We start from the raw sequence: 57671 nt of genomic DNA, 5'->3' as shown, positions 1-57671 counted from the left end.
TTGCGATTACCTAATTTATTAAATTCTGCTTCGTGCAACAAAATTGTATTTTTGTTTAAACAAGTAATTATTACTTCATTTTGGGCAAGTAATTGGTCTAATGGTAAAAATTCATAACCTTTTTCTTGAGCCTCTTGTTTTTCACTACGGGCAAAATAACTAATATCTGCACCAAAAAAATGTAAGGCATCTGCAACCATGCCACCAGATTTTCCTAAACCTATAATACCGGCTTTTAATCCTGTAATTTCTCTAGGAATGCCATCCCATGGAGATCTTGGATTTCCATCGGAAGTCGTTCCCATACCATGAAAACAACTTACCAATTCTCTAATTACATATTCTACCACACCTTCGTCTCCATAATCGCGTACCCCTTTTACAGTAATACCACGAGAATGAGCATAATTAATATCTACATTTGCACTTTCTGGAGAATACAACGAACAGCACATTCCAATATATTTTAGATTTGGACAGCGCTCCATAACCTCATGGCCTAAATGTGTTCTATGACTTAATAAAACGGCATCAGCATCACCAATACGCATTACAATTTCGTCTATGCTGGTAGGGATATCTGTGTGTAATATCAGATTCTCTGTAAAAGATTCTAATGCTTTATTAGCCGATGGAATTAATTGTAATGGATCTATTCCTACAAGTTTCTTGAACATAATTTGTCTGTAATTTTAAATTGTTTTTTTATAAAAATTATAATATAATGCTTGTATCGTGATTAGAGATAAGACTTGATTTTGCTGGATTTCTGTTCAATAGTTATATCCATTTCTCCAGGTTATCTTTAATTTTTGTCCTAAGATTTATCATAATACCATTTGTAAAATATGAGTTTTCTAATCTTGAAAATAAAATTGAAATTCTTTTTTGTAAAATTACGAAATCCAAAGATTCTTAGTAGGATATAATTATACGAAAAACGATATCGAAAGTACTCGCAAACCGTGTAGTATTATACAAAAGGTTTGAAGTCTTATATTTTAAAATATTTTCAATAAAGTGACTCTAAAATTGATGAGTTATTATAGCTGAATAATAATTTAAAACACAAGGAAATAAAATGTTAATAATCAACTGATTTAGCTATTTTTGAGTGATAAATCCACTAAAATTTACCTGAAAGGTGTTTAATGTCTTTACATATCGACATCAAAACAATTAAGGCTATGTAATCTTGATAATTAAACTAAGTATATTATGAAAGTAAAAAAAGTTTTCACGTTAATGTTTTTATGCTATTTTCTATGTATTCAATCTAGTTTCGCTTGTACAGGAATTGTCATTAGGACTGAAAATGGTTCTGTAATTGTCGCAAGAACATTAGAATTTGGCTTCGACCTTAAATCTGATATTTTAGTCATTCCAAAAGGAACATCTATTGATTTTTTAAGTTCTGTAACAGAAAAAGTGGGGTACAAAATGAAAGCTAAATATGGCTTTACGGGAATGAATGCTGCTGGAAAAAATATTGTAATAGATGGTATAAACGAAGCTGGATTATATATGGGAAGTTTCTATTTTAGTGGCTTTGCAGTTTATGAAAAACTAACACCAGATAATCAATCAAAAGCAGTTTCTAGTGAAGAAATGGGTAACTTTATTTTAGGAAGTTTCTCTACTGTAGACGAAGTTATTGCAGGATTAAAAGATGTTACTGTTGTTGGAAGTTATATTTCAGAAATTCAAGGAGAAGCTCCACTTCATTATGCGGTTACCGATAAATCAGGAAAATCGATAGTAATAGAGTATAGTAAAGATGGCTTAAAAATATTTGATAACACCGTAAATGTCGTGACTAACAACCCGTCTTACGATTGGCATCTTACCAATTTAAGAAATTATGTAAACCTTACACCAGATAACGTTAATGGTATTACCTTAAATGGTGAGAAATTCACACCACTTAGTGAAGGGTCAGGAATGTTAGGCTTACCTGGAGATTGTACATCTGTTTCGCGTTTTGTAAGAGCAACTGCTTTTGTTAATGCGGCAGAGCCTTGTAAAGATGAAGAAGAGGGCATTTTTAGAGCTTTCCATATTTTAAATAATTTCGACATTCCAATTGGTATAGTTAAACAGAAAGAAAAAACAGGGTCTTTATCTGAATATACCGTATGGACAGCTGCCGCAGATGTACAAAATGGCGCTTATTACTATAAAACGTATAATAATCCATCTATTAAAAAAGTTGATGTGAAAGACATTTTAAAAGAAGCTAACGGAAAAATTATGGTTATAAAATCTAATACTCCAAGAACATATGAAACTGTAACTGCTAATTAAATTTAGTGGAATTTTGATATTAAGTTATTTAAATTTTTATTTAAGTGACTATTCTATTTCTAAGATTTGAATTATTGTGTTTTGAAATTTTTCTGGTTCATCGTAATGCAACTATTGGCCAGAATTTTCAAACATGAATATAGCTTTCTGCGGTGCTATTAATTCGTTATAATAATTCTGTGTAATTTCTGTAGATGTTTGAATATCGTTTTTGCCAACCAAAAAATACACAGGACAATCTACTTTTTTTAAGGTATTAGGTAAATCAATTTCCATGACTTCGTTCCAAACTGGCGACCATGATTCCGACCATTTAAGAAACCCTTTTTTGAATTCATCACTGGTTACAAACGTTTTTCCTTCGTTATAAAAAAGCCATTTTCTGATGTAAAATAAGTCTTCGTCTGTTTTAAAAGGAATATTTACACTTTCCAATTCTTTAGTCGCAATAGGGTTTTCTGTAAATTTATTTTTTAAAATTTGAAGTAAATATTTTTCACTTGCTAACTGACTTATAACAGGATTTACAGCAAAATAAGCATGTAGTAATTCCGGATGTTTTTCAACGATATAGAAACCTAAAACATTTCCCCAAGAACTACCCAGAAGGTATATTTTTTCTTGATTTAATTCCTTTCTCACAAAATTCACAACTTGGTAAGCATCCTGCTCCATCTGTTCTACAGTGGGTTGAATAGGAGACGAATTTAGAGTTAATGTTTTTCCTGCATCTCTTTGATCCCATTAGACAATAGTAAATTTCTGTTTTAGAATATTAGTGTAATTGGAGGCAATATTTATCATAGAACTACCAGGACCACCAGATAAAAATAAAAGGATGGGCTTGTTAGAATCATCAGTTTTAATTTCAACAACTTGTTTTATTCCACCAATTATTGGTGTTAAAAGGGTGTCTATTTTTATCGAAGTATTTTCAGATTTAAGCTCCTTTTTAGTCTGTTCTTTACAGCCTTGAAAAGTGAAGCAGAATATAGTTAATAGAACGATTGTTAAGATTTCTTTTTTCATAGAATTAAAGCTGTGTTTTACTAATTCACAATACAGTTTATTGGACTATTGAGTAGTCTGTAATTTATTAAATTAGAGGTGTAAAGTGATTCTTTTTTATGATTTATTCTTCTTTAAAAAATCCTTTTTCGAATATGTGAGCAAACAAGTCTTCGATTGTTGCTCCAAGTTCTAGTATTGCATCATATTCAAATATAAGAGGTAATAAAATATATTTGGGATTATCATTTCTGAAATCGATAGCAATAGCTTCTGAAGCTCCATTTCCGCCGATAAGAAATATTTGGTTATCAAAAGTATCAATTCCGCTATCCATATTTAATTGTAAAAGGGATTCCGCTTTAGTGAGAACCAAATAATTTTCTCCTACAAAACCTTCACCACCATTAAAAATTATCAAGAATTCTAAGTAGTCTTGAGGCAGGTTTTTTGGAAATTTTAAGGACTCCAACTTATTTGTGGTAATTCCAGAATTATTGGAAAACGTTTTTAGATATTCTTTTTTAATCATTTCAATATTTTAAAATCGGCAATCTGTTGCTCAAATTTTTCACTGTCTTTAAAGGCACATAAATTTCCATCAGGATCTAAAAATTTAGCTATAATTCCCCAAGAATGTTCTTGATAATCAACTTCCAGTCCTTTTGAAATTAGTTTATCAGCAAGCATTTTAACATTTGGAACATTCATACGTATACACGTTTTAGTTCGTTCTATTTCTGTTTGATGTCCGTTATATTCTTCATCTAATTCGATCATTAAATAGGAGGTTCCGAATTCAAAACATGTTAAATTTTTAGTTTCAAATAATTTATTCAATTCCAGAATGTGTTCGTAAAAAGCAACACACTCTTTATATTTAATCGTGTATATTATTAGTCCGGTTCTGTCAAATTCCATGCGATTAGTTTTTAGTTTATTAAAGGTAGATTATATCGATTAGAATCGTTTTATCTTTTTTCCTTTGTTGTGTTGCCACTTTATATTCTTCAATTTTTTTTAATTTCTTCTATAAGCTGAGTTGCCATTTCACTACCATTTTTACTTGCTTTGTTTAGCCGTTTTTTAGCTTTATCGATATCTTTTTTAGTCCCAAATCCATTATAATACATCATTCCTAAAATAGTCTGAGAATCAGGATTTCCATTCTCTGCACATTGGCTATATAAATCAAAAGATTTCTCTAAATCTATTTCTGTATTTTCTCCATAAAAATACATGTTTGCCAAGTTAAATTTAGAATTATAATCACCTTGTTCAGAACATTGTGTAAATAATTGAAGCGCCTTTTTTTTATCCTGTTTTACACCATCTCCGGAATAGTAAGATGTAGCTACAGCGTATAAGCCATTTAAATATCCTTGATTGGAACTTTTTTCATAATAATAAAAAGCTTTTATGTCATCTTTTTTTGTTCCTACACCATAATGATACATCTGACCTAAATCGTATTGCGCTTTCGAATCTCCTTTTTCAGCTTTAATTGTGTTTTCTTTAAAGAGTTCGACTCTGTTTTCAACGATTAACTCAGTAATGGTTTGTGAATAAAGGGACAGATTAATTATAAGAATTAAGAAGAATGTGAATTTTACTTTCATTCGTTTTAAATTATGACTAATGTTTTGGTATTTTAAGAACAGCGAGAACTTTTCTGAATCATTTCTTAATAAATATAGGGAATCTTTTGGAATAGGTATTCTTAAGGCTGTTTATGGTAAAAGAGAAGGGATGATCTGTAGCATCGTTTAATAGGAATAGGAGTAAAGGCTGTTTTTTGAATTAGGAACGTCTTGTTTATATGTGTATCAAGGAAATAATGAACCTGCACCGGAAACATATCCAACAAGATTTGATTGTTATTACAGGTTTTAGTCTGTGGGTGTTGTGGTGAAAAATTCGAAAGCACGGACTTCTGCATACGAATAAGGCGAATTCTTTAAGGGAAATGCACAATGACCACCATATTTTGGGGTTTCTAAATACACGAATTTACTGTCTTTAGCACGAGAAACAGGATAACAACGATCGCCTAAAAACGGATCGTCCCAAGCATTTATAATAAGTACAGGTGTGGTAATATGTTTCAATATAAATTCCGGAGATACACGTTTGTAATAATCTTCTCTATCTGTAAAGCCATGTAATGGTGCCGTAAAATAATCGTCAATTTCATCAAACGAAGACAGAGATTTTATTTTGTCTATATTGGCTAAGTCAGGAAATTGCTTCGCTTTATGTTTTAACTTATTTGTGATTTCTTTTTTAAAAGTGTTTAAATATACCTTGTTGAAACCTAATTTTAAAGTATCCGAACACGTTTTAATATGTGTAGGAGCAGAGACTGCAACAGCCGAAATAATTCGAGAATCTAATTTTTCGGAACCTAAATAGTTTAAGACTTGTGCTCCACCCATAGAATAACCAATGAGGTAAACGGATTCCATACCTTGACTAAACACAAATTGAACGACAGCATCTAAATCGTCTATAGAACCATGATGATACATTTTGGGTAAGCGGTTCATGTGTCCGCCACACGTTCTATTATTCCAAGCGAATACAGAGAAGTCGCGTTCTGTAAAATAATGTGCACAGCTGTTATTATAAGTTCTACGAGAATCGCCTTCTAAACCGTGGCATAGAATAACGGCCTTTTTACTGTCTTTTAATATATAGTCGATGTTTAGAAAATCGCCATCACTTAATTCCAAGGTTTCAGTTTTGTAATCTGGTATTGAAACGTGTTTAAATTTAGCAGCATAAATAGTAGAAAAATGTGGGTTTCTATTTATTAACGATGGTGCTTGATATTTAGAATGTGCTATTAAAGGCATTTATAAAAGACGTTATTGTAGGTGCCAATTTATACATAACTGAGATATAAATAGGTGTTTTTTTAATTTGGTTATGATTTCTCAAAACACTTTAGAATTCTAAAAGTTGGTTTGACTATGGAAATGAATTTAATTTTAAAATAACTTGTTTAAAACAGTATTGCGATAGTTAAAAATCTCTTCTAGCTTTTTTTTTATAAGTATGCTATTGGCAATACTGCCCAAGAAACCAAAAGGGGGTTGGTAGGTAACTATATCCTTCATTAAAGTTCCGCCTTCTGTGGCTTGCAGGAAATGCTGATGATGCCAAATTTTATAAGGGCCAACGCGTTGTTCATCAACAAAATAATGTTTGTCCTTTACGTGCGTAATTTCGGTAACCCAAGTTGTTTTTATACCTAAAACGGGGGATACCTTATAGTTAATAATCATGCCTTCGTACATGGTGTCTGGTAAATCTTCTGTAACTATATCAAATCCCATATAATCTGGTGTTATGGTCTTAAGGTTTTTAGGATTAGAAATAAACGCCCATAAGATTTCTATAGGCTGATTGAAAAACTGTTCGCGCTTAAATTGATATACTCCCATTTATTTGAATAGTTTTAAGTTGTTGGTTGAATAACTAATCCTGTATAAGGATAAGAATTTTTCTTTAGCTATTTGGAATATTTTATCATTAAAAAAAAACATAATAATGTTAATCTTCTAACACTTCAATTTCTACTTGAGCAATACCTTGATCTATTAAATCTATTTTTTTTGCAGCAGCTTCAGATACATCTATTATTCTACTTTTTTTATGTGGTCCTCTATCGTTAATTATTACAATAACCGATTTATTGTTACTTAAATTGGTGACTTTTACTTTAGTATTAAAAGGTAAAGTGCGATGGGCTGCTGTTAGTTTGTTTTTTTTGTATGGTTCGCCGCTTGCTGTTTTTTTACCTTGTAATGAGTTGCTATAAAATGATGCATTTCCTGTAGATGTAGATTGTGCCATTGAAATTTGACTTCCTAATAAAAAACAAGCCATGCATAAAATTCTAATTATATATATCATCCGTAAGTATAAGGTGAATAGTCAGGTGTTTTAAAATTAGTCCTCTTTTTCAGCATCTAAAGCTGTAATGCTTCCATTGTAAGTTATGCTATTTCTATAACTACTGAAAACAACTACCGAAGCTGACTCTAGACTAAAAACACGGATTGTAACTGTGAAATTTTCAGAATTATTATTAATTGAATATGTAATGGTTGCTACACGTTTTTTATCGTTAAAATTTAATTTATAATCCTTTATACTACCATCAAATTTAATACCACCGCCTCCGCCGTAAGATGTCATTTGTACAACTCCAAAATAAGGTAAATCACCTTTAGCAGTGGTTTTGTCAAGAACTAAAAAATTAGGATTTCCAATTAAATTAATACGTCTACCACTTTGGGTAGTTGCCCAATTGCCCTCAAAAGTGAATTGTTCGGTTTCGATAAGCGTTTTCATTGCAGCATAATCTTGTTCTTGCTTTTCTTTCTTCTCTGCTTTTTTTTCTGATTTTGTTTGTGAGAATGTCAATTGCATTCCGAAAACCAAAACCACTATTAATATGATATATTTTTTCATGATGATATTTGTTTTAGTTGAACATAACAAATGGTATACCAAGGTAAAGAATCTGATTTAAGATTTTATAATTATTAGTCTTAAATTTTGATATCATCACGTGTAAATCTCTTATTTTAAAGTGATAAGATGATAGTTTTTTTATTAAAATTAATTTTTATTTCGCTTGCTTAAAAACGATTTTAACCATAATCCCGATTTTTTTATCACGCGTTTTTGTGTATTAAAATCGGTATAAATAATACCAAATCGTGGTTTTGTGCCTTCAGCCCATTCAAAATTATCGACTAATGTCCAAATAAAATAACCTTTAACGGGGATGTTGTTTTCAATAGCTTTAAGTGTGTATTTAAACGTTTTTTTAAAATAATTAATGCGATTTGTGTCATTTACCTTACCTTGTTTTAACTCATCTTCAAAACACACTCCAGACTCCGTAATATAAATGCTTTTTACACCTGAATATTGATTAAATTTCTCCAACATTTTATATAATCCTTTCGGATAAATTTCCAAGTTCATAGCGTTTATTTTAACATCTCTTTTTTCGGCAGGGACTTCGGAAGCAAATAGAACAGGAGGGAGCAAACTAAATTTAGCAACAATTTTAAAATAGTATTGCACACCAATAAAATCAAAATCGAAAGGCATTAAGGCTTCATCACCAGGTAAATAATGTTTTTCAATTCTATTTAATCCCGGAATTGCATCTTTAGGATAGCCTAAACCTAAAGCAGGTTCGATAAAAAAACGATTTAATAATGCATCAATCCTAACTGCTGCTTTTTTATTCAATACGCGTCTGTTAATAGGTTTTACAAACGAGCAGGAAAATGTAGTACCTATTAGTGCATCTGCTACGTTTTTCCGAACAATTCTTCCTCCTAAAGATTGACAAAGCGTTGCATGATGAGCAGCAGGTAAAAAATTCTTAAGTCCTTTTTTGCCTGGAGCATGCATGCCCATAAAATAGCCCAAACCTATAAAACTCATAGGTTCGTTTAAGATGATCCATGTTTTTACTTTTGTTCCGAATTCTTGAGTGCAAAATTCAACATAGGTTTCAAACCAATTTAAAATCTCACGATTGGTCCAACCGCCTTGATCTTGCAAGGCTTGTGGTAAATCCCAATGATATAAAGTAATCCAAGGTTCAATTCCTAATGCTAAAGCACTGTCTATAACCTCATGATAAAAGGCGACACCTTCGGGATTAACATCTCCAATACCTAAAGGGAATATTCGTGACCATGATAATGAGAAACGAAAACAATCTAAATTAAGAGCTTTTACTTTTTGAAGATCCTCTTTATAGTTGGTGTAAAAATCGGTAGCACGATTTCCATTTCCTTTTTTAAAACGACTATGATTTGTAAAGGTATCCCAAATTGATGGTCCTTTACCATGCGAATTATGTGCGCCTTCATTTTGATAAGAAGAAATGGTGACGCCCCATTTAAAATGCTTTGGAAAATGTTTTGATTTCACGTGATTTTATTTTCAAAAAGCGATGAGTGTTTATAAATAAACGCAGCTATTTTAATCTTTAAATGTAAACTTTTAAGTGCAACGACATAAAACCTAAACTTTAAGAATAGATTAAGTTTTACTTAAGACGACTTGGTTTTAATCTTCATAGATTTGATTTATATTTGGTATGCATTTTAATTGTATTTAATATTCTGAATTTCAGAAAACAAAACAATTTTATTACCAAAATAAAGTTATAAATTATGAGTAAAGTAAACTTAAATAATATAAAATTTTCAGTATTAGATTTGGTTCCTGTCTTGAAAGGCCACACACACCTAGAATCTATGCAGAATTCTTTGAATTTGGCGCAACATGTTGAACGTTTAGGTTATACACGGTTTTGGATTTCTGAACATCATAATATGGATACACTTGTAAGTTCTGCAACTGTTGTGTTGTTAGGCTATGTGGCTCAAGGAACCTCAACTATTAGAGTTGGTTCTGGAGGTATCATGTTACCAAATCACGCACCATTAGTTGTTGCCGAACAGTTTGGAACACTTGCAACTTTGTATCCAAATAGGATAGATTTAGGTTTAGGAAGAGCTCCTGGAACAGATCAACGTACTGCGATGGCATTGCGTCGCGAGCGCCAAGAAAGTGTTCAAGATTTCCCGAATAATATAAAGGAATTAGAACACTATTTTTCAAACGAAAACCCAGATGAAGCTGTTCGTGCTGTTCCGGGTGAAGGATTAGATGTACCTATATATTTATTAGGATCTAGTACTTTTAGTGCAGAGTTAGCTGCAAAAAAAGGGTTGCCATATGCATTTGCCAGTCATTTTGCACCTGCTCAATTATTTAATGCGCTTCATATTTATAATAATCAGTTTGAAGCATCTTCAGCTTTACAAAAGCCTTATAGTATGGCGTGTGTAAATGTAATTGCTGCAGAAACAGATGCAGAAGCTCAGGTTTTGTCTACTAGTTTATTACAATTAGCTATGGGAATTATTACTAATATTCGTCGTCCGTTACAACCACCAATAGAATCTATGGATGGTGTATGGAACGAGCAACAAGAAGCAATGATTAGAAATATGATGCATTATACTTTTATAGGATCTAAAGAGTCGATTGAAAATGAAATTTCAGAGTTTATATCAAAAACTCAAGTACAAGAACTTATAGTTGTGTCTCATATTTATGATCATGATGCGCGAAAACGATCTTATGAAATTTTGAGTGAAATTTTCACATCTTAAAATTTCTAATTTTAAGATGTGATTGTTATATTATTCTTCAAAAAAGAAGTCATGGATTTCAATTATACTTCCTCGACCTATTTGAATTAGATTTTTTGTTTCTTTAAGGAAGATTCCTAACGATTTTTCATTATAAATAAATTTCATATCATCTGAATAATCAGTAACTACATACATATCACCTGAAAGTTTATAAAATGGAATTGTTGTTTTACTTTTTACTTTAACCCCTTTATTTACAATTTTTCCATTTAATAATTGCTCCATTATGAATTCTGTTTCTTGATTTCCAGATGCAACCTGTACATAATTAGTCATCATGTCCACCCATTTATTTGAATCAATTAAAAACCATTTAACTTTTTCAAAATCAATCCCATATTCATTAATCCAACCATGGCTTGTAAAGCCTAAAAGAACTTGTTTACGACCATCTAATTCCGGTTCTTCAGAAGGTGTGAATTCTTGAATTTTGAATGTGATTACAGATGCAGTCGACATATCTTTTACTTTTTTACCATCAAAATCTATAGTCTTTAGTGAGAAACTATTTAATTCAGGTTCATTAGATAATATCCACTGTGTTGCAGTTAATTCTGCACGTTCTTTCATTTGTTCTACTGCTGCAACTCCGACTCCTATTGCTACTAGAGCACCTACGCCAGCTGCAATAGCAGCACCGTTATCTTGAGCCTTTACATTTTTTGGAATTATGCAGATTGATAGTAATAAAATAAATAATGTAATGTTTTTCATAATATATATAATTTTTATATGATGCAAGATATTACGTTAGATGCCTTTTAGTTTACGGTTTTCCGTAAGTAGGTCTAAGTATTTTACTCCACACGTTTTAAATCTAAATCATGAAAATCGAAACTGAAATCTATGTTTGGCGAGATGCCTTTCATTTTAATTTGTACAGCTTTGCCTTCTTCATTTAAATTAAACGTAGCAAAAGCATCGCAAGGCATATCTGTAAATTCCCATTTAACTGCAAAAGTTGTGGCTTTATAAAAAAACAGTTGTCCGTTTAACTTTGGGGAGCGTTTAGAGGTGAACCAAAGTTTGCCATTTTTATCAGTTATGGTTATGTCTCCAAACCAAGGATCGTTGTAAGTTCCTATATAATTATTAAAATCAATTTTAGTGTTTTTATTGGTTTCAACAGTAGCCCAAACAGCATTGGTTACGGCATCACCTTCTTTTTCTTGAAGTTGACTATATTCTGAAAGTTCAGTAATCCAATCTTTTTTATCGACACCTAGAACCATATCTAAAATAGTTTCTGGAATAGAGTAGAAGGCATACCCTCCTGGATCGGAATTTGTTAACACTACAATTCCTATATTCAGTTCAGGTATTAAAATAGTACGCGATAACATACCTGTTATTCCGCCTGTATGTTGTATTACAATTTTTCCTTTTACATCCAAAATTTCCCAACCCAATCCATAAGCCGTAAAATGATTTTCGGTACGACTGTCGGCATATAGATTAAAATCTGTCATGGTAATTGGCGACCACATTTGTATTTGGCGGTCTTCAGAAAACAATGTTTTAGATAAATCTGGGCCATATTTTCCTTTGTTCAATTGCATAAGCATCCATTGGCTTAAGTCTTTTACACTAGCGTTAATACCTCCAGCTGCACCAACAAGTTCTCCTCCATTATAAGGTGCTACTTCTACTATTTTATTATTATAAGAACTGTAAGGCATCGCAACATTAGCATCAGATTTTAAACGATTACCTAAGGGGACGGAATTGTTCATGCCTAACGGATTAAAAATTCGAGTTTGTACAAAATCAGCCCAAGATGTACCACTAACTCTAAACACAACTTCTCCTGCGACTAAGTATAATAAATTATCGTAATCGTATTTTGTACGAAAAGCAGATGTTGGCGTTTGATATTGAAAACTCTTCAAAACATCATCAATAGTAAAATCGCCAACACCAGGAAATATCATTAAATCACCAGCTCCTAAACCTAATCCGCTTCTATGCGTAAGCAAATCAATAATTGTAAAATTTGCAGTAACGTAATCGTCGTACATTTTAAATTCAGGAATATAATCTATCACATAATCATCCCAAGACAATTTACCTTCATCAACCAGAATAGCCAAAGCAGCAGATGTAAATGCTTTAGAATTAGAAGCAATCGAGAATAATGTGTTTTCGTCTACTTTTGCTTTTGTAGAAAGCGATTTCACACCATAGCCTTTAGAATGGATTATTTTTCCATCTTTTACCACAGCAATAGCAATGCCTACATCCTGCTTTAAAGACATGGATTTAGCTACTAAAGAATCTATCTGAACTGAACTAACGTCTTGTGAAAATCCAGTAAAATGGAATAGTAATACGAGTGTAACAATGATGAATTTCTTTAAATATGTCATATTAATATATCGGTTGAATAAGAGTCTTTTTATAAAGGTCCATAAATGTATTAAAATTTAATGTAGAATATATTCTAGTTTTATACTCCGGAGATCTTTCAATACGAATGAAAGTATTAAAATTGTACCTCTATATTGTTTTTTGAAGATTTATAAATACCTTCAATTAATGCTAGAGAATTTAAACCTTCTTCTCCATTAATTTCGGGTTGGGTTTTGTGATCTATGGCTTTTATAAATTCTGAAATTTGTGTTTTATGTAAAAGATATCCAATAGCGTTAGGATCTGAAGCACCGCTAGAATTATCAGATAAAGTCGATCCAACATCTCTTTCATGACCTTTTATATGCCATTTTATAATTTTTCCACCTTCTAGAATAATGCTTCCATGTTCGCCATAAATTTCTAAGCGCTCTGGGTAACCTGGAAATAGAGAAGTACCGGCAGTAATGGTTCCAATAGCTCCAGATTTAAAATTTACAAGTGCATGAGCGGTATCTTCACCTTCAATTTGATGAACCATAGTATGTACTTTACCATAAACAGATTTAACAGTTCCCATAGCATGGAGTAACAGATCTATAGTATGAATACCTTGATTTATTAAAGCAGCGCCACCATCTCCTAATAAAGTGCCTCTCCACGGACTTTCGCTATAATATTCTGGCGATCTATACCAATTAATATTAGCATTTCCCATGAGAAGTTTGCCTAACCAACCTTTATGTATCACTTGTAAAATTTCTAAATAATCAGGTGAATATCTATTCTGAAAAACACATCCCAAAGTCACGCCATGAGTCCTGCAACCCATTATCATCTTAGTGGCACGTTCTGTAGAAATTTCTAAAGGCTTTTCGCAGAGAACATGTATTCCAGATTGGGAAGCAGCAAGTGTTGGAGCTAAATGACTTCCGCTTTGCGTACAAATGCAAACAATATCAATTTCAAACTCACTAAAAAGTATATTATAATCGATGTATACAGGAACGTTAAAAATAGTTGCGGCTTGATTGGCTCGTACTTTAGAAGATGCATATACGGCAATTAATTCTGCATTAGGAAGTTCGTTAATGCATTTAGCATGCGTTTTGGCTATAGATCCGGTTCCAATAATTGCAAATTTATAGACTTTTTTTGCGTTCATTATAAGGTGTGTTTTGGATTGAAAAGTTATAATTAGGATAATTTTTTTGTGATAAATAATCATAATTAAGAAAAATAAAATTTACTAAATATTTTTCAAACGTTTGAAAAATTCACAAGGTAAAATGCTATAGAATAGACAATTGTAAAGTTTACAGATAAGTGGTGATTTCATTAACGAAAATTTACGAAAACCGGTGATTTAATGTGTTTTAACAATTTTTTAACGCTAATTTTTGGAGTGTTCCCAATTCGGACTAAAACTATCAATTGTCATGTTTTAAATCACTCTTTGTGCTGAAATTTGAGTAATACAATATAGATAAAGATTTAATATAAAATAATATGAAAGTAGCAGAGTTAAAAAATTCAGACCTTAAGACTGAAGGCTTCCAAAATGGAGATTGGAATACAGCAATTAATGTACGTGATTTTGTGTACAGAAATATAACACCTTATGAAGGAAACCAAAATTTCTTAATAGGACCAAGTGAGCGTACCAAAAAATTATGGGACGTTTGTAAAGATGCCACTAAAATTGAAAGAAAAAATAACGGAGTTCACTCTGTTGATACAGATATAGTTTCAGGTATTGCTAACTTTGAAGCTGGATATATAGATAAAGAAAATGAAACTATCGTTGGTTTGCAAACTAACGGTTTATTAAAAAGAGCTATGAAACCTTTCGGAGGTTACAAAGTAGTTCAAAAAGCATTAGAAGAGATTGGTTTAAAGCCTGCCAATCAAGTAGATGAATTGTTCTCTAAATATGTAAAAACGCATAACGATGGTGTGTTTGATGCTTATAATGCTGAAATTAGAAAATTCAGATCTTTGGGGTTTTTAACAGGATTACCAGATAATTATGCGCGTGGTAGAATTATTGGTGATTACAGAAGAATCGCTTTATATGGTATTAACACCTTAATAGCAGCTAAAAAACAAGATTTAGCTAATATTAAAGGTCCGATGACAGATGCTGTTATTCGCTTAAGAGAAGAAGTTTCTGAGCAAATTAAAGCATTAAAAGAAATGATTACTATGGGTAATGCTTATGGTCTTGATTTAAGTCGTCCTGCAGTAAATGCACAAGAGGCTGTACAATGGACATATATGGCTTACTTAGCAGCTGTAAAAGAACAAGATGGTGCGGCAATGTCTTTAGGTAATGTATCTACTTTTTTAGATATTTTTATTCAAAGAGATTTAGATAACGAAGTTATTGGAGAAATTGAAGCTCAAGAATATATCGACCAATTTGTAATGAAATTACGTATGGTGCGTCACTTAAGAATGTCTGCTTACGACGAAATATTTGCTGGAGATCCAACTTGGGTAACCGAAGCTATTGGTGGAATGTTTAACGACGGACGTACTAAAGTAACTAAAACGGCTTTCCGTTTCTTACATACATTATACAACCTAGGACCATCACCAGAACCAAACATTACTGTACTATGGTCGCCTGCTTTACCAGAGAATTTTAGAAAATATTGTTCTAAAGTTGCTATTGATACGTCTTCAATTCAATTTGAAAATGATGACTTAATGCGTACACTAAGAGGTTCTGACGATTACGGAATTGCATGTTGTGTATCTTACCAAGAAATCGGAAAACAAATTCAATTCTTCGGAGCACGTACTAACTTGGCTAAAACATTACTTTTAGCAGTAAATGCTGGTCGTTGCGAAATTACCGGTAAAAAAATGGTGAAAGGTATTGAAGTAGATCAAGATGAATACTTAGACTTCGATAAAGTAATGGCTAATTTTAAATTGGCAATGACAGAGGTAGCTCGTGTGTACAACGATTCTATGAATATTATTCACTACATGCACGATAAATATTACTACGAAAAAGGTCAGATGGCTTTAATAGACACAAACCCTGAAATTAATATCGCTTACGGTATTGCAGGTTTATCTATCGTAGCAGATTCTTTATCAGCAATAAAATATGCTAAAGTAAAACCAATTCGTAATGAAGAAGGTTTAACGGTAAGCTTCCAAATTGAAGGTGAATTTCCTAAATATGGAAATGACGATGATCGTGTAGATATCTTTGCTCATGATGCAGTAGAAGATTTTAATAACGAGTTAAAAAAATTAGCAGTTTATAAAAACGCAGAGCCAACAATGTCTGTACTTACTATTACGTCTAACGTAGTGTATGGTAAAAAGACAGGAGCAACTCCAGATGGTAGAGATGCAGGCGTACCTTTTGCACCAGGAGCAAATCCAATGCACGGACGTGATACTAACGGCGCAATTGCTTCATTAAACTCTGTAGCAAAAATAGACTATAAAGATTCACAAGATGGTGTATCTAATACATTCTCTATAGTACCTAAATCTTTAGGATCTACAGACGAAGAACGCATAGACAACCTTGCAGCAACCTTAACAGGATATTTTGCTCATGGAGCACAACATTTAAATGTGAATGTTTTAGACAAAGACACATTATTAGATGCGATGGAACACCCAGAAAATCACCCACAATTAACAATACGTGTTTCTGGATATGCAGTTAACTTTATCAGATTAACTAGAGAACAGCAATTAGAAGTTATTTCTCGTTCTTTCCACGAATCTATGTAAATCGAACTCTGTTTATATAACTCCAAGAGGTATTCAAGAAAAAACATAAAGCACTTATTTTACTAATTAAAAAAAGTAATCTCCCTATTTTATTAGTGTGACTTATATTTTTGAATACCTCTTATTTTTAATTAAAAAAACGAACAACTATCAAAACTTTAGACAATACATTGAGCGTACATTCCATAGAATCTTTTGGGACACACGATGGTCCTGGAATACGTATGGTTGTGTTTTTACAAGGCTGTAAATTAAAATGTCTGTATTGCCATAATCCAGATACTATAGATACTCAAGGCGGTACAGAATACAATATTGAAGATCTTGTACAACGTGCCCTTAGAATGAAATCTTATTTCGGAGACAATGGAGGTGTTACTGTTTCTGGAGGGGAACCTTTATTACAGTCCAAAAATTTAATTACATTTTTTAAACGGTTAAAAGAAGAAGGTATTCATACGAATATCGATACAAACGGACGGTTGTTAAATCACCCTACAAAAGTGTTATTAGATGATTATGCCGATTTGGTGATGCTTGATATTAAGCATATGACTGAAGAAGGATTTCAGAAAATAGCTGGTGCAAAAAACAAAGAAACTACTTTTAATTTTGCAAAATACAGAGAAGAATCTGGAAAGAAAATGTGGCTTCGCTATGTTTTAATTCCTGGAATGACAAATACACCAGAATTACTTCATCTACTAGGCGAATATTTTAAGGATTATAAAACTATTGAAAAAATTGAACTTCAACCATATCATAAATTAGGTGTTCATAAATGGGATGCTTTAGGTTGGGAATACGAGCTTAAGGATGTCAGAGAGAATATTAAAGAAGAACTAGATGCTGCTAAAGATATATTAGAACACTACTTTAAAGAAGTTAAGGTAAATTAAGATTCAACTTGCAGTTCACATTATAAAATTATTATGAATACACCTAAAGAAGGTATAAAAATAGTAAACGAAATTGCGCTTAATAAAGAAGGATACACCATAAGTAAAACATTAATACTTGCTTTTTTAGCTGGAGCTTATGTTGCTTTTGGAGGATTATTAGCCATAATTGTTTCTGGTGGTTCTCCAGGAATTGCAGAACATAATCCCGGTATTTCAAGGTTCTTATTTGGTGCTGCATTCCCATTAGGACTTATTCTTGTTGTACTTGTAGGTGCAGAACTTTTTACAGGAAACAATGCCTATTTTATTCCTAACATTTTAACCAAAAGACAGCGAGCTTGTGCCATGTTTAAAAACTGGGGCTTGGTTTATATTGGAAATTTTATTGGAGCACTTTTTATTGCATATGTAATTACACATCTCACACATTTAGTAAGTAGTGAGCCTTATATAAATACGGTTCATAACATTGCACATAGTAAAACCAGTCATACTTTTTTAGTGACTTTTATAAAAGGAATTGGAGCCAATTGGTTGGTGTGTCTTGCGCTTTGGCAAGGTATTGCAGCAGAAAATACAAGTGGTAAAATTATAGCGATTTGGTTACCTGTAATGGCTTTTGTGACTTTTGGATTCGAACACAGTATTGCGAATATGTATTTTATTCCACTTTCAATATTCGAAGGTTCAGATATTACGTGGAGTATTTTTGTTTTTAAAAATTTAATTCCTGCAACTTTAGGTAATATTGTTGGTGGTGCTTTATTTGTTGGATTGCCGTATGGCTATTTATTTGGAAAAGTAGAGAATTAGAATACGATAAATCAGGTTTTATGTTTACTAAATTACAATTGTAATGTCAATTTAATATAAGTGTTTAACCTAATCGTTTAGTATTAAGTCGGTACAGTTTAATCATCAATGATTTATTTAAGAAGCTCTAAGAGCAAACATGTATTTTCTTTTTTTTGGTAAAACCCCGATATAACTTGTATCGGGGTTTTTATGTTTAAAAGGTATTCTTCCCTGAATTAATTTAAATTCTACAAACTTAATTTTTAATAAGGTCAGTAGTAGTTTTAGAGTTGAAAATATAAAAGCCTCATGGTTATCATGAGGCTTAGTAAATATTTATTTAGCAGTTAATTTTTGTTGAATTAACGTTTGCCACGTTTCTATTATTTGAAGTTCTCCACTTAATTGTGTGTTTACATCTTCATTATAAAATTCAAATAGAGATTCTGTAGTGGTTTTATCTATCGGAATAAAATTTAATTTAAGAGTTTGAATAGCTTGAGACTTACTATTTGAATTCAGGTTTTTGCTAAACTTTAAAGTTCTGCAATCTTTATAATCCGATAAATCTAAGCAGTTTTCAATAGTGTTATTAAGTGTTTTTTTGAAGAAAAAAACCAAGTTTTTTACATCGTCTAAACCAATAACAAAATCGGCACCAACATCGTATTTAGAAATAGTTGCATTGTTTTTTGTAGCGATTTCAGTTACCGCTTTTAGCATTGCATTTTTTCTTTTTCTGCTGCCACGAGTTGATAATATAAAAGGTAATGCGCAGATTACTATAAAGAATGCGCTAAGAATTAATGTTCCAGTATTCATTGTATTGTGTTTAAATTATTTCATAATAAATTTCGATTATGTAATTAAACATAACCTTGTAGTTGTTTACGTTTAGTGTGTTAAAGCACTAATAAAAACATGAAATTACCAGAAATAATGAAAAGGAAATATGGAATCGGTTTTGCGATACTTAACCAATGTATTGGTTTGGTGTTTTGTGTATTGCGAAATTTGTGCAAGAACTAATTGCTCATTAAGTTTAGAATGCCAACCCGACTCAAATAAAGGAATTTTTAAAAATGGTCCAGGTGAAGGATTGAATGAAACACTTAAGTTTTCAGATTCTGAAGTTAGATTGAAAAGCGATTTAGTAACTGTTGAAACTTTCTGTTGTTGCTCAGAAGGATTCGAATTTACAATGAAAGTTTTAGGCAGGGGTTGTGCAACACTATAAAGTGCGAAACAATATAATACTGTTAAAAGTAAAACACCAGAAAATTTAACTGCTTTTTTCACAATGCAAATGTAATGGTTTCGAAAGAATAAAAAATAACTTTACATATTTTTAAGAATATTTTATTAAAATAAATACCAACCATGACTTCCAGCTACTGCTCCAAAAATTGTGCATAAACTAAGAATAAGTAAAATCCAATGCGCACGATGAATTATTCTAAACGCTTTATCAGGATTTTTTTCGACTTCCTTTTTAAATAACTTATGAAGTAAAAGAGGTTCTAAAACATATAATACTAATGTAAAGATAATCCACATTATAGTCATAGCGTGAACCCACCAAAATTTAGGGTCTAGATAGCGATCCCATGCATCTAATTCATACATCATATAAAATCCAGTAATTCCTGTAAGTAAAGTTGTGATTTTCGCTTGGGTCGCAAACTTACCTTCAATTTGCTCGAACGTCTGCATTTTATCTTCCTTGGATTTCATTTTTTTTACAGCAGGAATAATAACCGTAGTTACCATAGATACGCCTCCAATCCATAAAACAACAGCCAATACATGTATAACTCGGGCAAGGGTGAAGGTTTCCAATATATGATATAATTAAGATTAAAATAAGAGATACTAAGTTAAAACAATAATCAATTCTAATTAAACTTTTAAGAGAATAAAAAAAGAAGATTAGCATATAGTTTAGTATAAACTAAGACTATAATATTTATAAATGATTTATAAATTTTGCTTATCGTATTAATATCCCTTTTTAAGCTGAATAGTTTAATTTTGAGTTATAAAAAAAGTACAGAATACATATGAATTTTACCACATTCAATTCTTTTAAAAGTAGAAATTTTAGATTGTTTTTTATGGGACAGTCTGTATCTCTTTTAGGGACTTGGATGCAAAAAACGGCTGTAAGTTGGGTGATTTATAGTTTAACACAGTCTAAATTCATGTTGGGTGTTACGGTGTTTGCAACGCTTTTTCCAACAGCTTTAGTCTCGCTTTATGGTGGAGTAATAGCAGACAGGCACAATAGACATACGGTATTATTAATTACTCAAATTGTATCTTTAGTTCAAGCTATTTTACTTACTGTTTCTATTATATTTTTTAGAGACCATGCAGTGTGGACTATTATTGTTCTTAGTGCTGTTCTTGGTATTATTAATGGTTTTGATGTTCCTGCACGGCAGTCTTTGGTTCGAGAAATGGTAGACGATAAAGACGATCTACCCAACGCATTAGCTTTAAATTCGTCCATGGTGAATTTATCGAAATTGATAGGTCCCGCAATTGCTGGTTTCATTTTAGAATCTTTTGGAGATGAAGTGTGTTTTGGTTTAAATGCAGTGAGTTTTATTCCGGTAATTATTTCGTTAGTATTAATGCGCTTGCCAAAACAAGTGCTAAAATCATCTGCAGATAGAAACATAAAATTAGAATTTAAAGAAGCTTTTAATTATATCGCAAGTACTCCGGAAATTCACTCCATTCTTATTTTTGTAGGGTTAATGAGTTTGTTTGTATTGTCGTTTACTACGCTAACACCTGCCTTTGCTAAAGATGTTTTTAATGGTTCGGCATCTACATTAGGAGTTATCGATGGTGTTATTGGATTTGGTGCATTTATTGGCGCAATCTTTTTGGCTTCTCTAAAACCCGGGACTAACTTAAGTAAAGTTTTAGCTATAAACTCTTTAATATTTGGGGTTGGACTTGTATTGTTTTCAGAAAGTGATAACTATTACACGGCCTTATTGTTTGTCGCGATAGGAGCCTTCGGAATGATGTCTGTGCGTACCATTACTAACACCATAATCCAGGTGAATGTTCCCAATGCATTTAGAGGACGTGTAATTAGTATTTACGTGATGACGTTAACAGGTTTTTTACCTATTGGTAGTTTAGCAATTGGTAGTATTTCTCAATACATTGGAGTACAATCTACGGTGTTAATTCAAGGTTTTCTTGCTATAATTATTACTCTGTTTTATGGCAAATATCTTAAAAAAGAAAAATTAAAAAAGAATGCTCTCGCACTTTTAGAGCAACAACCAGAGCAAGGATTAGGGGTGAAGTAATGATTTTGTTTTTTAGTTTTTCAATGATAAAAATGAACGACATCAAATTTTAAACACGTGTCTAACATTGTTTTTTCAAAGCTTTTAAGGCATATACCATGGGTAGTTTAGAATCCAAATGTGCAATTCTGAATTGCTTCGAATTCATTTCAACTGTATTACTAAAACAATCATACGGCGAATAATCAAACTCTTCAAAAGATTGTAACTGTAAATTATTCTGAAGTAAAGCCGTTAACACTTCACCTAAACTATGATTCCAAGTGATGGATTTGTTTATAATGTCGGCAGATCTGTCTGCATAAGTACCTGTTTCAGTTTCAATAATGGCATCCGATTTAAAGTAACTATACTCAATTTTATCAAACGCATCATTAAACATCCAAACCACAGGATGAAATTCTACAAAAATAAATTCACCTTGAGGTTTTAGAAATTTAGAAATCAGTTTTGCCCATTTATCTAAATCAGGAAACCAACCAATAGTGCCATAACTAGTATAAACAACATCGAAAGTGTCATCAAGATGATTGGGTAAATCATATAAGTCACAACAAATAAATGTAGTATTTAGTTCCAGTTGATTTGCTAATCTTTCAGCATTTTTAATGGCAACATTAGATAAATCTACTCCAGTTACTTGTGATCCTAAACGTGCTAAAGACAATGAATCCTGTCCAAAATGACATTGTAAATGTAATATCTTTTTGCCTTTTACATCGCCAAGTAAACCCAGTTCAATGGAATTTAGAGAAGAGTTTCCGTTTAAAAAGCCTTCAACATTGTAGAAGTCGGAGGTAAGGTGTGCTTCGGTTTTGGCATTCCAAGTGGCTTTGTTTACCGTTTTATAATCGTGATCTGGTTTCATTGTGATAAGGTCTAAATAATACTGATTAAGGTAACAAATTACATATAATTATTTAAAGCAGACTAAATCTCATATTTATGAAATCTCATATTTAAATCCCTGTAATAAACTTCGGAAAACAAATACATTATATTTGTTTAAAATTTTGAGCATTATTTTGAAAGATATTTTACTTATAACACCACCATTTACACAATTAAATACGCCGTACCCAGCAACAGCGTATATTAAAGGGTTTCTAAATACTAAAGATATTTCATCCTTTCAAATGGATCTGGGGATTGAAGTTATTATAGAATTGTTTTCGAAAAATGCATTCACCATGTTATTCGATTTTGCTTTCGAAAATGATACCATTCAAAGTGAAAATTGTAAACGAATTTATGCTCTAAAAGATGATTATTTAAAGGTTTTAGAGTCTGTAATTCATTTTTTACAAGGAAAGAATACAACGCTGGCTAGACAAATTTGTACAGATAATTTCCTGCCTCATGCTTCTCGATTCGATAATTTAGAAAATTTAGATTGGGCTTTTGGTAATATGGGTATGCAAGATAAAGCCAAACATTTAGCAACCTTATTTTTAGAAGATTTATCAGATTTTATAATTGAATGTATAGACGATAATTTTGGTTTTAGTCGGTATGCAGAACGTTTAGGAATGAGTGCCAATTCGTTTGATGAATTGTATGCAAGTCTGCAACAAGAAATCACTTTTATAGACGATATTACACTACAAATTCTAGAGGAAACGTTAGAAGATATTCAACCTAAAATGGTCTGTATGTCTGTACCTTTTCCTGGTAATTTATATAGTGCGTTTCGTTGTGCTCAGTTTATAAAAGAAAACTTTCCTGATACAAAAATCGCTGTTGGTGGCGGATTTGCAAATACAGAATTGCGATCACTAACAGATGTTCGGGTATTCGAGTTTTTCGATTTTATTACCCTAGACGATGGCGAATTACCTGTAGAGTTATTACATGATTTGGTTTGTAACGTTAAGAAGCAAGAGACTTTTAAGTTTAAACGCACATTGTTGTTAGAAAACGATGCAGTGGTTTATAAAAACGATAGTCCCATTCCAGACTACAAACAGAGCGCTGTCGGAACTCCAGATTATTCAGATTTGTTGTTAAAGGACTATATTTCTGTTATCGAAATTGCCAATCCCATGCATAGTTTATGGAGTGACGGCCGTTGGAATAAACTCACCATGGCACACGGTTGCTATTGGGGAAAATGTACGTTTTGCGATATTTCTTTAGATTATATAAAAATATACGAACCCATTGCGGCTAAGACTTTAGTTGATCGCATGGAGGAACTCATTGCGCAAACGGGAGATTCTGGTTTCCATTTTGTAGATGAAGCTGCACCGCCTTCCTTAATGAAAGCCTTAGCTTTAGAAATATTAAAACGAGATTTAACATTAACGTGGTGGGCAAATATCAGATTCGAGAAAAATTTCACCCAAGATTTATGTGTGCTCTTAAAAGCGTCTGGATGTATAGCTGTTTCTGGCGGATTGGAAGTCGCATCAGACCGTTTATTAAAATTGATTGATAAAGGGGTTACGGTAGAACAGGTGGCGCAAGTCACAAGAAATTTAACCGAAAGTAACATTATGGTGCATTCATACTTAATGTACGGCTATCCAACACAAACGGAACAGGAAACGGTAGATAGTTTAGAAATGGTACGTCAGTTGTTTGAAGTCGGCGTGTTGCAGTCTGGTTTTTGGCATCAGTTTGCGTTAACAGCGCATAGTCCAATTGGTTTAAATCCATCTGAATTTGGAGTGACACCACATTATAACGATATTACTTTTGCGAATAATGATGTCGCGTTTTCTGATGTCACAGGAATCGATCATTCAAAATTTAGCAACGGATTAAAAACATCATTATTTAATTATATGCACGGTATTGGTTTTGATTTACCGCTTCAAGATTGGTTCGATTTTAATATTCCGGATACGACTATAGATTCAGAATGTATTTATAATGCATTACAAACTGAACCTAATTTCAATATAAAACCTACTGCTAAAATTGTATGGTTAGGGAAATCACCATTTGTAGAAGAGTTATCTAAAACGAAAAAAGGGAATACATATACTAGTTTAAAAATGACGTTTTATAATAAAACAGATGATTTTCAAATTATAACACCTTTAGAAGAAGGCGAGTGGCTATTACAAACCTTAGAAGAACTGACTCCAAACAATGCAACTCAAAAATCATTTAATATGTTGAAAAAAGATTTTGAAACACAATTTGAGAACTTTGAATTGTTCTGGTTTTCAAAATCGATTAATACATTAAAGGAACATGGTTTATTAGTGTTGTAATTAGTTAATATTTATACGTTGCATTTTGCAATACCATTGCATACAATAATTTGTATATTTGAATCGATGAAATTTTTAGCAGTCATATTATCAATCTATATATTAGCATTAAACTTTGCGCCTTGCGAAGATACTGCTTCATTTGACGATGATACGACTACCGAATTTTCCGAACATTCTGATTCAAATCACGATCACAATGCTTCAGACGAGTGTTCTCCGTTTTGCCAATGTCACTGTTGTCATATTCATGCGACTCAGTTTATACCTTTAGAGATAAGTTTTACCATTTCAGAGATTTCTACAAAATTATTTCTTCATTTCGATAGTCTAGGAAAAGACTTTAATCAAACAATATTACAGCCACCTCGAGTATAATGTGTCCTGTTTTTACAGGTTTTTAGTACATAATTCTTAAATAACTTTAAGAATACTTTCTAATTTATAATCACATTATAACTCATTTTCTATGATTAATAAAATCATTGATTTTTCAATCCATAATAAATTCAGTATTGGTTTGCTTACGCTTACCATAATAGGAGCAGGGATTTGGAGCTTAACCAAAGTGCCCATAGATGCTGTTCCCGATATTACAAATAATCAAGTTCAAGTGATTACGCAGGCTCCCAATTTAGGAACCGAAGACATTGAACAATTTGTAACCTATCCCGTAGAAGTTGCCATGAGTAACCTACCCAATGTTCATGAAATTCGATCAGTATCACGTTTTGGTTTATCGGTTGTGACTATTGTTTTCGAAGACGATATGGGCACCTATTTACCAAGACAACTAGTGTCTGAAAAACTATCTGAAGTTAAAGAAGATATTCCCGAAGGTTTTGGAACACCAACCATGGGACCAATAACAACAGGTTTAGGAGAAATATATCAATATACCTTAAAAGTACAACCCGAATTTAAAGACCAATATTCTATTTCAGATCTGCGAACCATGCAAGATTGGATCGTACAACGCCAAATGGCTATGGTGCCAGGTGTTGTTGAAGTGAATGCTATTGGAGGGAAAATTAAACAATATGAAGTTGCAGTAAATCCTTCAGAATTAAATGCGATTGGTTTATCGATTACCGATGTGTTTGAAGCTTTAGAAGCCAATAACCAAAACACCGGTGGTGCATATATCGAGAAAAACCATCAAGCGAATTTTATTCGTGGAGAAGGTTTAATTCGCAGTCTAGACGATATTAAACACATTGTGGTCTCTCATGCACAAGGGATTCCTATTACAATCGGAGATATTGCCGAAGTGAAATTTGGTTCGGCGATTCGTTACGGCGCAATGACCCAAGACGGAGAAGGCGAAGTGGTTGGCGGATTAGTTATGATGTTAAAAGGCGCAAGTTCTAATGAAGTTATACAAGCCGTTAAAGAGCGCATGAAACTCATTCAAAAATCGTTGCCTGAAGGTGTCGAAATTCAACCACTTTTAGACCGTAGCGTACTGATAGATAAAACAACATCTACCGTGAGTTTCAATTTAACCGAAGGTGCATTGATCGTTATTTTTGTGTTGATTTTCTTGTTAGGAAATTGGCGTGGCGGACTTATAGTTGCATCAACTATTCCGTTGTCTTTATTATTCGCATTCATATTAATGTATGTTTTCGATGTTTGGGCAAACCTTATGAGTTTAGGTGCGATAGATTTCGGAATTATTGTCGATGGTGCCGTTATTATTGTTGAAGCCACCGTATTTGTATTCGCGGCTCAAATCCTGAAGAAAGGAAAACTTACTGCTGAAGATAGAGATAAGATTGCGTCTAAGTCTTCAAAGAAAATGATGAATGCTGCATTTTTTGGTCAGCTAATTATTCTTATTGTGTTTCTTCCTATTCTCGCTTTAGAAGGGATTGAAGGGAAAATGTTTAAACCTATGGCGTTAACCTTCATATTTGCTATGATTGGTGCCATGATTTTGTGTTTAACATACGTACCAATGATGTCGGCTTTAGTGCTTCGTGCTCCAAAATCTGATAAACTGTCTTATGGCGATAAATTTGTGCATTGGGTAGAACGTAAATACCAACCGTTATTACATTCAGCTTTAAACAAAGGAAAATGGATTGTCGGACTTGGTGTATTACTTTTTGCTGTAACGGTATTTATGTTTACCAAAATGGGAGGCGAGTTTATTCCGCAGTTAGATGAAGGCGATATCGCATTTCACGCCATTCTCAAGCCAGGTAGTTCATTAACAGAAACGATAGAAACCACCACTAAAATAGAACAAATAGTAAAAGCTAAATTTCCAGAAGTCGATAAAGTCGTGAGTCGTATTGGTGTTGCCGAAATCCCTACAGATCCGATGCCCATGGATTTAGCCGATGTGATTGTAATTTTAAAACCGAAGAGCGAATGGGTCTCTGCAAGTTCTAAAGACGAACTGATAGAAAAAATGAAGGAAGCAGTGCAAATTCTTCCCGGTGTTAACTATGAATTTACGCAACCTATGGAAATGCGTTTTAATGAACTGTTAGAAGGTGTTCGTGAAGACATTGCCATTAAATTATATGGTGAAGATATTTATCTTCTTGCCGATAAAGCAGAAGAAGTCACCAAACTTATTGCAGGTATTGAAGGTATTGGCGATATGAAAGCGGAAGCCACTACAGGTTTACCCCAAATGACGATTACCTATAACCGTCAAAAATTAGCACAATACGGATTACAGATTAATGAACTGAATCGGGTGGTGCAATCGGCGTTTGCAGGCGGAAATGCAGGAGTGATTTTTGAAGGTGAAAAACGCTTTGATGTGGTAGTGCGTTTACAAGAGCAAAATAGAACAGATATTACAGATGTTCAGAATTTGTTTATCAAATTACCCGGTGGATCTCAAATTCCGTTAAAGGAAATAGCAGATATTTCTTATAAAGCCGGACCTATGCAAATTAGTCGAGACAATACGAATCGTAGAACCTATGTTGGTGTAAATGTTCGTGGTCGCGATGTAAAATCTTTAGTCACAGAAATTCAAGCAAAGTTAGATGCCGAATTAAAATTACCTCCAGGATACTTCATCCGTTATGGTGGTGCATTCGAAAATTTAGAACGTGCCAGTTCACGCTTACAAACCGTTGTGCCAATCGCTTTATTATTGATTTTTGTATTAATTTATTTCGCCTTAAAATCATTTCCGCAAACCCTCATGATTTATATCGCGATCCCGATGGCAACGATTGGAGGTGTCTTTGCGCTTTGGTTACGTGATATGCCATTTAGTATTTCGGCTGGTGTTGGGTTTATAGTCCTTTTTGGAGTCGCCGTTTTAAATGGATTAGTGATGATTAGTGGCTTAAACGAACTAAAAGATGAAGGTGTTATTAATTTAAAAGACCGGATTTTTGAAGGAACAAAACGAAGAATCCGTCCGATTATGCTTACCGCATTTACAGATGTATTAGGATTTCTACCTATGGCCATTTCAGCATCTGCGGGAGCAGAAGTACAACGTCCTTTAGCAACAGTAGTTATAGGTGGTTTACTAACATCAACCTTATTAACGTTATTTGTGTTACCCATTTTATATCATTGGGTCGAAGAGCGTCAGGATAAAATTACTTTAAAACGTGCTATGGGACCATCAATAGCCGTATTGGTGTTGTTTTTAGGTATTCCACAATTAGGGCACGCTCAGCAATTACCAAATCAAGGTCAGGAAATTTCTTTGGAAGATGCCGTGCAGTTATCTAGAACCCAATATCCGTTGTTAAAACAAAAAGCATTAGCCATAGATAAAGAAGAAGCTATAAAAAGTACAGCTTTCGACTTAGGAACGACTAATATGTCTACCGGTGGTGAAGAACTAAGAGGAAGTGAAGGCATATATACTACAGTTCAGCTTGGTCAAAATAATATAGATATTTTCGGAATTGGAGCTAAAAAGCAGTTGCAAAATCAGCGTATTTTGTTAGCAGAACGTGCGTATGAATTGTCAGAGCTTCAATTGGCTTTAGAAGTTAAAAAAGCGTGGGCCAAGGCATTTCAAACTAAAATGGAATATCAGTTATATTCAGAATTAGATTCTATTTATACTAAGTTTGAACAAGCTGTGGCTTTGAATTATGAAGTTGAAGCGATTTCTAGATTAGAATATGCGGCGGCTAAAAATCAGTATTATCAAATTCAGAATAATGAAGCAAAAGCATCAACAGCCTATAGCATTGCACTGCAACAACTAAATCTTTGGTTAGCATCCGATACGTTTTATACAGTTCCAGATACGTTTGAAAATCAAGACGATTTAATTATAGAATTAGATATTAAGAATCATCCCGCGTATCAAGTTGCCGAGTTATATGTTAAAGAAAGTGAAGCCCAATTAAAGGCCGCGAAAGCGAATAGTTTGCCAAAATTCAATTTACAAGGAGGTTTGCAAACAATTGATGGTAATTCGGGATTTTACAGTTACCAAGCCGGAATTTCTATTCCGTTTTTGTCGGGGAACAATCGCGCAGATATTAAAACAGCAAAAATAGATAAAGAGATCGCAGAGTCTAATGTGTTGTTAAGACAAGATCAAGTGAAATCTGAATATTTTCAAGCGCAAGCACAATTTAAACAATGGTCGGAATCTTGGTCGTTTTACGAATCTAAAGTGTTACCATTGGCTAAAGAACAACGCCAAGGCGCATTATTAGCCTATAAGGAAGGAGCTGTAGATTATAGCGGATTTTCGCAACTCATTAAAGAGGCGATTCAATCGGAATTAGATGCGCAAGAAGCCCTTTTAAATTACTTCAACAGTTTATTTGAATTACAATATTTTAATCAGAATTAAGATGAAAAAATTAATATATATCGGTGTATTTACACTTTTTACCAGTCTTTTAAGTTGCGGATCTAAAGACTCTAATAACAACGACGTACATAGTGATCACGAATCTACTGAAGAACAACATGATGATCATGATGAACATGGAGATCATGAAGAAGCAGAAGGCGTGCATTTAAAAGCGTCACAATTTCAGGCGCTACAAATGAAAGTAGATACCTTGTCTCATCGTTTAATGAGTGGCTATGTAGAAGCTAATGGTACTTTAGAAGTTCCGCCACAAAATGAAGCTTCAATTACAACTATAGTTGGTGCTAATATTGCTTCAATAGAAGTGATTGAAGGGGATGAAGTTAAAAAAGGACAAGTGGTTGCATATTTATCGCATCCTAACATTATTAAAATGCAAACTGATTATTTGAATGCGTATAGTAATAGCAATTATTTGAAAAAGAATTTTGAACGTCAGAAAACATTATACGACTCAGGCGTAGGTTCTGGTGCTAATTATCAGAAAGCCGAGGCTGAATACGATGCGTCCAAAGCATTAGTAAACGGATTAGGTGCACAATTACAATTATTACATTTAAACCCGAAAAGCATTCAGAATGGCACCATTTTTCAGCGTGTAGGATTACGCACACCTATTGAAGGTTTTGTTCAGTTGGTGAATGTAAAAACGGGGCAATATGTAGCTCCAGAAACAGAAGTATTCGAAATTGTAAATACACATCATGTACATGCCGATTTAATGGTTTTCGAAAAAGACGTGTATCATATTAAAAAAGGCCAAAAAATAAGATTTACGGTACAATCCTTTCCTGATGAAGAATTAATTGCCGAAATTTATTCGGTAAGTAAAACTTTTGAAGATAATCCGAAAGCCGTTCATGTACATGCCGAGATTAAAAACGAAAAAGGACATCTAATACCGGGAATGTATATTAAAGGGAAAATTCAGATTAATGAAGCGGAATCTTTAGCCATTCCTGAACACGCTATTTTTAAAGAAGGCGATCGTTTCTTTGTCTTTACGGCGGAACAAGAAGCTGAAGAATGGAAGTTTGAACCACTAGAAGTTATTCCTGGTGCTAAGGATGGCGACTGGCATGCTATCACCTTTTTAGAAGCTCCAGATAAATCAACTCAATTTGCTTTTAACAATGCCTATTATTTAAGTGCCGAAATGAAGAAAGCAAGTGCAGGACATCATCATTAATTGAAAAGAATTCCTGCGAAAGCAGGAATCTAAAATACAGTTTTTTGATTTTTGACTCTAATATTTAAATGAAACTAGCTTAATATCTTTGTGGCTGATTTCCAAGTATAGCTGGTTTCAAAAAAATAATTATTATATGCAAGGAGTAGAAGCCTTTTTAGAATCTAAAAGTATTCGCGTCACTGCGATGCGAATACTTATTTGTAATTTTTTATCAGAAAAACACGAAGCAGTCACCTTAAGCGATATCGAGAACGCATTCGATAAAGCAGATCGGACAACGTTATACCGAACTATTAAGACCTTTGAAGACAAAGAGATTGTACATCAAATAGACGACGGTACCGGTGTGACTAAATATGCACTTTGTGAGCCAAATTGCCATTGCGATTTAGATACCGACTTGCATCTTCACTTTCACTGCACACAATGCGGATCTACCATTTGTTTAACCGATCATAAAATTCCAAAAATTAAGGTTCCAAAAGGATTTATTGCAGAACATGTTAATTTAGTAGTAAAAGGCATTTGCGACAAATGTAGTTCAGATTAATGCACTTCCATTGCATGGATAAAATGGTCATCTTTGAAGTATTATTAAGTTTAAATAAAAATAAATTTAGAGATGAGCGAAACACATACAGAAACACATAACGATCAAGGGCATTGTTGTGGTAGTGCCCACTGTCATACACAAGAGGTTCCTACTAAATATCCATATTTGCCTGCCATTATTAGTTTTTCTTTATTACTAATTGGTCTAGCTTTCGATTATTTTAATGTATCTTTTTTTAAGAACCCAATCCGATTAATTTGGTTCACTGCAGCTTATATTCCTGTAGGTTTACCAGTTTTGAAAATGAGTTGGGACAGTATTAAACAGGGTGAATTTTTTACAGAGTTCTTTTTAATGACGATTGCTACATTAGGTGCATTTGCTTTAGGAGAATATCCTGAAGGTGTAGCCGTAATGGTATTTTATGCTATTGGTGAATTGTTTCAAGGTGCTGCAGTTAGTAAAGCGAGAGGAAATATTAAAGCCTTGTTAGATGTGCGTCCCAAAGAAGCTATGGTGTTGCGTCAAGGTAATTATAGTGCTGTAGCACCAGAACATGTAAATATAGGAGAGACTATACAAGTTCGCGTAGGCGAGAAGGTGCCTTTAGATGGTGTGTTGCTATCTACTAAAGCATCCCTAAATACAGCAGCCTTAACAGGTGAAAGTAAACCGGATACGATTATAAAAGGGAAGGATGTTTTTGCTGGGAGTATTAATTTAGAAGGCGTTATCGAGGTTGAGGTGACTAAATTATTTAAAGACAGTTCTATTTCTAAAATTTTAGATTTAGTACAAAATGCAACAGCTAGAAAGTCTAAAACAGAATTGTTTATCCGAAAATTTGCTAAAGTATACACGCCAATCGTGGTGTATTTGGCTATAGCAATTACAGTGTTACCTTATTTCTTTGTGTCGGATTATGTCTTTGGAGATTGGTTGTATCGTGCTTTAATTTTCTTAGTGATTTCTTGTCCGTGTGCGTTGGTTATTTCTATTCCGCTTGGCTATTTTGGCGGGTTGGGAGCAGCATCTAAACATGGCATCTTATTTAAAGGTGCTTCATTTTTAGAAGCTATGAGTAAAATTAATACCGTGGTTATGGATAAGACGGGAACGGTGACTAAAGGTGTATTCAAAATTAAAACCATTAAAACGTTTCAGATAGACGAGCAAGAATTTATGGGATATGTTACGGCTATGGAAGCTAAATCTACACACCCGATTGCACAAGCTATATTATTATATCACACTAAAACGAATCTACAAGCTACAGATGTAGTGGAAATTGCAGGACAAGGCTTAAGTGGTACTGTAAAAACTAAAAAAATATTGGTCGGAAATGCAACGTTAATGAAATCTAATGCTATTGAAGTGCCTAAAGAAACAGAAAGCATAGTAGAATCTGTGGTTATGATTGCAATAGATAATATGTTTGCTGGCTATATCGTAATTGCAGATGAGTTAAAAGCTGATGCTAAATCAACTATTTCTAAATTGAAAGCTGTTGGAATTTCTAAAATAATAATGTTGTCTGGAGATAAAGATAGTATTACCCAACAAGTTGCTTCAGAATTAAATATTAAGGACGCTAAAGGTGGTTTGTTACCTGAAGATAAATTGAATGACCTTGAAAACCTGAAGAAGAACAAAGGCATAAAAGTTGCTTTTGTAGGAGATGGTATTAACGATGCGCCTGTACTTGCTGCAAGTGATGTTGGTATTGCTATGGGCGGATTAGGAAGTGATGTGGCTATAGAAACGGCAGATGTTATTATTCAAAACGATCAACCTTCAAAACTAGTTACAGCTATAAAAATTAGTAAGTCAACTAAAGCTATTGTTTGGCAGAATATCACCTTAGCCTTTGGTGTAAAATTAATCGTATTAATTCTTGGTGCAGGCGGATTGGCAACCATGTGGGAAGCGGTTTTTGCAGATGTTGGTGTAGCGCTTTTAGCGATTTTAAATGCCGTGAGATTGCAACGTATGCATTGGGATTAATAGTATAAATAAGTTGTTATGCTTATTGGTTGATTTTTTTAATTTCATCTAGAAGAGATACTCTTTTATTCAAAGTTGTTTTGAATGCAGAATTAACTAATTTTATACTCATTATTTCTAAACTGATTTCAACTAATTTCAAATAGTTCTTTAAGCTTTCAAAAATATTATAATCTACTTTTTTATTATTTTCATCTAATAAAGAAACATATCCATTTGAATTAACAGAAGACCTATCGATTTTAAAACTAAACTTTTTATTTTCGTTTTGAAAATTTACAGGATGTTCCGCAATACAATGTCTTAAATAAAGGATGTCAAGTGCTTCTATCTCTTCTTTTAATTTTTTTAAATTTTGAACTTTGAAAAGATTAGAAAGTTCAAGCAAAGCTTGTTGTTGAATATAAACAGCACTTAATACACCATAGAGTCTTAAATAGTTTTCACCAGTATCAAATTTTTTTTGTTTTCATAAAATATTGAAATAGCAAAATGGGAATCTCCTATGATATCGAGAGATGAGGTTAAAAATTTCCAGTCTTTATCTGTTTCAAAACCTAATCTCTCTTTTATTTTAGTTAGAAATGTTTTGTTTTCTAATTCTAATTTTTCGAAGTTGATATTTGTTACTATTTCATTGATTACATCTCTTATAAAAACTTCATAATAGCGAATTTTATTTAAATTATATTCCATTTTATATTTTGTTACTAGAATGACAATTGAGATAAATATATACTAATTTTTAGTATATATTTTTTTGATTATAATATTAAAATTATGCATGCATAATAAAATTAATCTATATTTGTTAGAACCGATAGCTTAAAATTATGCAAACTAAACTGACTGAATTACTAAATATTACGCATCCTATTATTCAAGCACCCATGTTTTTGGTGTCTAACGTAGCCATGGTTAAGGCCGCAATGGAAAGTGGAATTGCAGGGTGTATTCCAGCCTTAAATTATAGAACGTTACCTGACTTAAAAGCAGCTATACTAGAATTGAAAGCAGCTAAAGTAAAAGGAGGTGCATTTGGTTTTAATTTGATTGTGAATAAATCCAACATCAAATATAAAGATCAGTTAAGTGTGTTATGCGAGGAAGGTTGCGACTTTATCATCACATCTTTAGGTAGCCCAGAGGAAACAATCAAAAAGGCACACAAAGTAGGTATTAAAGTTTTTTGCGATGTCACCGATTTAAGATTTGCCAAAAAGGTAGAAGATTTAGGCGCAGATGCTTTAATAGCTGTAAATGATCAGGCAGGCGGACATCGTGGTGAATTATCTCCAAGAGCTTTAATCCAAGAGTTAACTTTGAATTGTAAGATTCCCGTAATCTCTGCTGGTGGTGTAGGAAGAAAAGAAGACGTAGACCATATGCTGAAATTAGGAGCAGATGGCGTATCTGTAGGAAGTCCGTTTATCGCTTCAATGGAAGCAGATGTAACCAATGAATACAAACAGGCGTGTATAGAATACGGCGCAAAAGATATTATAATGACCGAGCGTATTTCGGGTACGCCATGTACAGTGATTAATACCCCTTATGTTCAGAAAACAGGAACGTCTCAACCTTGGTACGAAAAACTACTAAATAAAAATAAAAGTCTTAAAAAATGGGTGAAAATGATGAGATTTGCTATAGGTATGAAAGCTACTGAAAAGGCAGCCACAGAGGTGACTTATAAAACCGTTTGGGTAGCAGGACCCAGTATAGAATATACAAAAACTGTTTTACCAGTTAAAGATATTGTGGCTAAATTAGTAGATTAGGTTAATGCGATTCAAATTCACTAAAGACCGTTGTTTTTAACGCATCCCATTCTTCTTTTAAAATGCCGTAAATACAAGTGTTTCGTTTAAATCCGTTTAGTAAATAAATGTTTTTTCTAAGGATACCCTCTAAAGTGCCTCCAATAGATTCTACAGCTTTTCGAGAACGGATGTTACGCTCATCAATCTTAAATTCTACTTTCTCAAATCCCATGGTCTCAAAAGCATATTGAAGCATTAAATATTTTATGTGCTTGTTTAATCCGGTGCCTTGAAACTCATAGCCAATCCATGTGGATCCAATATCTAAGACTTTCTGTCTAAGATTTATATTCATAAATCGAGTGCAACCTGCAAACGATCTATTCTGTTTATCGAACACTAAAAACGGAATACACGTTTTATGGTAATAGCCATCGACTGCCGTTTGCACATAGTCTCTTAATGCTTCGGGAGTCGCAATATCCGTAGGGGAGAATTGCACCAAATCTTTTTGAAATGCAACAGGCTCTAATTTTTTATAATTACTTAACCCTAAAAGCGTGAGTTTTACACGACTATCTTCTAATTGTTGAATGTTCATAAAGAGGATGAATTTATCTGCAACACGTTTTGTACTTTTGCATTACTAAATATACGTTTTATATGAAACCAACAAAAGAAGATGTGCTAAAACAAGCGAATGCAGCTTGTAAAAACACCTTAATGGAAACGTTACAAATTGAAATCGTTGATTTTACTGAAGATACATTGGTTGCTAAAATGCCTGTAAATTCTAGAGTACATCAGCCAGACGGTGTTTTACATGGCGGAGCAACTGCTGCATTAGCCGAAAGTGTTGGAAGTTTTGCATCTCATATTTTTTTAGATACAAACGAATTTTTTGTGCGTGGTTTAGAAATTACAGCCAATCATTTAAAAAGTGTCAAGTCAGGTTATATTTATGCTACGGCATCTTTTATTCATAAAGGAAGAACCACTCAGCTTATTGATATCCGAGTAACCGACGAGGATGATAATTTAGTTTCGCTTTGTAAATTATCGACTATTACCTTACCTAAAAAGAAGTAAATGGATCAAGATGATTTTTTTGAATGTCTAAACGCTCAATTTGAAGACGCTTTGCCTTTTGTGACGTATAGAAAACCCAATGAAAATCGGGTTAACGTATTATTTCAAAATGATGATACCTTATATGAAACTAAAGATTTATCTGAAACCGGCTTTGTGTTTGCGCCTTTCGATGATGCTTCTAAAATGATAGTAATGCCTTTAGAACATTCAGAATTGGACTATTGTGATGTATTTAAAGGCGAAGCATTGGAATCTGTAACTGATGAATTAGAATCAACTTCAGAACAGAAGTCAGAGTATATTCGTACTATAGAAAAGGCTTTGTCTGAAATAGAGAAAACGGACTTGAAAAAAGTAGTGTTATCGAGACCAGACTATGTATCTAAAGATAATCTAGATGTATTTGAAGTCTTTAAACGTTTATTGTCCACTTATAAAACAGCATTTGTCTATTGCTGGTATCACCCAAAAATCGGACTTTGGTTAGGCGCAACTCCTGAAACCTTATTAAAAACTGAAGGACAACGCATGTCAACTATGGCATTAGCAGGAACACAAGTTTATAAAGGAAGTACGGATGTTTCATGGGGAACAAAGGAACAGGAAGAACAACAGTTTGTAACCGATTATATAGTGTCTAATTTAGATGCCGAGGTAGAACATGTTTCAACTTCAGAACGCCGAACAGTTAGAGCAGGAGGATTATTGCATTTGCAGACACAAATTTCGGCGCGATTAAGTAAAGATTATTCAGGTCTATTACAAATTGTAAGGGCATTGCATCCAACGCCTGCGGTTTGTGGTTTACCTAAAGCAGAAGCGAAAGCCTTTATTCTTGAACATGAAAGTTATAATCGTGAGTTTTATTCAGGATTTATGGGCGAGTTACATTTTAAACAACGACAAACACGAAACACCAATCGGAGAAATGTTGAAAACAACGTTTATGCAACAGTAAAAACGGTTAGTAATTTGTATGTGAATTTACGCTGTATGCAAGTGTTACCAAACAAAATTGCGTTATACGTAGGAGGAGGGATTACTAAAGATTCTAATCCTGAAGCAGAATGGGAGGAAACAGTAAGTAAAACATCTACGATGAAAAAAGTGCTGTTTTAGGTAAATGCCTTACGTTTTTATGTAGAATTAACTTGGTAAAAAATCAATAAAATAAACTGATTGAAAAAGATAAAACTTAATCGTGTTTAAATTTAAGATTGCTTAATTTTACAGCTGATAGTTTATAATTATTTTCCCATGATATATTCAGCGATTCCTCTCGCGCAAACAGTGATTCAACTGTGTAAAGCCAAACAGATACAACACATTGTGATTTCTCCAGGGAGTAGAAATGCACCTTTAACAATAGGGTTTACTCACGATTCATATTTCACATGTTATAGTATCGTAGACGAACGTTGTGCGGCATTTTTTGCATTGGGAATTGCCCAGCAATTAAAAGAACCCGTTGCTGTAGCATGTACCTCTGGAAGTGCATTATTGAATTATTATCCTGCCATTTCCGAAGCCTTTTATAGTCATATTCCATTAGTGGTGTTATCGGCAGATCGTCCGGAACATATGGTTGGTATTGGAGATGGACAAACTATTAATCAGCCTAATGTATTTAAAAATCATATTCTATATTCTGCAAATTTAAAGTTAGATGTAAAAGAATCTCATCAACGTTTTTCTTCGGAACCCATTCCTGTTTTTAAAACACTTGAACTTAAATTAGAACATTTTTTAAATCTTCAAAATCATGCTCAAACAAGTAATGAAACGGAAATAAATTTAGCGTTAAATAAGGCTAGAACGCAACCAGGTCCTGTACATATTAATATTCCATTTGAAGAGCCATTATATAATCGCGTAGAATCCTTATTGGTAAATCCTGAAGTGATTGAGGTTGAAGCAGAATCTCTTGAATTAGATTTTGAAACCATAGAGTTTTGTGCAGACGATTGGAATGAAGCGGAACGTAAACTTGTTCTTATCGGAGTAAATGGTCCAAACGACATTGAGCAAAAATATCTTGATGTTTTCGCTGAAGATGATAGTGTGATTGTATTTACAGAAACAACCTCGAATGTACATCAGAAAGGCTTTTTTCCGAGTATCGATAAATTAATTACGCCTTTAACCGATGAAGAATTTAAGGCACTTCAACCAGATATTTTATTGACTTTTGGAGGCTTAATTGTTTCCAAACGTATAAAAGCTTTTCTTAGAACGTATAAGCCAAAACAACATTGGCATGCGAGTATTCAAAAACCAAACGACACATTTTTTAGTTTAAATAAACATATTCAAACAACTCCAAATCAGTTTTTAAGTCAGCTTACTATTCGTATTACCATCGTGGAAAGTGAGTATAAAACCTATTGGAATAAAGTAAAACAATATAGAGAATTTAAGCATAATGCCTATGTTAAAGACATGCTTTATAGCGATTTTAAAGTTTTTGATATACTCATGAGTACATTGAGAAAAGATTCTGTTTTACAATTAGGTAATAGTTCTACCATTCGCTATTCGCAATTGTTTGATTTGCCTTTTGATGTTGAGGTGTTTTGTAATCGTGGTACTAGTGGAATAGATGGTAGCACATCTACAGCTATTGGTTGTGCTGTTGCAAATCCCAAACCAACCACTTTAATAACGGGTGATTTGAGTTTTTTATACGATAGCAATGCCTTGTGGAACAATTACATTCCAAAAGATTTTAGAATTATAGTTATTAATAATGAAGGTGGTGGCATTTTCAGAATATTACCTGGACATAAAAACACAGAGAATTTCGATTGTTTCTTTGAAACCAAGCATCATTTAACGGCGAAGCATTTAGCTAAAATGTATAATTTCGATTATCAAACGGCTTCAAACGAATATGAATTGGCATCGGAATTAGATACTTTTTATTCAGAATCAAATGCACCTAAAATTTTAGAAATTTTCACACCTTCAACTATAAACGATAGCATTTTAATTGATTATTTTAAGGCTTTAAAATAGTTGTATTTTGCACGGCTAACTTTTATAAATAAAATCACTAATATTATTACCTTTGCGCCATGATACATTTAGGAGAATACAACACATTAACCATATTACGCGATACCGAACCGGGATTGTTTTTAGGAGACGACGAAAATAACGATGTCTTATTACCAAATCGTTATGTTCCAGAATTTTTTGAAATTGGCGACGATATTGAGGTTTTTGTGTACTTAGATAATGAAGAACGCATCATTGCAACTACCGATAAACCCTATATTAAAAAAGGCGATTTTGCCTTGTTACGCTGTAATCAAGCAAACGACTTCGGGGCGTTTTTAGATTGGGGTTTAGTTAAAGAATTGTTTTGCCCGTTTAAAGAACAAGCCTTTAAAATGAAAAAAGGAGGTTGGTACTTGGTGTATTGTTTCGAAGATGAGGTGAGTAATCGTCTAGTTGCGTCTAGTAAAACCAATCACTACTTAAGTAATAAGGAATTGACTGTTCAGGCTTTCGATGAGGTAGATTTAATTGTGTCGCATCCGTCTGATATTGGAATGAATGTAATTATAAACAAATTACACACTGGACTTATTTTTAAAGATGATATTTTCCAGGATTTAAGTGTTGGAGATCGTTTAAAAGGAATCGTGAAGAAAGTACGTCCTGATAATAAGTTAGATATTATGTTGGGTAAAATCGGTTATAGAAGTATCGAACCGAATGCCGATTTAATTATGAAGGAATTAGAAGATAATAGTGGTTACCTAAATTTAACTGATAAATCTGCTCCTGAAGCGATTAAAGAAACTTTACAAATGAGTAAGAAGAACTTCAAAAAAGCAGTTGGAACATTGTATAGAAAGCGTTTAATTGAAATTAAAGAAGATGGTATTTATCTTGTTTAAATTTTAAAATATATAAATTAAAAAAGCCTCAAACGATTAAATTTGAGGCTTTTTTGTGTGATTAAAATTCAGATTACAACTTCAAATCCTTTTGAATAGAACGCGGTAACGCATCTTTATGCACCATGATTGAAATGGTTTTTAGCTTAAAGTAAGCCTCACTCATATAAATATAACCATCGTTAGAAATACGATCGGAATTACCTCCCCAAGAGTTTTTTACTTTGTAGTAGGTATTTCCTTTTTGATCTTCAACCAAACCAACAATATGCATTAAGTGATCATCTGTAGTGTCAAAATTTTCAAATTCTTCCTGACGATATGCTTCAGTGATTTTCAATTCTTTTTTAATACTTTTTAAAGCTGCTTTGTTATCTTTTACATCTTTAGGAATTACTGCAATTCCGTATTTAGAAGAGAATGTTTCTTCACTAACATCGCAATCCAATTCGACAGTGAAACCTGCTTTAAGGGCATCATTTGTTATATCTACCAAGTCGTCTAATTCTACATTATAGAAGCTTCCGTTAGAAAAATTATCAGGAATATCTAAAATAAAAGAGGTATTGTAAGGTTGATGTGTAAACGATGTGATTGTAACATAATTATCTGCTTGTAAACCTGTCATTTCAAGAAAAGATAACGGTGTATAAGAAACACTTCCGTATGTGAAATTTTGTATGTTATCGCCTAGTTTATCATCTAAAACGTCAGACACATCAGCTTGCCAGTCCCCATCATAGCTTTTAGGGTTTTTAATATAGTTATCTAAAATGGGTTGTAATTCGCCAACAAGTTCAGAGTGGTCATGTGTTTTTTCTTTCTTTAATAACCCCGTATAGGCTTCTTCAGGGACTAAACCATATACATTCATGCTGTTAATAACGTCATGCGCTAATCCACCTTCGCTAAATTGTGCTTTTCCTTGACGCATAACATAGTTCCAAGATTTTACAGGATAGGTTTGTCTAACGGTATACATTTCAGATAAATCAATTTTCTTACCAGTGGTTCTTGTAATTTCACTTTCAAGAAAAGAAGATGTAGAGAAACTCCAACAAGTTCCTGTGTTTCCTTGATTTATAACATCTAAGGCATCTAAGTCTATTACCGTTTCAAACTCGTAGCTTTGAGAAAATCCAGTGGTCGTGAGTGCTAATAGTAATAAGAAAATACTATATTTTTTCATTATGAAGTAGGGGTTTATTTAAAATGATTTATTTTTGGCTAAAATAAGAAAAATGGAACAAGTAAATTGGGTAACTGTCAAAGAATACGACGACATTACTTATAAAAAATGCAATGGTGTGGCACGTATTGCGTTTAACCGGCCAGATATAAGAAATGCGTTTAGACCAAAAACGACGAGTGAATTATACGAAGCGTTTTATGATGCTAACGAAGATGTAAATATTGGAGTAGTATTATTATCTGCTGAAGGACCTTCTTCTAAAGATGGTGTGTATTCATTTTGTAGTGGAGGAGACCAAAACGCAAGAGGAAAGCAAGGTTATGTAGGAGAAGATGGGTATCACCGTTTAAATATTTTAGAGGTACAGCGTTTAATCCGTTTTATGCCAAAAGTTGTGATTGCTGTTGTTCCAGGTTGGGCTGTTGGTGGCGGACATTCTTTACATGTGATTTGCGATCTAACGTTAGCGAGTAAAGAACATGCTATTTTTAAACAAACCGATGCCGATGTTACCAGTTTCGATGCCGGTTACGGTTCTGCATATTTGGCTAAAATGGTCGGACAGAAAAAAGCACGAGAGATTTTCTTTTTAGGGCGTAATTATAATGCTCAAGAGGCTTACGATATGGGCATGGTAAATGCAGTTATTCCTCATGCAGAATTAGAGGATACGGCTTACGAATGGGCTCAGGAAATCTTAGCGAAATCGCCTACCTCTATTAAAATGTTGAAATTCGCCATGAATTTAACAGACGATGGTATGGTCGGTCAACAAGTTTTTGCAGGAGAAGTAACACGTTTGGCTTATATGACAGATGAAGCTAAAGAAGGTAGAAATGCATTCTTAGAAAAACGTAAGCCTAATTTCGAGAAAAAATGGATTCCATAATTGTTAGATATGAATAATTTTTCAAAATGGATTTCGGCTATGCGTTTACGTACATTGCCGTTATCTATTTCAGGTATTATTGTAGGAGGATGTTTGGCAGCTTATGACGGATTTTTTAATCCGTTAATTTTCGCTTTAGCCATACTCACCACATTAAGTTTACAAATATTATCTAACCTAGCAAACGATTATGGAGATGGTGTAAAAGGAACGGATAACGACGACCGTATTGGTCCTATGCGGGCTTTGCAAAGCGGTGATATCACTCCTAAACAAATGTTGTTTGCAATCAAGTTAAATGTAGTCATAGCATTGCTATTTGCTATAGCTTTAATCTGGGTTTCTTTTGGAGCTGCAGACTTTTTTATGTCCCTATTCTTTTTTGTTTTAGGTGTTGTATGTGTTGTTGCTGCAATAAAATATACGGTAGGAAACTCAGCTTATGGATATAAAGGTTTAGGTGATATTTTTGTGTTTTTGTTTTTCGGATTAGTCAGTGTTATAGGGTGTTATGTATTATTTGTTAAACAAATAGATTATATCACATTTTTGCCAGCAGTAGCTATAGGAATGTTAAGTGCTGGTGTTTTAAATCTGAATAATATGAGAGATATTGTATCCGATAAGAAATCGAATAAAAATACTTTAGTGGTGAAATTAGGCTCTAAAAAAGCTAAAAAATATCATTACTTTTTGGTTGGTGGTGCAATGCTATTAACCGTATTATTCGGGGTGATTTATTACACTTCACCATTAAATTTAGTATTTCTAGTAGTTTTTATACCGCTAGTAAAACATCTTATTACGGTATATAAAAATGAAATCCCTAAAGATTTAGATCCTGAATTAAAGACGTTAGCGTTAAGTACTTTTTTCTTGTCGCTGTTATTAGGAATGGGACATTTGTTGTAATCCTATTCTGTTTAAAAGTGTTAAATGTACTGAAGTATAATCGTTTAATAAGAAAGCAATTATATATTTTGTATATTTATAATGGTTGATATTTTTATCAACTTGTAGGCTTAATTCAGCTTTCATTTTTGGGGATTGAAAAACTCAGACAAATTATTTTAATATGTCTGAGTTTTTTTTGTAATTTAATTTCAAATTATTGAAATATGAAAATTACATTTTATGGACATGCTAGTCTAGGAATAGAAGTTAACGATGTATCAATCTTGGTAGATCCTTTTATTTCCCCAAATGAAAAAGCATCCCACATTGATATTAATTCTTTAAAAGCAGATTATATTTTATTAACGCATGCGCATGAAGATCATGTAGCAGATGTCGAAGCTATTGCCAAACGCACAAATGCCGTAATTGTTTCGAATGCGGAAATTGTAAGCTATTATAGTAATAAAGGTTTTGAAGGACATCCAATGAATCACGGTGGGAAATGGGATTTCGAATTCGGAACAGTTAAATACGTAAACGCTATTCATTCTTCTGGTTTTGCAGACGGTACATATGGCGGCCAACCTGGTGGATTTGTTATTGAAGGCGAACGTAAAAATATTTATATCGCTGGAGATACCGCTTTGTCTTTCGATATGAAATTAATCCCGATGCAATTAAAATTAGATTTAGCGATTTTACCAATTGGCGATAATTTTACTATGGGTATTGACGATGCTATTTTAGCTAGTGATTTTGTAGAATGCGATAAAGTTTTAGGCTATCATTTCGATACGTTTGGATATATTGAAATAGACCATGTTGAAGCAAAACGCAAGTTTTTTGATAAAGACAAAGATTTAATGCTTCTTGAAATAGGTGAGAGTATAGAGTTGTAAATTATTTAACAGTTAAATTAAAGCCTTAAAATATTTCATTTTGAAATTTTTTAAGGCTTTTTTATGAGATTTTCCAATGGTGATGTTGTCATGATTACCAAAATAATTGACTATTTTTGAGAACATGATTTTAGCGACTTTTCATAAATATATTTTAAACTTTAAAAACCCTAGCGAAACCTCTAGAGGTGTGCTTACAACTAAAGAAACGTGGTTTATTCATTTAGAAGAACATGAAAAAAAAGGAGTAGGCGAGTGTGGTGTTTTTAGAGGCTTATCTGCAGATGATAGACCGGATTATGAAGCTAAATTACAATGGGTTTGCAAGAATATTAATCTAGGTTTAGAAGCATTGTTAGTCGAGTTAATTGAATTTCCGAGTATTCAATTCGGATTAGAAATGGCGTTTAAATCGTTAGTAGGTGAAACTCCTTTTACATTATTTCCTTCCGGTTTTACTGAGGGAAAAGATGCTATTCCCATTAACGGATTGATTTGGATGGGGAGCGAAACATTTATGAAATCGCAAATTAAAGAGAAACTCGACGCAGGATTCAATTGTATTAAAATGAAAATTGGAGCGATAGATTTTCAAACAGAAATCGCTTTACTAAAATCGATTCGAAAAGAATTTTCAGATTCAGAAATAGAATTACGGGTCGATGCAAATGGTGCTTTTCAGCCCAATGAAGCTTTAGAAAAACTAAAAATATTATCAGATTTTAATCTACATTCAATAGAACAACCTATAAAAGCAGGTCAGATTGAAGCTATGGCAAATTTATGTGAATCGACACCTCTACCAATTGCATTGGACGAAGAGTTGATTGGTGTATTTCATCAAAAAGAAAAGGAAGTGCTTTTAAGTCAGATTAATCCACAATTTATTATACTTAAACCAAGTTTAGTTGGCGGATTTCAAGGGAGCGATTCCTGGATTTCATTAGCAGAACAAAATAATATTGGTTGGTGGATTACAAGTGCCTTAGAAAGTAATGTGGGATTAAATGCCATTGCACAATATACCTATACTTTACAAAGTCCTTTACCTCAGGGTTTGGGAACAGGAGGTTTGTTTACTAATAACTTCGAATCTCCTTTAGAAGTAAAAAATGGTAAATTACATTACGAAACACATATAAATTGGAAATATAATTTAGAATAAAACATGTATATAAGTCAGGCGTATAAAGGATTACATGAGTGGTGGAGTTATATAGTTGGATCAATAATTGCTTTTATTGGAGTCCTAATTTTTTCGGTACCACATTTGGTAGCAATAAGCTTAAAAACAATAGAAGGTGGGGTAGATTTATCTAAAATGGATGACACCAATTATATTATGAGCTTGTTTGAGTCTAATTTAAATTTAATTTTTGTCTTGCTTCCGTTTTTAGGAGGACTTATCTTCTTGTTTCTCGCGGTAAAGTATATTCATAAATTACCTATTTTAAAGTTAACAACCACTCGAAAAGCTATAGATTGGAAGCGTGTTTTGTTTTCTTTTTTACTTTGGGGATCTATATCTTCACTGTTTATTATTATAGATTGTTGGATGTCGCCCGAAGATTATATGTATAATTTTCAATTTAATAAATTTATTATACTAGTGGTTATTGCGGTAATTTTAATACCGTTTCAGACTAGTTTCGAAGAGTATCTGTTTAGAGGTTATTTGATGCAGGGCATTGGGGTAATTTCAAGATCTAAATTAGTACCTTTAATTTTAACATCTGTAATATTTGGAGGTTTACATATTGCAAATCCTGAAGTCGCAAAATTAGGTTACACCATATTAGTATATTATATAGGAACAGGTTTGTTTTTAGGTATTTTAACTTTAATGGACGAAGGAATGGAATTATCGTTAGGGTTTCATGCCGCAAATAATTTTTTTACAGCCTTACTTGTAACATCAGATTGGAGTGCTTTACAAACTCATTCTATATTTAAAGATATTTCTAATCCTGAAGAAACGAGTTTTATCGAAATATTTTTGCCTGTATTTGTTATTTTTCCCTTATTACTATTTATCTTTTCAAAGAAATATAAATGGAACGATTGGAAAGAAAAATTAACAGGCAGAGTTATTCAACCTGTTCTTGAATCGGTTTCGATTGAAGACGACAAAATATAAATCAATAAATCAAATTACTATAAATATTATTTCTCATGATAACAGCAGTAAAAACCAAAGTGCCAACATATGACAAAATTCATTTAAAATTTAAATTAAACGGACGTTATTATGATAGCGAAGATTTAAAAGAAGTTGCATATTGTTTTATAAAAGAAGGGGAACCACACCAAAAAACATTGGGTGATTTTTTACAAGCATGGTTAGATAATAACGATTACGTAGAAGTGCAAACTTCAGGATCTATTGGTGTTCCTAAAATGATTAAAATTAAGAAGCAAGCCATGGTAAATTCTGCTATTGCAACAGGAAATGCTTTTAATTTATATCCAGGAGATAGTTTGTTACACTGCTTACCATTTAATTTTATTTCAGGCCGAATGATGTTAGTTCGTGCAATGATTTTAGGCTTAGAATTGGATGTTGTGCCGCCACGTATTACTCCTGTATTTGATTTAGAAAAAACATATGATTTCTCTGCAATGATTCCGTTGCAAGCCGAAAACTTACTTTCAGAATTACATCATTTTAAAGCCCTAATTATAGGAGGAGCAGCAGTTTCTCATCAGTTGTTAGAGGATATTAAAGATATAGACACAAAATGTTATTCGACATATGGAATGACAGAAACTGTGAGTCATATTGCATTTAGACCCTTAAATGGTCCTGATAAATCGGAATGGTATAAGGCGTTGCCAAATGTAAAGATTTCTCAAAACGATAAGGATTGTATAGTGATTGAAGCTGATTATTTGTTTGATGGTGCTTTAGAAACTAACGATGTTGCTATTATGCAATCGGAAAACGAATTTAAATTAATAGGTAGAATAGATAATGTTATTAATTCTGGGGGTTTAAAATTGTTTGCTGAACAAATTGAAAAGCATTTAACAGGTGAGATTTCAGAACGCTTTTTTGTTGCAGGACAGCCAGATGATAAATTAGGAGAACGTTTAATTTTAGTTATTGAAGGGGAAGAAAGACCTATTGATGCTAAGATTTATAAAAACCTTCAGAAGAATGAAATCCCTAAAGACGTGTATTTTATTGATAAATTGGTAGAAACTCCAAACCGTAAAATTCAACGTAAAAAAACATTAGAGTTGCTTAAGTAAGCAATTGTTTTTATAAAATATAAAGCCGTTAATTCACGAATTTTAATTTGTAAATTAACGGCTTTTTGTTTCTCTATTTTTGTTCTGAATTTAAATAGAATTACTCTTCTAAAGTCAAGCTGAATTTATTTTAGCTTCACAGAAGTAGCTAATAAATTAAAATAATAATCTAAAAACCAAAATAATGTGTTTCTGAAACAAGTTCAGAGTGACGGAATTTGAAAAGAGCAATTCAACATGTATTAGTGGCTTCCATTTGCCTTCTTAAAATCGATTCTTAAACTTGTAAAATTCCCATATTAAATTTCTTTTCAATAGGAGCGTGGTTTGCAGCTTCTATTCCCATAGAAATCCAAGTTCTGGTATCTAAAGGATCGATAATACCGTCGGTCCAAAGTCTTGAAGCCGCATAGTATGGAGATACTTGTTTGTCGTATCTCGATTTTATTTTATTAAATAATTCGTCTTCTTTTTCAGGAGTAATAGTTTCTCCTTTAGCTTTTAATGAAGCTGTTTCTATTTGAAGTAATACTTTTGCAGCAGAATTTCCACTCATTACAGCAAGTTCTGCACTTGGCCAAGCAACAATCAAGCGTGGGTCGTATGCTTTTCCGCACATGGCATAATTTCCGGCTCCATAACTATTCCCAATAATAATAGTGAATTTGGGTACAACAGAATTACTCACTGCATTTACCATTTTGGCACCATCTTTTATAATGCCACCATGTTCAGATTTTGATCCCACCATAAAACCAGTAACATCTTGTAAAAACACTAATGGTATTTTCTTCTGATTACAATTTGCAATAAAACGGGTAGCTTTATCTGCACTGTCGTTATAAATAACACCTCCAAATTGCATTTCACCTTGTTTAGTTTTCACTAACTGACGTTGATTTGCGACTATACCAACTGCCCAACCATCGATTCTAGCGTAAGCTGTGATAATTGTTTTTCCATAACCTTCTTTATATTCTTCAAATACAGAATCATCAACCAAGCGTTTAATGATGTCTTTCATATTATATTGATCTGCACGACTTTTAGGTATAATGCCGTATATATCTTCAGGGTTTTCTTTCGGTTTTAAAGCTGCAATACGATTAAAACCAGCTTTGTCATAATCACCAATCTTATCGATTATAAATTTTATTTTATCTAAAGCATCTTTGTCATCTTTAGCTTTATAGTCGGTTACGCCACTAATCTCGCAATGTGTAGTAGCACCTCCTAAAGTTTCATTATCTACAGATTCTCCAATGGCAGCCTTTACTAAATAGCTTCCTGCTAAGAAAATACTGGCCGTTTTATCTACAATTATAGCTTCATCACTCATAATTGGTAAATACGCACCACCAGCAACACAACTTCCCATGACAGCAGAAATTTGAGTGATTCCCATGCTGCTCATAATTGCATTATTTCTAAATATTCGTCCGAAATGTTCTTTGTCTGGAAAAATCTCATCTTGAAGTGGTAAATACACGCCTGCGCTATCTACCAAATAGATAATTGGCAATTTATTTTCGATAGAAATTTCTTGTGCGCGTAAGTTCTTTTTTCCCGTAATTGGGAACCAGGCACCAGCTTTAACCGTAGCATCATTAGCAACAACTATACATTGTTTGCCTTTTACATATCCTATTTTTACGACTACTCCTCCAGAAGGACATCCTCCATGTTCAGCATACATATCTTCTCCAGCAAAAGTACCAATTTCAATACTTTTTGATTTCGGATCTAATAAATATTCAACACGTTCTCGAGCTGTAAGTTTCCCTTTATCATGTAATTTTTCTATACGTTTCAATCCGCCACCAAGACTTACTTTAGCAAATCGCCTCTTTAAATCTGATACTAAAAGTTTATTATAATCTTCGTTTTTATTGAAGTTGATATCCATATAAAATCAATTTGATGCTAAAATACGAAAGTTTAAAAATATCTACTATAAATTAATGGTTATGTATTTTACTATACATGGAAATATATTCCTAGGTAAATATATTTTATTTATTGTATATTTGTCTTCAATTAAATTAATTAAGATGAAAAAAGACAAGATTATTTTTTATGTATCAACAGGGTTATTATCAATAATAATTTTGTTTTCTGTGGGTATGTACTTTTTTAAACATGAAGATGTGGCTAAAATGTTTGCCAATTTTGGATATCCAACATATATTATTTATCCATATGCAGTCGCTAAAATATTAGGTTTATTTGCGATTTGGAATCCTAAATTTAAGGTTTTAAAAGAATGGGCGTATTCAGGTTTTTTCTTTGCCTTTATTTTAGCCTTTTTCGCTCATTATATGATAAGTGATGGCGGGCAAATGACAGCCTTAGCAGCTTTAGTGTTATTAGTAATATCTTATATATTTAACAAAAAAACTCAAATTTAACATGAAAAATATAATCGTATTTGCGGGAAGTAGCAGTAAACAATCTATTAATAAGCAATTAGCAAGCTATGCGTCTAGTTTAGCAGAAAATACAAAATCTACTATTTTAGATTTAAACGATTTTAATGTTCCACTTTACAGTGTAGATCTTGAAGCCGAATCTGGATTTCCAGAACATGCAAAACGTATGGTTGAAGAAATTAAAAATACAGATGGTATTATAATCTCATTAGCAGAACATAACGGTGCTTATGCCTCCGTATTTAAAAACTTGTTTGATTGGATGTCTAGAATAGAGCCCAAAACATTTCAGAGTAAACCAATGTTTTTAATGGCAACCTCTCCAGGTGCAAGAGGTGGTGCTTCAGTTTTAGCAATGGCCAAAGATCGTTTTCCGCGTCATGATGCTAATATAGTTAGTACATTTTCTTTACCTTCTTTTTATGAAAATTTTTCAGAAGGGAAAATAAATAATCCTGAGTTAAATGTGCAATTATTAAAAGAAGTGAAACAATTTGAAGCGCATTTATACACTTCTTAATTATAACGTAATACTATAAATATGTAATATATGGGAGATTTTTCTAAAGATATTAATTCTTCTTTTCCGAATAATAAAGTCAAGGCGATGCTGAATATTATCTATACAGCAAATTGGATTAGTAGTTATCAAAATTCATTTTTTAAACCCTTTAAAATTTCGTCACAGCAATACAATATTTTAAGAATATTAAAAGGTGCAGACGAACCTTTAAAAGTACAAACCATTAAAGAGCGCATGGTGGAAAGATCTCCAAATGCTACACGTTTAATGGATAAGTTGTATGCCAAAGGTTTGATTGATCGTATTCCTTGTAAGAATGATAGAAGAGCTGTTCATGTGATAATTACAACAGAAGGGCTGACATTAATTGAAGATATTTCTAAAGCTAATAGAAAAGATGTTTTTAAGAACTTATCTGAAGAGGATGCCATTCAATTGAGTCATTTATTAGATAAGATACGTTGAATTATAAATTTCAATCATCAAAAAAAGATACTAAATGAAAACATACCATTTTAGTGGGAATTAAAGTGTGTTAGTCATGGAGTTTAATTATTGTTCATGGAAAAATACAAACAGAATTAAATTCTAAAGATGCTATAGGAATTAGTAGAACAATTTACTTTATATAGACTTTTTAGAGGCTTCAAGCCTCTTTTTTATTGAGTTATTTATGGAAATTTAGAATAAATTAGTGTCGAAAGTGGATTTTAAAAGGTTGTATATCTTGATTATATATACGTTAATCTAATTATCGATTATATAGACAGTCTATAGCATATATTTCTATCAGATTTAATATTTATGTAAATTTAAAATATTAAATCCCCCAAGATATGATACTAAAGAAAGAAATTTTATTCATTTTTTTTGTTGCTATTACTCTAGTAACTTATTCTCAAACTTCAGAAATTAAAGACTTTTCAGAGATTACAGAGATTACAGAAATTGATTCTACAAGAGTTAGCTTTTGGATGGTCGGAATTGGTTTTAATGCCGTAGATGATTCCGGAAATGTATTTGATGGTATTTTCGATACAGATGGAAGTTGGAACGCTGTACCTTATCCATCGCGAGTAAGTATTGGTAGATATTTTAAAAGCGGATTAGGGGTAGAAGGTATCTTTACATATAACCTATATAAGAAAGGAAAAATGGTTGATAACTATCCTCTTGAAGAAGACGTAGATTATTATTCTGTAGATTCTAGGTTGAGTTATGATTTAAATAGACTTGTAGGCGAAACAGGTTGGTTTGATCCTTATTTAGGCGCTGGTGTTGGTTTTACGCATGCTAATAAGAATACACGTGGTACTTATAATGCTGTCCTAGGTTTTAGAGTTTGGTTCTCTGAAAGATTTGGTATGGATGTAAACGCTACTGGTAAATGGGGAATTAATTATGATTTTAGAAATCATAAACAGTATGCTATTGGTGCAGTTTATAAATTCGATATTAAAAAAGAGTTAACTAAAAAAGACCAATTAGCTGTTGATGAAGCTTTAGAACTAGATCAAATACGAGTTGAAGACTCTATTGCTCGCGTAAATATGGAGCAAGAAGAAGCCATGTTACTAGCACAGCAATTGGCACAACAAAAAGCAGCAGCAGAGCAAGAACGATTGGCACAACTTGAAAATGAAAAAATAGAGGCTAGAAATAAAGTGCAAAGTGAAATAGATGGTTTGGATAATTTGTACTTTGCTTTTGATTCTTCTACTTTAAATTCTGATTCAATAACCATATTAGATGAACTGTTACTAATTTTAAACGAAAATCCTGAAATAATGTTGGGAATCACATCTCATACAGATTCTAGAGGATCAGCAGCATATAATCAAACCCTTTCAGAAAAGCGTTTAAAAAGCACTCTTGACTATTTATTTGAAAATGGGATAGAAACTAATAGAATTGAAGGAAAAGCCTATGGAGAGTCTAAATTGATTAATGAATGTGATGGTAATACTAAATGTTCAGAAAGTAAACATAGAGAGAATAGACGATCAGAAATTAATATTGTAACTCTTTAATTTAAGCAGTTTCCAAAATAAAACAAAGAACCTCAGAACTGTATGCAATTCTGAGGTTCTTTTATATTTTAAATTCAAAAGGATTCTAGCTTTTTACACGCTGTTTTCTTAAAATTATAATTGCTATTGCAATTAAAACTCCCGATGCAGCCATAGCAGCACCAACCCAATCGGCAGAGGTGTAACCATAACCCATTGCAATGGGAATTCCAGCAAAATACGCTCCAGAAGCATTTCCAACGTTAAATGCACTTTGATTTAAAGACGAGCCTAAGGTTTCAGAACCTTTAGACGCATTAATTATTGCGACCTGTATAGGTGTGGAAAGGCAAAAAGTAACGGCTCCAATTATAAACGTCATCACTAATACCATAACTTTATCCGTTGCTAGAATAGTGTTTAAAGAAAGGCAAATAACCATGCAGACAAGTGTGATAATAATCGCGTAAATAGGTGAGAATTTTTCGGCTAGTTTGGCTCCTATAAAATTACCTATTACCATACCTAATCCTGCTAATATCATAGCAAAAGAGACCATTTCGGCAGTATGTCCTGCAACGTCTGTAATTAATGGAGAGATATAACTGTACCAAGCAAAAAAACCTCCTGTACCAATTGTAGTTAATATTATAATTAACCATAATTCCAAGCGTTTAAATATTTTTAAGTCTTCGAGAAAGTGAGTTTCTGAAGATCGTTTTAAAACTGGCATCCAAAATTTTATACTTAGCACTACCAAAACGCCAACAAATCCGACTAATAAAAATGAGAGATTCCAACTATAATGTTTTCCTAAATAAGTTCCTAATGGTACACCAAGTAGATTCGCAAATGTTAATCCGCTAAACATAATAGCGATGCCTTGGGCAGATTTACCTTCCTTAGATAATTTACCAGCGACCACAGCTCCAATTCCAAAAAAGGCACCGTGTGGTAACCCTGATAAAAACCTTAAAATAATAAAAGAATTATACCCAGTAGCAAAAGAGGATAACGTATTAAAAACAGTAAACCAAACCATTAATGCTAAAAGCACACGGTGTGCAGGCCACTTACTCGCGATTCCAGTAAGAATTGGTGCGCCAACAACGACACCCAAAGCGTAGGCAGAAATAAAATGACCAGCAACAGGAATGCTAATGTCGAATGCTGTAGCAATTTCTGGTAAAATACCCATGATTACGAATTCGGTTAAACCAATTCCAAAACCACCTATTGCTAAAGATAATAATGCTTTATTCATTTATGATCAATGTTTTTTAATAAACGTAAATATGACGCAAATGTAGTCTGATAATTATGTATTAATTGAATTTAAGACGTAAAAAAAAAGTTAATTGAAAACCCATTACTTATGAAGCGTAATTTTTAAAAGATATCTATTTAAAACAGAAAGTATTAGTGATTAGATAAATAATTCTGATAGTTAAGTGCAGATTTAAAATAGTAATTAAAATGGTAACTTGATATGCTTTATGTTTGAAACATATTCAATTTTATTCCATCTATAATAGAAAAGTAACAATTTAATGTTGTTAAATGAGTAGCGGTGTAAATTTAATATCTCAACTTAAATGATAATGTTCGTACAAATAATTTATAATTAGTACTAAAAATACGATATTTGTAATTGAACTTGCGCAAAGGATAGAAGTGGCATCCTTTTTTAATTGTAGACAATTTAAAAAGATACAACGGATAGCCTGACGGTTTTAGCTTTTTTTTGCTAAAACGGTGCGCCCTAAAAAAATAGATTTATATATTATGGCAATGAATAAAAACACGGTTTTAGCATGGGCAACAACCATTATGATTGTAGTAGGATTAGGTTTAATTGCACTTGGTGCTTTTAGATATAACGATGTAGCAGGTTGGGGATTTGCTTCGGTAGGCATAGGTTTTTTTGCAATTGCTTGGGTATTTAACGCATTAAAAGGTAGAGTGTAATTATGAGCGACGATAAGAAAGTTATTTTTTCGATGTCCGGTTTAACCAAGACATTTCCTGGTGCAAACACACCAGTTTTAAAAAACATTTATTTAAGTTTTTTCTACGGTGCCAAAATTGGGATTTTAGGTCTTAATGGTTCTGGTAAATCAACTTTATTAAAGATTATTGCAGGTGTAGATAAGAATTATCAAGGTGATGTTACATTTCTTCAAGATTATTCAGTTGGATTTCTAGAGCAAGAACCAAAACTTGATGATGAGAAAACGGTTATGGATATAGTTCGTGAAGGTGCTGCCGAAACAGTTGCTATTCTAGACGAATACAATAAAATTAACGATATGTTTGGGTTGGAAGAAGTATATTCCAATGCCGATAAAATGGATAAATTAATGGCACGTCAGGCCGAGCTTCAAGATCAGATTGATGCTTCGAATGCTTGGGAGTTAGATACCAAATTAGAAATCGCTATGGATGCCTTGCGTACTCCAGATGGTGATAAGAAAATTGGCCTGCTTTCTGGTGGAGAGCGCAGACGTGTTGCACTTTGTCGTTTACTATTACAAGAGCCAGATATATTACTGTTAGATGAGCCAACCAACCATTTAGATGCTGAATCTGTACATTGGTTAGAGCATCATTTAGCGCAATATAAAGGAACGGTGATAGCAGTAACGCATGATAGATATTTCTTAGATAATGTTGCGGGCTGGATTTTAGAATTAGATAGAGGTGAAGGTATTCCTTGGAAAGGGAACTATTCATCTTGGTTAGATCAGAAGTCTAAACGTATGGCTCAAGAAAGCAAAACAGCTTCTAAACGCCAGAAAACGTTAGAGCGTGAATTAGATTGGGTACGTCAAGGAGCAAAAGGACGCCAAACTAAGCAAAAAGCACGTTTAAATAATTACGATAAATTAATGAGTCAAGACCAAAAGCAACTTGACGAAAAATTAGAAATCTATATCCCGAACGGACCACGTTTAGGTACAAATGTTATCGAAGCTAAAGGTATTAGTAAAGGTTTTGATGATAAATTATTATATGAAGATTTAAACTTCAATTTACCTCAAGCAGGTATAGTTGGAATTATTGGTCCTAACGGTGCTGGTAAAACCACCATTTTTAGAATGATTATGGGGGAACAAACCCCTGATAAGGGTTCTTTTGAAGTTGGAGAAACTGCAAAAATCGCCTACGTAGACCAAAGTCATACTAATATTGATCCTGAAAAAACAATTTGGCAAAACTTTAGTGACGAGCAAGAATTGGTTTTAATGGGTGGAAAAGAAGTGAATTCTAGAGCCTATTTAAGTCGTTTTAACTTTTCTGGTGGTGAACAAAACAAGAAAGTGAAATTGCTTTCTGGAGGTGAACGTAACCGTTTACATTTAGCTATGACGCTAAAAGAAGAAGGTAATGTGTTGCTTTTAGATGAGCCTACTAACGATCTAGATGTGAATACGTTAAGAGCGCTAGAAGAAGGGTTGGAAAACTTTGCGGGTTGTGCTGTAGTAATTAGTCACGACAGATGGTTTTTAGATAGAATTTGTACTCACATTTTAGCTTTTGAAGGAGATAGCCAAGTGTATTTCTTTGAAGGAAGTTTTAGTGAATATGAAGAGAATAAGAAAAAACGTTTGGGTGGTGATTTAATGCCAAAACGTATTAAGTATAAAAAGTTGGTTAGATAATTAAATCTAACATTATAAAAGTAAAACAGCCTGCTAATAAATAGCAGGCTGTTTTGTTTTTTATAAAGCTGACAATATTAGTTGTTATTATATAAATGTCCTTCTGTGAAATCTTTGTATTTTTTTTCTTCTTCTTCGGATTCTTCAAAATTTAAATTTGCAAGACGCTCGTTTTCGGCTTTTAACTTATAGGTTTTTCTAATACCTAAAAGCAATAAAATAAGAAAGATGGCTACGGTTATGGACAATCCAATAACAATACTTTTATCTATAATAGATAATGGTTCTAAATTTATTAATAAATTGTTTTGAATTAAGACAAATGACATGGAGGGTTAAATATGTTTTTAGATTAATAGCATACCAAATATAAGTCAAAATCTCAATAATCACAAAATGAAAGCTGTTAATTTTGTGAATACCAATCAAGTAGAGTTACTTTAATTGTTGTGCTATTTGTTTCAATTAAATTTTTAAAAGCATTTACGTCGCTAAAACCATCTGTTCCGCGATAATGATATGGAATTACTTCTTTTGGTTGAAACTCTAGTACGGCATCTGCAGCCTTATCGACAGGCATAGTATAAGGTAAATTCATACAAACAAAAGCGATGTCAATATTTTCTAAATTACGCATTTCTGGTATGTCTTCTGTGTCACCTGAAATGTAAATACGTTCTTCATTATTATTTAAAATGTAACCATTTCCTCTTCCTTTAGAGTGGAATTTTAGGGCTTCAGGGCGTAAGTTATACATAGGAATAGCTTCAATCTTAATATGTTTGTAAGATTTTGTTTCACCATTATTAATAACAAAAGTTTGTTTTCTTAGAGTATCTGATAATTTATCGGCAACTGCTTGAGGTGCTATAATAGTTGTATGTTGCTTGGTAATGGCTTCTAAAGTTTCAATATTTAAATGATCGCCATGTATGTCTGTAATTAATATAAGATTGGGTTCTTTTTGATTAATAAATGCTTCTGCACCTCCAACAGGGTCTACATAAATAGTGATTTTTTTTATTTCCATGATAAAAGTCGCATGAGAAATCGGGATAATTTTCGTTTCTGTATCTTTTTCTGCAGATACTATTTTTGAAAATGTAATAGTATCAGAAATAGGTTTAAAGCTAATTAAGGTTAGAGTTAGCATTAAAAGAGTAAAGGTAAGTATATGTTTCATGATTTATTGTGTTGAATATTAGTGTGATAAAATACAAAAATTAATTAAGAGTAAAATATGATATTTTTCACTTCTTAACTAAATCTCTTTTTCAAATCCTCTATAACTAATTCTGTTTCTTTGTTTTTACTTGATTTCACAAACGAATTGCCAGTACTTGTTGTAATTCAAAATCTTTAATTGTGCAACGCTCGCAAGTCATGCTAACATTTTTATTTTTTATTTTAGGGTCATCTAAAAAATTTAGTTTTCTTTTTAACTGTTTATCTATTAGCAAACCAATACGTCTACAATGGTTTACTTTAAATGGATCTTTAGTTGCCCAGCATGATAATAAATAAAGACCGTTGCAAGGTCAAATCAATTGAATCTATTATTATATTGAATAACTGTTTGTAAATTAAGTTCTCAAGTCTTATTTTTAGGTTATGAAATTACAGAAAGCCCCAACCTTAGCGGAC

General features: G+C 32.8%; 55 protein-coding genes (1 of these 55 running past the window's edge). 29 read left to right on the top strand and 26 right to left on the bottom strand.

The features are described from left to right. Positions 1-677, bottom strand: the 5' portion of a protein-coding gene (locus tag R6X41_RS12420) for an NAD(P)-dependent oxidoreductase (RefSeq protein WP_318500660.1). Its footprint begins 238 nt before the window's first position; the window shows 677 of its 915 coding nt (coding positions 1-677); the start codon lies at positions 675-677; its stop codon lies off the left edge, out of view. Between the two features lie 541 nt (positions 678-1218). On the opposite strand from R6X41_RS12420, the gene R6X41_RS12415 reads away from it, so the two are divergent. After that, a complete protein-coding gene (locus tag R6X41_RS12415) occupies positions 1219-2304 on the top strand; it encodes a choloylglycine hydrolase family protein (protein ID WP_318500659.1) in 1086 nt (361 codons plus the stop codon). A 111-nt stretch (positions 2305-2415) separates the two neighbouring features. Here R6X41_RS12415 and R6X41_RS12410 read toward each other — a convergent pair whose 3' ends face one another. The 10 genes from R6X41_RS12410 to R6X41_RS12365 form a co-directional block, all read right to left on the bottom strand. Next, positions 2416-2979 carry an alpha/beta fold hydrolase gene (locus R6X41_RS12410; protein WP_318500658.1) on the bottom strand — a complete coding sequence of 188 codons (564 nt, stop codon included), beginning with the start codon at positions 2977-2979 and terminating at the stop codon, positions 2416-2418. Positions 2980-3048: 69 nt separating this feature from the next. Continuing rightward, complete coding sequence (locus tag R6X41_RS12405; protein WP_318500657.1) at positions 3049-3333, bottom strand: hypothetical protein; 285 nt, start codon at positions 3331-3333, stop codon at positions 3049-3051. 103 nt (positions 3334-3436) lie between these two features. Further along, the gene (locus tag R6X41_RS12400) at positions 3437-3844 is read right to left on the bottom strand and encodes an SMI1/KNR4 family protein (RefSeq protein ID WP_318500656.1); all 408 of its coding nucleotides are present in this window, start codon (positions 3842-3844) and stop codon (positions 3437-3439) included. Further along, on the bottom strand, positions 3841-4233 hold the full coding sequence (locus R6X41_RS12395; protein WP_318500655.1) for a VOC family protein: 393 nt from the start codon (positions 4231-4233) through the stop codon (positions 3841-3843). Before R6X41_RS12395 ends, R6X41_RS12400 begins: the two co-directional genes overlap by 4 nt. A gap of 89 nt (positions 4234-4322) precedes the next feature. Next, positions 4323-4931, bottom strand: coding sequence for a tetratricopeptide repeat protein (locus R6X41_RS12390; protein ID WP_318500654.1), 609 nt, complete (start codon positions 4929-4931; stop codon positions 4323-4325). A 270-nt stretch (positions 4932-5201) separates the two neighbouring features. Beyond that, complete coding sequence (locus R6X41_RS12385) at positions 5202-6167, bottom strand: YheT family hydrolase (protein ID WP_318500653.1); 966 nt, start codon at positions 6165-6167, stop codon at positions 5202-5204. Between the two features lie 135 nt (positions 6168-6302). Next, positions 6303-6758 (bottom strand): SRPBCC family protein, encoded by a 456-nt coding sequence (locus tag R6X41_RS12380; RefSeq protein WP_318500652.1) that lies wholly within the window; start codon positions 6756-6758, stop codon positions 6303-6305. Between the two features lie 109 nt (positions 6759-6867). Further along, complete coding sequence (locus tag R6X41_RS12375) at positions 6868-7203, bottom strand: septal ring lytic transglycosylase RlpA family protein (RefSeq protein ID WP_318500651.1); 336 nt, start codon at positions 7201-7203, stop codon at positions 6868-6870. Between the two features lie 63 nt (positions 7204-7266). Beyond that, the gene (locus R6X41_RS12370) at positions 7267-7791 is read right to left on the bottom strand and encodes a DUF4251 domain-containing protein (protein WP_318500650.1); all 525 of its coding nucleotides are present in this window, start codon (positions 7789-7791) and stop codon (positions 7267-7269) included. 150 nt (positions 7792-7941) lie between these two features. Further along, on the bottom strand, positions 7942-9279 hold the full coding sequence (locus R6X41_RS12365) for a glycoside hydrolase family 1 protein (protein ID WP_318500649.1): 1338 nt from the start codon (positions 9277-9279) through the stop codon (positions 7942-7944). 245 nt (positions 9280-9524) lie between these two features. Here R6X41_RS12365 and R6X41_RS12360 point away from each other — a divergent pair, with 245 nt between their 5' ends. Next, entirely contained in the window at positions 9525-10532 is a 1008-nt protein-coding gene (locus R6X41_RS12360; protein WP_318500648.1) for an LLM class flavin-dependent oxidoreductase, read from the top strand. Between the two features lie 30 nt (positions 10533-10562). Here R6X41_RS12360 and R6X41_RS12355 read toward each other — a convergent pair whose 3' ends face one another. The 3 genes from R6X41_RS12355 to R6X41_RS12345 all read right to left on the bottom strand — a co-directional run bounded on the left by R6X41_RS12355 (position 10563) and on the right by R6X41_RS12345 (position 14088). Then, entirely contained in the window at positions 10563-11288 is a 726-nt protein-coding gene (locus R6X41_RS12355; protein WP_318500647.1) for a hypothetical protein, read from the bottom strand. A gap of 83 nt (positions 11289-11371) precedes the next feature. Beyond that, entirely contained in the window at positions 11372-12940 is a 1569-nt protein-coding gene (locus R6X41_RS12350) for a serine hydrolase (protein WP_318500646.1), read from the bottom strand. Between the two features lie 116 nt (positions 12941-13056). Then, entirely contained in the window at positions 13057-14088 is a 1032-nt protein-coding gene (locus R6X41_RS12345) for a Gfo/Idh/MocA family protein (protein ID WP_318500645.1), read from the bottom strand. A 344-nt stretch (positions 14089-14432) separates the two neighbouring features. Here R6X41_RS12345 and pflB point away from each other — a divergent pair, with 344 nt between their 5' ends. The 3 genes from pflB to R6X41_RS12330 all read left to right on the top strand — a co-directional run bounded on the left by pflB (position 14433) and on the right by R6X41_RS12330 (position 18403). Beyond that, positions 14433-16688 carry a formate C-acetyltransferase gene (pflB, locus tag R6X41_RS12340; protein WP_318500644.1) on the top strand — a complete coding sequence of 752 codons (2256 nt, stop codon included), beginning with the start codon at positions 14433-14435 and terminating at the stop codon, positions 16686-16688. A 170-nt stretch (positions 16689-16858) separates the two neighbouring features. Continuing rightward, on the top strand, positions 16859-17587 hold the full coding sequence (gene pflA, locus R6X41_RS12335; protein WP_318500643.1) for a pyruvate formate-lyase-activating protein: 729 nt from the start codon (positions 16859-16861) through the stop codon (positions 17585-17587). 33 nt (positions 17588-17620) lie between these two features. Beyond that, entirely contained in the window at positions 17621-18403 is a 783-nt protein-coding gene (locus R6X41_RS12330; protein ID WP_318500642.1) for a formate/nitrite transporter family protein, read from the top strand. A 318-nt stretch (positions 18404-18721) separates the two neighbouring features. Here the strand turns inward: R6X41_RS12330 and R6X41_RS12325 are convergent, their stop codons facing one another. The 3 genes from R6X41_RS12325 to R6X41_RS12315 all read right to left on the bottom strand — a co-directional run bounded on the left by R6X41_RS12325 (position 18722) and on the right by R6X41_RS12315 (position 20224). Then, a complete protein-coding gene (locus R6X41_RS12325; protein WP_318500641.1) occupies positions 18722-19207 on the bottom strand; it encodes a hypothetical protein in 486 nt (161 codons plus the stop codon). A 105-nt stretch (positions 19208-19312) separates the two neighbouring features. Beyond that, complete coding sequence (locus tag R6X41_RS12320; RefSeq protein ID WP_318500640.1) at positions 19313-19684, bottom strand: hypothetical protein; 372 nt, start codon at positions 19682-19684, stop codon at positions 19313-19315. 63 nt (positions 19685-19747) lie between these two features. Next, a complete protein-coding gene (locus tag R6X41_RS12315; protein ID WP_318500639.1) occupies positions 19748-20224 on the bottom strand; it encodes a hypothetical protein in 477 nt (158 codons plus the stop codon). Between the two features lie 221 nt (positions 20225-20445). On the opposite strand from R6X41_RS12315, the gene R6X41_RS12310 reads away from it, so the two are divergent. Next, the gene (locus R6X41_RS12310; RefSeq protein WP_318500638.1) at positions 20446-21717 is read left to right on the top strand and encodes an MFS transporter; all 1272 of its coding nucleotides are present in this window, start codon (positions 20446-20448) and stop codon (positions 21715-21717) included. Positions 21718-21778: 61 nt separating this feature from the next. Here the strand turns inward: R6X41_RS12310 and R6X41_RS12305 are convergent, their stop codons facing one another. Beyond that, the gene (locus tag R6X41_RS12305; RefSeq protein ID WP_318500637.1) at positions 21779-22585 is read right to left on the bottom strand and encodes a class I SAM-dependent methyltransferase; all 807 of its coding nucleotides are present in this window, start codon (positions 22583-22585) and stop codon (positions 21779-21781) included. Positions 22586-22742: 157 nt separating this feature from the next. Between R6X41_RS12305 and R6X41_RS12300 the strand changes: the two genes are divergently transcribed. The 6 genes from R6X41_RS12300 to R6X41_RS12275 all read left to right on the top strand — a co-directional run bounded on the left by R6X41_RS12300 (position 22743) and on the right by R6X41_RS12275 (position 33515). Beyond that, the gene (locus tag R6X41_RS12300; RefSeq protein ID WP_318500636.1) at positions 22743-24938 is read left to right on the top strand and encodes a B12-binding domain-containing radical SAM protein; all 2196 of its coding nucleotides are present in this window, start codon (positions 22743-22745) and stop codon (positions 24936-24938) included. A 66-nt stretch (positions 24939-25004) separates the two neighbouring features. Beyond that, the gene (locus R6X41_RS12295; RefSeq protein WP_318500635.1) at positions 25005-25316 is read left to right on the top strand and encodes a DUF6660 family protein; all 312 of its coding nucleotides are present in this window, start codon (positions 25005-25007) and stop codon (positions 25314-25316) included. 91 nt (positions 25317-25407) lie between these two features. Next, on the top strand, positions 25408-29742 hold the full coding sequence (locus R6X41_RS12290; protein ID WP_318500634.1) for a CusA/CzcA family heavy metal efflux RND transporter: 4335 nt from the start codon (positions 25408-25410) through the stop codon (positions 29740-29742). A gap of 1 nt (position 29743) precedes the next feature. After that, entirely contained in the window at positions 29744-30955 is a 1212-nt protein-coding gene (locus tag R6X41_RS12285; protein WP_318500633.1) for an efflux RND transporter periplasmic adaptor subunit, read from the top strand. A gap of 136 nt (positions 30956-31091) precedes the next feature. Beyond that, positions 31092-31508, top strand: a complete 417-nt coding sequence (locus tag R6X41_RS12280; protein ID WP_318500632.1) for a Fur family transcriptional regulator — start codon at positions 31092-31094, stop codon at positions 31506-31508. Between the two features lie 72 nt (positions 31509-31580). After that, positions 31581-33515 (top strand): heavy metal translocating P-type ATPase, encoded by a 1935-nt coding sequence (locus R6X41_RS12275; RefSeq protein WP_318500631.1) that lies wholly within the window; start codon positions 31581-31583, stop codon positions 33513-33515. Positions 33516-33537: 22 nt separating this feature from the next. Here R6X41_RS12275 and R6X41_RS12270 read toward each other — a convergent pair whose 3' ends face one another. Both R6X41_RS12270 and R6X41_RS12265 read right to left on the bottom strand, forming a co-directional pair. After that, positions 33538-33903: a hypothetical protein gene (locus R6X41_RS12270; protein ID WP_318500630.1), complete on the bottom strand. Its 366-nt coding sequence runs from the start codon at positions 33901-33903 to the stop codon at positions 33538-33540. 44 nt (positions 33904-33947) lie between these two features. Continuing rightward, positions 33948-34211, bottom strand: coding sequence for a hypothetical protein (locus R6X41_RS12265; RefSeq protein WP_318500629.1), 264 nt, complete (start codon positions 34209-34211; stop codon positions 33948-33950). Positions 34212-34348: 137 nt separating this feature from the next. Between R6X41_RS12265 and R6X41_RS12260 the strand changes: the two genes are divergently transcribed. Then, on the top strand, positions 34349-35296 hold the full coding sequence (locus tag R6X41_RS12260; protein ID WP_318500628.1) for an NAD(P)H-dependent flavin oxidoreductase: 948 nt from the start codon (positions 34349-34351) through the stop codon (positions 35294-35296). Between the two features lies 1 nt (position 35297). Here R6X41_RS12260 and R6X41_RS12255 read toward each other — a convergent pair whose 3' ends face one another. Then, positions 35298-35879, bottom strand: a complete 582-nt coding sequence (locus R6X41_RS12255) for a GNAT family N-acetyltransferase (protein WP_318500627.1) — start codon at positions 35877-35879, stop codon at positions 35298-35300. Positions 35880-35941: 62 nt separating this feature from the next. Here R6X41_RS12255 and R6X41_RS12250 point away from each other — a divergent pair, with 62 nt between their 5' ends. The 4 genes from R6X41_RS12250 (at position 35942) to R6X41_RS12235 (ending at position 40275) form a co-directional block, all read left to right on the top strand. Further along, on the top strand, positions 35942-36367 hold the full coding sequence (locus R6X41_RS12250; protein ID WP_318500626.1) for a PaaI family thioesterase: 426 nt from the start codon (positions 35942-35944) through the stop codon (positions 36365-36367). Next, a complete protein-coding gene (locus R6X41_RS12245) occupies positions 36368-37489 on the top strand; it encodes a chorismate-binding protein (RefSeq protein ID WP_318500625.1) in 1122 nt (373 codons plus the stop codon). Between the two features lie 138 nt (positions 37490-37627). Next, positions 37628-39385 carry a 2-succinyl-5-enolpyruvyl-6-hydroxy-3-cyclohexene-1-carboxylate synthase gene (gene menD, locus R6X41_RS12240; protein WP_318500624.1) on the top strand — a complete coding sequence of 586 codons (1758 nt, stop codon included), beginning with the start codon at positions 37628-37630 and terminating at the stop codon, positions 39383-39385. A 59-nt stretch (positions 39386-39444) separates the two neighbouring features. After that, positions 39445-40275, top strand: coding sequence for a CvfB family protein (locus R6X41_RS12235; protein ID WP_318500623.1), 831 nt, complete (start codon positions 39445-39447; stop codon positions 40273-40275). Between the two features lie 73 nt (positions 40276-40348). On the opposite strand, the gene R6X41_RS12230 is transcribed toward R6X41_RS12235, so the two are convergent. After that, entirely contained in the window at positions 40349-41464 is a 1116-nt protein-coding gene (locus R6X41_RS12230) for a C1 family peptidase (RefSeq protein WP_318500622.1), read from the bottom strand. Between the two features lie 52 nt (positions 41465-41516). Between R6X41_RS12230 and R6X41_RS12225 the strand changes: the two genes are divergently transcribed. The 6 genes from R6X41_RS12225 to R6X41_RS12200 all read left to right on the top strand — a co-directional run bounded on the left by R6X41_RS12225 (position 41517) and on the right by R6X41_RS12200 (position 47404). Further along, positions 41517-42356, top strand: coding sequence for a 1,4-dihydroxy-2-naphthoyl-CoA synthase (locus R6X41_RS12225; RefSeq protein WP_318500621.1), 840 nt, complete (start codon positions 41517-41519; stop codon positions 42354-42356). Between the two features lie 9 nt (positions 42357-42365). Beyond that, positions 42366-43268, top strand: coding sequence for a 1,4-dihydroxy-2-naphthoate octaprenyltransferase (gene menA, locus R6X41_RS12220; protein ID WP_318500620.1), 903 nt, complete (start codon positions 42366-42368; stop codon positions 43266-43268). A 206-nt stretch (positions 43269-43474) separates the two neighbouring features. Continuing rightward, positions 43475-44152, top strand: a complete 678-nt coding sequence (locus R6X41_RS12215; protein WP_318500619.1) for a metal-dependent hydrolase — start codon at positions 43475-43477, stop codon at positions 44150-44152. A gap of 124 nt (positions 44153-44276) precedes the next feature. Beyond that, positions 44277-45317: an o-succinylbenzoate synthase gene (locus R6X41_RS12210; protein ID WP_318500717.1), complete on the top strand. Its 1041-nt coding sequence runs from the start codon at positions 44277-44279 to the stop codon at positions 45315-45317. A gap of 3 nt (positions 45318-45320) precedes the next feature. Then, positions 45321-46289: a CPBP family glutamic-type intramembrane protease gene (locus tag R6X41_RS12205; protein ID WP_318500618.1), complete on the top strand. Its 969-nt coding sequence runs from the start codon at positions 45321-45323 to the stop codon at positions 46287-46289. Between the two features lie 35 nt (positions 46290-46324). After that, the gene (locus R6X41_RS12200) at positions 46325-47404 is read left to right on the top strand and encodes an AMP-binding protein (protein ID WP_318500617.1); all 1080 of its coding nucleotides are present in this window, start codon (positions 46325-46327) and stop codon (positions 47402-47404) included. A gap of 277 nt (positions 47405-47681) precedes the next feature. Here R6X41_RS12200 and R6X41_RS12195 read toward each other — a convergent pair whose 3' ends face one another. Continuing rightward, the gene (locus R6X41_RS12195; protein WP_318500616.1) at positions 47682-49310 is read right to left on the bottom strand and encodes an acyl-CoA carboxylase subunit beta; all 1629 of its coding nucleotides are present in this window, start codon (positions 49308-49310) and stop codon (positions 47682-47684) included. 145 nt (positions 49311-49455) lie between these two features. Between R6X41_RS12195 and R6X41_RS12190 the strand changes: the two genes are divergently transcribed. The 4 genes from R6X41_RS12190 to R6X41_RS12175 all read left to right on the top strand — a co-directional run bounded on the left by R6X41_RS12190 (position 49456) and on the right by R6X41_RS12175 (position 52386). Next, on the top strand, positions 49456-49812 hold the full coding sequence (locus R6X41_RS12190; RefSeq protein ID WP_318500615.1) for a DoxX family protein: 357 nt from the start codon (positions 49456-49458) through the stop codon (positions 49810-49812). Position 49813: 1 nt separating this feature from the next. After that, on the top strand, positions 49814-50353 hold the full coding sequence (locus R6X41_RS12185) for an NADPH-dependent FMN reductase (RefSeq protein WP_318500614.1): 540 nt from the start codon (positions 49814-49816) through the stop codon (positions 50351-50353). A 30-nt stretch (positions 50354-50383) separates the two neighbouring features. Next, positions 50384-50821 (top strand): MarR family winged helix-turn-helix transcriptional regulator, encoded by a 438-nt coding sequence (locus tag R6X41_RS12180; protein ID WP_318500613.1) that lies wholly within the window; start codon positions 50384-50386, stop codon positions 50819-50821. Positions 50822-51192: 371 nt separating this feature from the next. Continuing rightward, a complete protein-coding gene (locus tag R6X41_RS12175; RefSeq protein WP_318500612.1) occupies positions 51193-52386 on the top strand; it encodes an OmpA family protein in 1194 nt (397 codons plus the stop codon). 85 nt (positions 52387-52471) lie between these two features. Here the strand turns inward: R6X41_RS12175 and R6X41_RS12170 are convergent, their stop codons facing one another. Further along, positions 52472-53629 (bottom strand): MFS transporter, encoded by a 1158-nt coding sequence (locus R6X41_RS12170; protein WP_318500611.1) that lies wholly within the window; start codon positions 53627-53629, stop codon positions 52472-52474. 521 nt (positions 53630-54150) lie between these two features. Here R6X41_RS12170 and R6X41_RS12165 point away from each other — a divergent pair. Both R6X41_RS12165 and ettA read left to right on the top strand, forming a co-directional pair. Beyond that, a complete protein-coding gene (locus R6X41_RS12165; RefSeq protein ID WP_066218768.1) occupies positions 54151-54333 on the top strand; it encodes a CAL67264 family membrane protein in 183 nt (60 codons plus the stop codon). A 2-nt stretch (positions 54334-54335) separates the two neighbouring features. Beyond that, on the top strand, positions 54336-56027 hold the full coding sequence (gene ettA, locus R6X41_RS12160; protein WP_318500610.1) for an energy-dependent translational throttle protein EttA: 1692 nt from the start codon (positions 54336-54338) through the stop codon (positions 56025-56027). A gap of 77 nt (positions 56028-56104) precedes the next feature. Here ettA and R6X41_RS12155 read toward each other — a convergent pair whose 3' ends face one another. Both R6X41_RS12155 and R6X41_RS12150 read right to left on the bottom strand, forming a co-directional pair. Continuing rightward, positions 56105-56356, bottom strand: coding sequence for a hypothetical protein (locus R6X41_RS12155; protein ID WP_318500609.1), 252 nt, complete (start codon positions 56354-56356; stop codon positions 56105-56107). 77 nt (positions 56357-56433) lie between these two features. Beyond that, complete coding sequence (locus R6X41_RS12150) at positions 56434-57210, bottom strand: MBL fold metallo-hydrolase (RefSeq protein ID WP_318500608.1); 777 nt, start codon at positions 57208-57210, stop codon at positions 56434-56436. Between the last annotated feature and the right edge of the window lie 461 nt (positions 57211-57671).

Source organism: Formosa sejongensis (assembly GCF_033447105.1).
In the GTDB taxonomy this organism is placed as follows: Bacteria; Bacteroidota; Bacteroidia; order Flavobacteriales; family Flavobacteriaceae; genus Formosa.
Note: the sequence above shows the minus strand (reverse complement) of the source record. Positions and strands in the feature narration are given on the sequence as shown.

Excerpts from the sequence above, each read along its gene's own strand:
- R6X41_RS12415 (WP_318500659.1), top strand. The coding sequence starts at position 1,219 with ATGAAAGTAAAAAAAGTTTTCACGTTAATGTTTTTATGCTATTTTCTA.
- R6X41_RS12410 (WP_318500658.1), bottom strand. The coding sequence starts at position 2,979 with ATGGAGCAGGATGCTTACCAAGTTGTGAATTTTGTGAGAAAGGAATTA.
- R6X41_RS12405 (WP_318500657.1), bottom strand. The coding sequence starts at position 3,333 with ATGAAAAAAGAAATCTTAACAATCGTTCTATTAACTATATTCTGCTTC.
- R6X41_RS12400 (WP_318500656.1), bottom strand. The coding sequence starts at position 3,844 with ATGATTAAAAAAGAATATCTAAAAACGTTTTCCAATAATTCTGGAATT.
- R6X41_RS12395 (WP_318500655.1), bottom strand. The coding sequence starts at position 4,233 with ATGGAATTTGACAGAACCGGACTAATAATATACACGATTAAATATAAA.
- R6X41_RS12390 (WP_318500654.1), bottom strand. The coding sequence starts at position 4,931 with ATGAAAGTAAAATTCACATTCTTCTTAATTCTTATAATTAATCTGTCC.
- R6X41_RS12385 (WP_318500653.1), bottom strand. The coding sequence starts at position 6,167 with ATGCCTTTAATAGCACATTCTAAATATCAAGCACCATCGTTAATAAAT.
- R6X41_RS12380 (WP_318500652.1), bottom strand. The coding sequence starts at position 6,758 with ATGGGAGTATATCAATTTAAGCGCGAACAGTTTTTCAATCAGCCTATA.
- R6X41_RS12375 (WP_318500651.1), bottom strand. The coding sequence starts at position 7,203 with ATGGCTTGTTTTTTATTAGGAAGTCAAATTTCAATGGCACAATCTACA.
- R6X41_RS12370 (WP_318500650.1), bottom strand. The coding sequence starts at position 7,791 with ATGAAAAAATATATCATATTAATAGTGGTTTTGGTTTTCGGAATGCAA.
- R6X41_RS12360 (WP_318500648.1), top strand. The coding sequence starts at position 9,525 with ATGAGTAAAGTAAACTTAAATAATATAAAATTTTCAGTATTAGATTTG.
- R6X41_RS12355 (WP_318500647.1), bottom strand. The coding sequence starts at position 11,288 with ATGAAAAACATTACATTATTTATTTTATTACTATCAATCTGCATAATT.
- R6X41_RS12350 (WP_318500646.1), bottom strand. The coding sequence starts at position 12,940 with ATGACATATTTAAAGAAATTCATCATTGTTACACTCGTATTACTATTC.
- R6X41_RS12345 (WP_318500645.1), bottom strand. The coding sequence starts at position 14,088 with ATGAACGCAAAAAAAGTCTATAAATTTGCAATTATTGGAACCGGATCT.
- pflB (WP_318500644.1), top strand. The coding sequence starts at position 14,433 with ATGAAAGTAGCAGAGTTAAAAAATTCAGACCTTAAGACTGAAGGCTTC.
- R6X41_RS12330 (WP_318500642.1), top strand. The coding sequence starts at position 17,621 with ATGAATACACCTAAAGAAGGTATAAAAATAGTAAACGAAATTGCGCTT.
- R6X41_RS12325 (WP_318500641.1), bottom strand. The coding sequence starts at position 19,207 with ATGAATACTGGAACATTAATTCTTAGCGCATTCTTTATAGTAATCTGC.
- R6X41_RS12310 (WP_318500638.1), top strand. The coding sequence starts at position 20,446 with ATGAATTTTACCACATTCAATTCTTTTAAAAGTAGAAATTTTAGATTG.
- R6X41_RS12305 (WP_318500637.1), bottom strand. The coding sequence starts at position 22,585 with ATGAAACCAGATCACGATTATAAAACGGTAAACAAAGCCACTTGGAAT.
- R6X41_RS12295 (WP_318500635.1), top strand. The coding sequence starts at position 25,005 with ATGAAATTTTTAGCAGTCATATTATCAATCTATATATTAGCATTAAAC.
- R6X41_RS12290 (WP_318500634.1), top strand. The coding sequence starts at position 25,408 with ATGATTAATAAAATCATTGATTTTTCAATCCATAATAAATTCAGTATT.
- R6X41_RS12285 (WP_318500633.1), top strand. The coding sequence starts at position 29,744 with ATGAAAAAATTAATATATATCGGTGTATTTACACTTTTTACCAGTCTT.
- R6X41_RS12280 (WP_318500632.1), top strand. The coding sequence starts at position 31,092 with ATGCAAGGAGTAGAAGCCTTTTTAGAATCTAAAAGTATTCGCGTCACT.
- R6X41_RS12275 (WP_318500631.1), top strand. The coding sequence starts at position 31,581 with ATGAGCGAAACACATACAGAAACACATAACGATCAAGGGCATTGTTGT.
- R6X41_RS12265 (WP_318500629.1), bottom strand. The coding sequence starts at position 34,211 with ATGGAATATAATTTAAATAAAATTCGCTATTATGAAGTTTTTATAAGA.
- R6X41_RS12260 (WP_318500628.1), top strand. The coding sequence starts at position 34,349 with ATGCAAACTAAACTGACTGAATTACTAAATATTACGCATCCTATTATT.
- R6X41_RS12255 (WP_318500627.1), bottom strand. The coding sequence starts at position 35,879 with ATGAACATTCAACAATTAGAAGATAGTCGTGTAAAACTCACGCTTTTA.
- R6X41_RS12250 (WP_318500626.1), top strand. The coding sequence starts at position 35,942 with ATGAAACCAACAAAAGAAGATGTGCTAAAACAAGCGAATGCAGCTTGT.
- R6X41_RS12245 (WP_318500625.1), top strand. The coding sequence starts at position 36,368 with ATGGATCAAGATGATTTTTTTGAATGTCTAAACGCTCAATTTGAAGAC.
- menD (WP_318500624.1), top strand. The coding sequence starts at position 37,628 with ATGATATATTCAGCGATTCCTCTCGCGCAAACAGTGATTCAACTGTGT.
- R6X41_RS12235 (WP_318500623.1), top strand. The coding sequence starts at position 39,445 with ATGATACATTTAGGAGAATACAACACATTAACCATATTACGCGATACC.
- R6X41_RS12230 (WP_318500622.1), bottom strand. The coding sequence starts at position 41,464 with ATGAAAAAATATAGTATTTTCTTATTACTATTAGCACTCACGACCACT.
- R6X41_RS12225 (WP_318500621.1), top strand. The coding sequence starts at position 41,517 with ATGGAACAAGTAAATTGGGTAACTGTCAAAGAATACGACGACATTACT.
- menA (WP_318500620.1), top strand. The coding sequence starts at position 42,366 with ATGAATAATTTTTCAAAATGGATTTCGGCTATGCGTTTACGTACATTG.
- R6X41_RS12215 (WP_318500619.1), top strand. The coding sequence starts at position 43,475 with ATGAAAATTACATTTTATGGACATGCTAGTCTAGGAATAGAAGTTAAC.
- R6X41_RS12210 (WP_318500717.1), top strand. The coding sequence starts at position 44,277 with ATGATTTTAGCGACTTTTCATAAATATATTTTAAACTTTAAAAACCCT.
- R6X41_RS12205 (WP_318500618.1), top strand. The coding sequence starts at position 45,321 with ATGTATATAAGTCAGGCGTATAAAGGATTACATGAGTGGTGGAGTTAT.
- R6X41_RS12200 (WP_318500617.1), top strand. The coding sequence starts at position 46,325 with ATGATAACAGCAGTAAAAACCAAAGTGCCAACATATGACAAAATTCAT.
- R6X41_RS12195 (WP_318500616.1), bottom strand. The coding sequence starts at position 49,310 with ATGGATATCAACTTCAATAAAAACGAAGATTATAATAAACTTTTAGTA.
- R6X41_RS12190 (WP_318500615.1), top strand. The coding sequence starts at position 49,456 with ATGAAAAAAGACAAGATTATTTTTTATGTATCAACAGGGTTATTATCA.
- R6X41_RS12185 (WP_318500614.1), top strand. The coding sequence starts at position 49,814 with ATGAAAAATATAATCGTATTTGCGGGAAGTAGCAGTAAACAATCTATT.
- R6X41_RS12180 (WP_318500613.1), top strand. The coding sequence starts at position 50,384 with ATGGGAGATTTTTCTAAAGATATTAATTCTTCTTTTCCGAATAATAAA.
- R6X41_RS12175 (WP_318500612.1), top strand. The coding sequence starts at position 51,193 with ATGATACTAAAGAAAGAAATTTTATTCATTTTTTTTGTTGCTATTACT.
- R6X41_RS12170 (WP_318500611.1), bottom strand. The coding sequence starts at position 53,629 with ATGAATAAAGCATTATTATCTTTAGCAATAGGTGGTTTTGGAATTGGT.
- R6X41_RS12165 (WP_066218768.1), top strand. The coding sequence starts at position 54,151 with ATGGCAATGAATAAAAACACGGTTTTAGCATGGGCAACAACCATTATG.
- ettA (WP_318500610.1), top strand. The coding sequence starts at position 54,336 with ATGAGCGACGATAAGAAAGTTATTTTTTCGATGTCCGGTTTAACCAAG.
- R6X41_RS12155 (WP_318500609.1), bottom strand. The coding sequence starts at position 56,356 with ATGTCATTTGTCTTAATTCAAAACAATTTATTAATAAATTTAGAACCA.
- R6X41_RS12150 (WP_318500608.1), bottom strand. The coding sequence starts at position 57,210 with ATGAAACATATACTTACCTTTACTCTTTTAATGCTAACTCTAACCTTA.